The 54,704-nt window shown below is 66.9% G+C and carries 57 protein-coding genes and 1 riboswitch (1 of these 58 running past the window's edge); of the genes, 34 read left to right on the top strand and 23 right to left on the bottom strand.

The annotated features are described in order from the left end of the window. The 12 genes from frr to gloA all read left to right on the top strand — a co-directional run. A protein-coding gene (gene frr, locus ABNQ40_RS24270) for a ribosome recycling factor (RefSeq protein ID WP_211099175.1) crosses the window boundary here: on the top strand, positions 1-183 show its 3' portion. It extends 339 nt beyond the left edge of the window; 183 of the gene's 522 nt are visible here — the last part of the coding sequence; the start codon falls outside the window, past its left edge; it ends in the stop codon at positions 181-183. Between the two features lie 6 nt (positions 184-189). Beyond that, positions 190-930 carry an isoprenyl transferase gene (locus tag ABNQ40_RS24265; protein ID WP_109049997.1) on the top strand — a complete coding sequence of 247 codons (741 nt, stop codon included), beginning with the start codon at positions 190-192 and terminating at the stop codon, positions 928-930. Continuing rightward, entirely contained in the window at positions 872-1,762 is an 891-nt protein-coding gene (locus tag ABNQ40_RS24260) for a phosphatidate cytidylyltransferase (RefSeq protein WP_109049996.1), read from the top strand. The genes ABNQ40_RS24265 and ABNQ40_RS24260 overlap by 59 nt, the downstream gene beginning before the upstream one ends. Further along, positions 1,753-2,949 (top strand): 1-deoxy-D-xylulose-5-phosphate reductoisomerase, encoded by a 1,197-nt coding sequence (locus ABNQ40_RS24255; RefSeq protein ID WP_109049995.1) that lies wholly within the window; start codon positions 1,753-1,755, stop codon positions 2,947-2,949. Before ABNQ40_RS24260 ends, ABNQ40_RS24255 begins: the two co-directional genes overlap by 10 nt. Positions 2,950-2,985: 36 nt before the next feature. Beyond that, the gene (gene rseP / locus ABNQ40_RS24250; protein WP_109049994.1) at positions 2,986-4,119 is read left to right on the top strand and encodes an RIP metalloprotease RseP; all 1,134 of its coding nucleotides are present in this window, start codon (positions 2,986-2,988) and stop codon (positions 4,117-4,119) included. Between the two features lie 27 nt (positions 4,120-4,146). Further along, on the top strand, positions 4,147-6,486 hold the full coding sequence (gene bamA, locus ABNQ40_RS24245; RefSeq protein ID WP_199235330.1) for an outer membrane protein assembly factor BamA: 2,340 nt from the start codon (positions 4,147-4,149) through the stop codon (positions 6,484-6,486). Position 6,487: 1 nt separating this feature from the next. Beyond that, the gene (locus tag ABNQ40_RS24240; protein ID WP_109049993.1) at positions 6,488-7,132 is read left to right on the top strand and encodes an OmpH family outer membrane protein; all 645 of its coding nucleotides are present in this window, start codon (positions 6,488-6,490) and stop codon (positions 7,130-7,132) included. Positions 7,133-7,361: 229 nt separating this feature from the next. Further along, on the top strand, positions 7,362-7,844 hold the full coding sequence (fabZ, locus tag ABNQ40_RS24235; RefSeq protein ID WP_109049992.1) for a 3-hydroxyacyl-ACP dehydratase FabZ: 483 nt from the start codon (positions 7,362-7,364) through the stop codon (positions 7,842-7,844). Continuing rightward, on the top strand, positions 7,841-8,635 hold the full coding sequence (gene lpxA, locus ABNQ40_RS24230) for an acyl-ACP--UDP-N-acetylglucosamine O-acyltransferase (RefSeq protein WP_109049991.1): 795 nt from the start codon (positions 7,841-7,843) through the stop codon (positions 8,633-8,635). The genes fabZ and lpxA overlap by 4 nt, the downstream gene beginning before the upstream one ends. A 12-nt stretch (positions 8,636-8,647) precedes the next feature. After that, entirely contained in the window at positions 8,648-9,505 is an 858-nt protein-coding gene (locus ABNQ40_RS24225) for an LpxI family protein (RefSeq protein WP_109049990.1), read from the top strand. An 11-nt stretch (positions 9,506-9,516) separates the two neighbouring features. Continuing rightward, positions 9,517-10,749, top strand: a complete 1,233-nt coding sequence (gene lpxB, locus ABNQ40_RS24220; protein ID WP_109049989.1) for a lipid-A-disaccharide synthase — start codon at positions 9,517-9,519, stop codon at positions 10,747-10,749. Then, on the top strand, positions 10,746-11,141 hold the full coding sequence (gene gloA, locus ABNQ40_RS24215) for a lactoylglutathione lyase (protein ID WP_098739969.1): 396 nt from the start codon (positions 10,746-10,748) through the stop codon (positions 11,139-11,141). The genes lpxB and gloA overlap by 4 nt, the downstream gene beginning before the upstream one ends. Before the next feature lie 12 nt (positions 11,142-11,153). Here gloA and ABNQ40_RS24210 read toward each other — a convergent pair whose 3' ends face one another. Further along, on the bottom strand, positions 11,154-11,459 hold the full coding sequence (locus ABNQ40_RS24210; protein ID WP_348982905.1) for a helix-turn-helix domain-containing protein: 306 nt from the start codon (positions 11,457-11,459) through the stop codon (positions 11,154-11,156). Further along, positions 11,456-12,187, bottom strand: coding sequence for a DJ-1/PfpI family protein (locus ABNQ40_RS24205; protein WP_348982904.1), 732 nt, complete (start codon positions 12,185-12,187; stop codon positions 11,456-11,458). Before ABNQ40_RS24205 ends, ABNQ40_RS24210 begins: the two co-directional genes overlap by 4 nt. Before the next feature lie 100 nt (positions 12,188-12,287). Between ABNQ40_RS24205 and ABNQ40_RS24200 the strand changes: the two genes are divergently transcribed. Further along, the gene (locus ABNQ40_RS24200) at positions 12,288-12,686 is read left to right on the top strand and encodes a rhodanese-like domain-containing protein (protein WP_109049988.1); all 399 of its coding nucleotides are present in this window, start codon (positions 12,288-12,290) and stop codon (positions 12,684-12,686) included. A 9-nt stretch (positions 12,687-12,695) separates the two neighbouring features. Here ABNQ40_RS24200 and ABNQ40_RS24195 read toward each other — a convergent pair whose 3' ends face one another. The 3 genes from ABNQ40_RS24195 to gltX form a co-directional block, all read right to left on the bottom strand. Next, positions 12,696-12,869 (bottom strand): hypothetical protein, encoded by a 174-nt coding sequence (locus ABNQ40_RS24195; RefSeq protein WP_158285584.1) that lies wholly within the window; start codon positions 12,867-12,869, stop codon positions 12,696-12,698. 22 nt (positions 12,870-12,891) lie between these two features. Next, the gene (gltA, locus tag ABNQ40_RS24190; protein WP_376959136.1) at positions 12,892-14,205 is read right to left on the bottom strand and encodes a citrate synthase; all 1,314 of its coding nucleotides are present in this window, start codon (positions 14,203-14,205) and stop codon (positions 12,892-12,894) included. Positions 14,206-14,305: 100 nt separating this feature from the next. Beyond that, a complete protein-coding gene (gene gltX / locus ABNQ40_RS24185; protein ID WP_109051715.1) occupies positions 14,306-15,712 on the bottom strand; it encodes a glutamate--tRNA ligase in 1,407 nt (468 codons plus the stop codon). Positions 15,713-15,868: 156 nt separating this feature from the next. Here gltX and ABNQ40_RS24180 point away from each other — a divergent pair, with 156 nt between their 5' ends. After that, positions 15,869-18,022, top strand: a complete 2,154-nt coding sequence (locus tag ABNQ40_RS24180; RefSeq protein ID WP_109051716.1) for a ComEC/Rec2 family competence protein — start codon at positions 15,869-15,871, stop codon at positions 18,020-18,022. A gap of 73 nt (positions 18,023-18,095) precedes the next feature. Here the strand turns inward: ABNQ40_RS24180 and lexA are convergent, their stop codons facing one another. The 8 genes from lexA to ABNQ40_RS24140 all read right to left on the bottom strand — a co-directional run bounded on the left by lexA (position 18,096) and on the right by ABNQ40_RS24140 (position 24,313). After that, the gene (lexA, locus tag ABNQ40_RS24175) at positions 18,096-18,821 is read right to left on the bottom strand and encodes a transcriptional repressor LexA (RefSeq protein ID WP_109051717.1); all 726 of its coding nucleotides are present in this window, start codon (positions 18,819-18,821) and stop codon (positions 18,096-18,098) included. Positions 18,822-19,032: 211 nt separating this feature from the next. Next, the gene (glp, locus tag ABNQ40_RS24170; protein WP_109051718.1) at positions 19,033-20,262 is read right to left on the bottom strand and encodes a gephyrin-like molybdotransferase Glp; all 1,230 of its coding nucleotides are present in this window, start codon (positions 20,260-20,262) and stop codon (positions 19,033-19,035) included. Positions 20,263-20,266: 4 nt separating this feature from the next. Continuing rightward, a complete protein-coding gene (gene moaC / locus ABNQ40_RS24165) occupies positions 20,267-20,758 on the bottom strand; it encodes a cyclic pyranopterin monophosphate synthase MoaC (protein WP_109051719.1) in 492 nt (163 codons plus the stop codon). Continuing rightward, positions 20,755-21,264 (bottom strand): GNAT family N-acetyltransferase, encoded by a 510-nt coding sequence (locus tag ABNQ40_RS24160; RefSeq protein WP_109051720.1) that lies wholly within the window; start codon positions 21,262-21,264, stop codon positions 20,755-20,757. Before ABNQ40_RS24160 ends, moaC begins: the two co-directional genes overlap by 4 nt. Before the next feature lie 4 nt (positions 21,265-21,268). After that, complete coding sequence (gene trpC / locus ABNQ40_RS24155) at positions 21,269-22,072, bottom strand: indole-3-glycerol phosphate synthase TrpC (protein ID WP_109051721.1); 804 nt, start codon at positions 22,070-22,072, stop codon at positions 21,269-21,271. Continuing rightward, entirely contained in the window at positions 22,072-23,106 is a 1,035-nt protein-coding gene (gene trpD, locus ABNQ40_RS24150) for an anthranilate phosphoribosyltransferase (protein ID WP_109051722.1), read from the bottom strand. The genes trpC and trpD overlap by 1 nt, the downstream gene beginning before the upstream one ends. Continuing rightward, on the bottom strand, positions 23,103-23,711 hold the full coding sequence (locus ABNQ40_RS24145) for an aminodeoxychorismate/anthranilate synthase component II (RefSeq protein ID WP_109051723.1): 609 nt from the start codon (positions 23,709-23,711) through the stop codon (positions 23,103-23,105). The genes trpD and ABNQ40_RS24145 overlap by 4 nt, the downstream gene beginning before the upstream one ends. A gap of 146 nt (positions 23,712-23,857) precedes the next feature. Beyond that, complete coding sequence (locus ABNQ40_RS24140) at positions 23,858-24,313, bottom strand: STY0301 family protein (RefSeq protein WP_109051724.1); 456 nt, start codon at positions 24,311-24,313, stop codon at positions 23,858-23,860. A 124-nt stretch (positions 24,314-24,437) separates the two neighbouring features. On the opposite strand from ABNQ40_RS24140, the gene ABNQ40_RS24135 reads away from it, so the two are divergent. The 3 genes from ABNQ40_RS24135 to ABNQ40_RS24125 all read left to right on the top strand — a co-directional run bounded on the left by ABNQ40_RS24135 (position 24,438) and on the right by ABNQ40_RS24125 (position 26,151). Then, a complete protein-coding gene (locus tag ABNQ40_RS24135; protein WP_247880041.1) occupies positions 24,438-25,586 on the top strand; it encodes a divergent polysaccharide deacetylase family protein in 1,149 nt (382 codons plus the stop codon). 37 nt (positions 25,587-25,623) lie between these two features. Then, positions 25,624-25,830: a heavy-metal-associated domain-containing protein gene (locus ABNQ40_RS24130; protein WP_109051725.1), complete on the top strand. Its 207-nt coding sequence runs from the start codon at positions 25,624-25,626 to the stop codon at positions 25,828-25,830. A gap of 90 nt (positions 25,831-25,920) precedes the next feature. Next, on the top strand, positions 25,921-26,151 hold the full coding sequence (locus ABNQ40_RS24125) for a zinc ribbon domain-containing protein (RefSeq protein ID WP_109051726.1): 231 nt from the start codon (positions 25,921-25,923) through the stop codon (positions 26,149-26,151). 11 nt (positions 26,152-26,162) lie between these two features. On the opposite strand, the gene ABNQ40_RS24120 is transcribed toward ABNQ40_RS24125, so the two are convergent. Further along, the gene (locus ABNQ40_RS24120) at positions 26,163-27,002 is read right to left on the bottom strand and encodes an alpha/beta hydrolase (RefSeq protein ID WP_109051727.1); all 840 of its coding nucleotides are present in this window, start codon (positions 27,000-27,002) and stop codon (positions 26,163-26,165) included. A gap of 182 nt (positions 27,003-27,184) precedes the next feature. Here ABNQ40_RS24120 and ABNQ40_RS24115 point away from each other — a divergent pair, with 182 nt between their 5' ends. The 4 genes from ABNQ40_RS24115 to ABNQ40_RS24100 are packed head-to-tail and all read left to right on the top strand — an operon-like array spanning position 27,185 to position 30,273. Continuing rightward, positions 27,185-27,646 (top strand): cupin domain-containing protein, encoded by a 462-nt coding sequence (locus ABNQ40_RS24115; RefSeq protein WP_109051728.1) that lies wholly within the window; start codon positions 27,185-27,187, stop codon positions 27,644-27,646. A gap of 11 nt (positions 27,647-27,657) precedes the next feature. After that, positions 27,658-28,182 carry a bifunctional adenosylcobinamide kinase/adenosylcobinamide-phosphate guanylyltransferase gene (cobU, locus tag ABNQ40_RS24110; protein WP_109051729.1) on the top strand — a complete coding sequence of 175 codons (525 nt, stop codon included), beginning with the start codon at positions 27,658-27,660 and terminating at the stop codon, positions 28,180-28,182. Next, on the top strand, positions 28,179-28,805 hold the full coding sequence (cobO, locus tag ABNQ40_RS24105) for a cob(I)yrinic acid a,c-diamide adenosyltransferase (RefSeq protein WP_109051730.1): 627 nt from the start codon (positions 28,179-28,181) through the stop codon (positions 28,803-28,805). The genes cobU and cobO overlap by 4 nt, the downstream gene beginning before the upstream one ends. A 4-nt stretch (positions 28,806-28,809) precedes the next feature. Then, positions 28,810-30,273 (top strand): cobyric acid synthase, encoded by a 1,464-nt coding sequence (locus ABNQ40_RS24100; protein WP_109051731.1) that lies wholly within the window; start codon positions 28,810-28,812, stop codon positions 30,271-30,273. A gap of 19 nt (positions 30,274-30,292) precedes the next feature. Here ABNQ40_RS24100 and ispH read toward each other — a convergent pair whose 3' ends face one another. After that, positions 30,293-31,270 (bottom strand): 4-hydroxy-3-methylbut-2-enyl diphosphate reductase, encoded by a 978-nt coding sequence (ispH, locus tag ABNQ40_RS24095; RefSeq protein ID WP_109051732.1) that lies wholly within the window; start codon positions 31,268-31,270, stop codon positions 30,293-30,295. Between the two features lie 235 nt (positions 31,271-31,505). Here ispH and ABNQ40_RS24090 point away from each other — a divergent pair, with 235 nt between their 5' ends. From ABNQ40_RS24090 to gcvPB, 5 genes are all read left to right on the top strand, one after another. After that, the gene (locus ABNQ40_RS24090) at positions 31,506-32,027 is read left to right on the top strand and encodes a hypothetical protein (protein ID WP_247880043.1); all 522 of its coding nucleotides are present in this window, start codon (positions 31,506-31,508) and stop codon (positions 32,025-32,027) included. A gap of 151 nt (positions 32,028-32,178) precedes the next feature. After that, positions 32,179-32,294, top strand: a riboswitch (glycine riboswitch). Positions 32,295-32,463: 169 nt separating this feature from the next. Further along, positions 32,464-33,576 carry a glycine cleavage system aminomethyltransferase GcvT gene (gene gcvT, locus ABNQ40_RS24085; RefSeq protein ID WP_109051734.1) on the top strand — a complete coding sequence of 371 codons (1,113 nt, stop codon included), beginning with the start codon at positions 32,464-32,466 and terminating at the stop codon, positions 33,574-33,576. 52 nt (positions 33,577-33,628) lie between these two features. After that, positions 33,629-34,003: a glycine cleavage system protein GcvH gene (gene gcvH / locus ABNQ40_RS24080; RefSeq protein WP_109051735.1), complete on the top strand. Its 375-nt coding sequence runs from the start codon at positions 33,629-33,631 to the stop codon at positions 34,001-34,003. A 1-nt stretch (position 34,004) separates the two neighbouring features. Then, positions 34,005-35,348 (top strand): aminomethyl-transferring glycine dehydrogenase subunit GcvPA, encoded by a 1,344-nt coding sequence (gene gcvPA, locus ABNQ40_RS24075; protein WP_109051736.1) that lies wholly within the window; start codon positions 34,005-34,007, stop codon positions 35,346-35,348. Beyond that, the gene (gcvPB, locus tag ABNQ40_RS24070; protein WP_391347511.1) at positions 35,345-36,916 is read left to right on the top strand and encodes an aminomethyl-transferring glycine dehydrogenase subunit GcvPB; all 1,572 of its coding nucleotides are present in this window, start codon (positions 35,345-35,347) and stop codon (positions 36,914-36,916) included. Before gcvPA ends, gcvPB begins: the two co-directional genes overlap by 4 nt. A 51-nt stretch (positions 36,917-36,967) precedes the next feature. Here gcvPB and ABNQ40_RS24065 read toward each other — a convergent pair whose 3' ends face one another. Continuing rightward, a complete protein-coding gene (locus tag ABNQ40_RS24065) occupies positions 36,968-37,183 on the bottom strand; it encodes a hypothetical protein (protein WP_109051738.1) in 216 nt (71 codons plus the stop codon). Between the two features lie 188 nt (positions 37,184-37,371). Here ABNQ40_RS24065 and ABNQ40_RS24060 point away from each other — a divergent pair, with 188 nt between their 5' ends. The 3 genes from ABNQ40_RS24060 to ABNQ40_RS24050 all read left to right on the top strand — a co-directional run bounded on the left by ABNQ40_RS24060 (position 37,372) and on the right by ABNQ40_RS24050 (position 41,693). Further along, complete coding sequence (locus ABNQ40_RS24060; RefSeq protein ID WP_109051739.1) at positions 37,372-40,017, top strand: glycosyltransferase; 2,646 nt, start codon at positions 37,372-37,374, stop codon at positions 40,015-40,017. 201 nt (positions 40,018-40,218) lie between these two features. After that, entirely contained in the window at positions 40,219-41,307 is a 1,089-nt protein-coding gene (locus tag ABNQ40_RS24055) for a phosphotransferase family protein (RefSeq protein WP_109051740.1), read from the top strand. Then, positions 41,307-41,693 (top strand): DUF6285 domain-containing protein, encoded by a 387-nt coding sequence (locus ABNQ40_RS24050; protein WP_109051741.1) that lies wholly within the window; start codon positions 41,307-41,309, stop codon positions 41,691-41,693. Before ABNQ40_RS24055 ends, ABNQ40_RS24050 begins: the two co-directional genes overlap by 1 nt. Positions 41,694-41,717: 24 nt before the next feature. Here the strand turns inward: ABNQ40_RS24050 and ABNQ40_RS24045 are convergent, their stop codons facing one another. Next, positions 41,718-42,734: a sensor domain-containing diguanylate cyclase gene (locus tag ABNQ40_RS24045; protein ID WP_109051742.1), complete on the bottom strand. Its 1,017-nt coding sequence runs from the start codon at positions 42,732-42,734 to the stop codon at positions 41,718-41,720. Positions 42,735-43,118: 384 nt separating this feature from the next. Here ABNQ40_RS24045 and uvrB point away from each other — a divergent pair, with 384 nt between their 5' ends. The 3 genes from uvrB to ABNQ40_RS24030 all read left to right on the top strand — a co-directional run bounded on the left by uvrB (position 43,119) and on the right by ABNQ40_RS24030 (position 47,150). Next, positions 43,119-45,260, top strand: a complete 2,142-nt coding sequence (gene uvrB / locus ABNQ40_RS24040) for an excinuclease ABC subunit UvrB (protein ID WP_109051743.1) — start codon at positions 43,119-43,121, stop codon at positions 45,258-45,260. A gap of 95 nt (positions 45,261-45,355) precedes the next feature. Further along, entirely contained in the window at positions 45,356-46,255 is a 900-nt protein-coding gene (locus tag ABNQ40_RS24035) for a lytic transglycosylase domain-containing protein (protein WP_109051744.1), read from the top strand. A 37-nt stretch (positions 46,256-46,292) separates the two neighbouring features. Continuing rightward, on the top strand, positions 46,293-47,150 hold the full coding sequence (locus ABNQ40_RS24030) for an alpha/beta fold hydrolase (protein WP_247880216.1): 858 nt from the start codon (positions 46,293-46,295) through the stop codon (positions 47,148-47,150). Positions 47,151-47,170: 20 nt separating this feature from the next. Here ABNQ40_RS24030 and ABNQ40_RS24025 read toward each other — a convergent pair whose 3' ends face one another. Continuing rightward, positions 47,171-48,340 (bottom strand): alpha/beta hydrolase, encoded by a 1,170-nt coding sequence (locus ABNQ40_RS24025; RefSeq protein WP_109051746.1) that lies wholly within the window; start codon positions 48,338-48,340, stop codon positions 47,171-47,173. A gap of 190 nt (positions 48,341-48,530) precedes the next feature. Here ABNQ40_RS24025 and ABNQ40_RS24020 point away from each other — a divergent pair, with 190 nt between their 5' ends. Further along, the gene (locus tag ABNQ40_RS24020) at positions 48,531-49,034 is read left to right on the top strand and encodes a hypothetical protein (RefSeq protein WP_109051747.1); all 504 of its coding nucleotides are present in this window, start codon (positions 48,531-48,533) and stop codon (positions 49,032-49,034) included. A gap of 44 nt (positions 49,035-49,078) precedes the next feature. Here the strand turns inward: ABNQ40_RS24020 and ABNQ40_RS24015 are convergent, their stop codons facing one another. After that, positions 49,079-49,621 (bottom strand): GNAT family N-acetyltransferase, encoded by a 543-nt coding sequence (locus tag ABNQ40_RS24015; RefSeq protein WP_391347504.1) that lies wholly within the window; start codon positions 49,619-49,621, stop codon positions 49,079-49,081. A gap of 508 nt (positions 49,622-50,129) precedes the next feature. Between ABNQ40_RS24015 and ABNQ40_RS24010 the strand changes: the two genes are divergently transcribed. After that, positions 50,130-50,300: a hypothetical protein gene (locus ABNQ40_RS24010; protein WP_158285618.1), complete on the top strand. Its 171-nt coding sequence runs from the start codon at positions 50,130-50,132 to the stop codon at positions 50,298-50,300. 88 nt (positions 50,301-50,388) lie between these two features. Here the strand turns inward: ABNQ40_RS24010 and ABNQ40_RS24005 are convergent, their stop codons facing one another. From ABNQ40_RS24005 to ABNQ40_RS23990, 4 genes are all read right to left on the bottom strand, one after another. Beyond that, complete coding sequence (locus ABNQ40_RS24005; protein ID WP_109051749.1) at positions 50,389-51,735, bottom strand: globin-coupled sensor protein; 1,347 nt, start codon at positions 51,733-51,735, stop codon at positions 50,389-50,391. A gap of 354 nt (positions 51,736-52,089) precedes the next feature. Then, positions 52,090-52,980, bottom strand: coding sequence for an RNA polymerase sigma factor RpoH (rpoH, locus tag ABNQ40_RS24000; protein WP_109051750.1), 891 nt, complete (start codon positions 52,978-52,980; stop codon positions 52,090-52,092). A 715-nt stretch (positions 52,981-53,695) separates the two neighbouring features. After that, a complete protein-coding gene (locus ABNQ40_RS23995) occupies positions 53,696-54,106 on the bottom strand; it encodes a MucR family transcriptional regulator (protein WP_109051751.1) in 411 nt (136 codons plus the stop codon). Positions 54,107-54,140: 34 nt separating this feature from the next. Next, complete coding sequence (locus tag ABNQ40_RS23990; RefSeq protein WP_012974184.1) at positions 54,141-54,416, bottom strand: HU family DNA-binding protein; 276 nt, start codon at positions 54,414-54,416, stop codon at positions 54,141-54,143. Positions 54,417-54,704 lie beyond the last annotated feature (288 nt).

Below are 54,704 nucleotides of genomic sequence, written 5' to 3'. Positions count from 1 at the left end.
GTCGCCATCCGCAACATCCGTCGCGATGGCATGGACGGCCTGAAGAAGGCGGAGAAGGCGAGCGAGATCACGCAGGACGAGCACAAGGTCCAGTCGGACAAGGTGCAGGTTCTGACCGACCAGCACATCAAGCTGGTCGACGATTCGCTTGCGCAAAAAGAAAAGGAAATCATGCAGGTCTGATCCGGAATGCGCGACGCGGACGACAACCGGTCCAACACGGCTCCTGGGCACGTCGCCATCATCATGGATGGCAATGGGCGTTGGGCCAAGGCGCGCGGCCTGCCGCGCACCGCCGGGCACAAGAAGGGCGTGGACGCCGTCCGCCGCACCGTGGAAGCGGCGCGCGAACTTGGCATCGGCACTCTGACGATCTTCAGCTTCTCCTCGGAGAACTGGCGCCGGCCGGAAGAGGAGATCAGCGACCTGATGGGCCTGCTGCGCTTCTATCTGCGCAGCGAGGTGGCCGAACTGCACCGCGGAGGTGTCCGCCTGCGGGTGATCGGCGACCGCACCCGCCTGTCCGAGGACATCAACCGGCTGATCGACAATGCCGAGGCGTTGACCCGCGACAACCGGACCATGACCCTGGTCGTGGCTCTCAGCTATGGTTCGCGCCTGGAGATCGTCCATGCCGCCCGGCGGCTGGCGGATGAGGTGGCCGCCGGCCGCCTCTCGCCGGAGTCCATCGACGAGGACGCGCTGTCGGCGCGGCTCTACACGTCCGACATTCCCGACCCCGACCTGATCATCCGCACCAGCGGCGAGAAGCGGATCAGCAATTTCCTGCTGTGGCAGGCGGCCTATGCCGAGCTGGTCTTCGTCGATACGCTCTGGCCCGATTTCACCAAGCGCGATCTGGAGGCGGCGATTGAAGAGTTCCACCGACGGGAACGCCGCTTCGGCGCCACCACCGCCGGGTCCCGCTGACAGCGCGGCGCCCGCCGCGGCTCCGGCCAAGCCATCCAAGACGGGCGACCTAAAGGTCCGTGTCCTGTCGGCGCTGGTCATGGCGCCGGTCGTGCTGGGCGCCGTCTGGGCCGGAGGCTGGGTGTTCCATGCCCTGATCGCCTTCGGATCGGTGATTGCCGTTTCCGAATGGACCAGCATCGTTCCCAGTGCCCGCCGGCTTCCCGCACGCTTGATGGCGACCATCGGCATCCTGGTGGCGCTGATGGTGCAGATCGTCGCCGGCCCGGCTGCAGGGTTGGGAGCGGCGGCCGCCTTCGCGGTTCTGACCGCCATCGTCGGCGGCGGCTCCGACCGCGGCCTGCTTGGCTTCGGTGTGCTGTATGTCGCGGCCGGCATGGCCGGCCTGATGTGGCTGCGCGATCTGCCCGACAGCGGGCTCTCCCTGTTCCTCTTCGTCCTCTTTGCCATCTGGGCGACCGATATCGGCGCCTACGCCGCCGGGCGCAGCATCGGCGGTCCGAAGCTGGCGCCGCGCATCAGCCCCAAGAAGACCTGGGCCGGCCTGATCGGCGGCATGGCCGCGTCCGCCCTGTTCGGCTGGCTGGTGGCGCTCGCGTTCGGGGCGGCACGTCCGGACATCGCTCTGGCGGTCGGTGCCGCCACCGCCGTGGTCGGGCAGGCGGGCGACCTGTTCGAATCGGCGGTCAAACGGCGCTACAATGTGAAGGACAGCGGCCAGCTCATCCCCGGGCATGGCGGCATCCTCGACCGCATCGATGGGCTTCTGGCCGCTGCCCCGGTGCTGGCCTTGTTCCACGCGGCCGTTGGATCGGTTCTGTCATGGTGGTGAAAGCGGATGCGCCGCGCAGCGTGACGATTCTCGGGTCGACCGGCTCGGTCGGCACGCAGACCGTCGACCTCGTCTCCCGCGATCCGGAGCGCTTTCCGGTGGAGGCGCTGACCGCCAACCGCAACGTCACCCTTCTGGCGCAACAGGCGCGGCAGCTGAATGCCCGCATGGCCGTTGTCGCCGACCCCGCCGCCTATGCCGAGTTGAAGCAGCTTCTGTCCGGCACGGGAATCGAGGTGGCCGCCGGTTCCGAGGCAGTCGCCGCCGCCGCCGAACGGCCAGCCGATTGGGTGATGGCCGCCATCGTCGGCGCCGCCGGACTGGAGCCGACCCTTGCCGCCATCCGACGCGGCGCCATCGTCGCCTTCGCCAACAAGGAGGTGCTGGTCTGTGCCGGTGCCCTGATGATGGAGGAGGTGAAGGCGCACGGTGCCACGCTTCTGCCTGTCGACAGCGAGCACTCGGCGATTTACCAGGTCTTCGATTTCGAGCGCACCGATAGCGTTTCCCGCCTGATCCTGACCGCGTCCGGCGGTCCCTTCCGCGACAAGGACCGCACCTTCATGGCGGCGGCGACGCGCGAGCAGGCGGTGGCCCATCCCACCTGGGACATGGGCGCCAAGATCTCGGTCGACAGCGCCACGATGATGAACAAGGGGCTGGAGCTGATCGAGGCCCATTTCCTGTTCGGCGTTCCGGAAGAGCGCATCGATGTGCTGGTCCACCCGCAGTCGGTCATCCATTCGCTGGTGGAATATGTCGATGGATCGGTGCTGGCGCAGCTCGGCACACCCGACATGCGCACGCCCATCGCCTATGCTCTCGGCTGGCCCGCCCGCATCGCCACCCCGGCGGAGCGGCTGGATCTGGTCAAGGCGGCGACGCTGACCTTCGAGGCGCCGGATCCCGTGCGATTCCCGGCACTTCGGCTGGCCCGGGCCGCCTTGCAAAGCGGTGGGGGCGCTCCTACTATACTCAGTGCCGCCAACGAGGTGGCCGTCCAGGCGTTTCTCGACCGCCGGATCGGCTTCCTCGACATCGAACGGATCGTCGAGGAGACGTTGACGGCGTTGCCCCACCGCCCGCTGCGCGATCTCGCCGCCGTGCGGGAGGCCGACGCGGATGCGAGGCGGGATGCCGCCGGCCGTGTTGCGGCCATCGGTGCGACGGCGGTTGGCAGCCGATGATCCGCGTTCGAGGCGCTGGAAGGCGCAAGGGTTGAAATGGACGTTATCGGCGGTTTCTGGACCTCGGTGTTGGCCTTCCTTCTGGTCCTCACCGTGCTCGTCTTCGTGCACGAGCTTGGTCACTATCTGGTCGCGCGGCGCAATGGCGTGCGGATCGAGACCTTCTCCATCGGCTTCGGGCCGGAGATCTTCGGCTTTACCGACCGTGCCGGCACGCGCTGGAAGTTCAGCGCGCTGCCGCTCGGCGGTTACGTCAAGATGTTCGGCGACGCCGATCCGGCCAGCACGCCGGGGGCGCACCTGACCGCGATGTCGGCGGAGGAGCGTGCGGTCTCCTTCCACCACAAGCGGGTGGGGCAGCGTGCGGCCATCGTCGCCGCCGGCCCGATTGCCAATTTCGTCTTTTCCATCGTCGTGCTGGCCCTGCTGTTCATGACCGCCGGCCAGTCCTTCACCCCGCCGGACGTCGGCGGCATCCAGCCCGGAAGTGCCGCGGAGCGCGCCGGCATCCAACCGGGCGACCTGATCCTGTCGGTCGACGGAACCGGCGTTCAGCGATTCGAGGAAATCCGCCAGATCGTCTCGATCCGTCCGGGCCAGCCGCTGGCGGTCGAGCTGAAGCGCGACGGCCGGGTGATGACCCTGACCGCGACGCCGGATTCGCAGACCGTCACCGACCGACTCGGCAACGCCCATCAGATCGGGTTGCTCGGGATCAGCCGCGGCAGCGTCGGAATGATGCGCCACGATCCCCTGACCGCCGTCTGGCAGGCGGGACGAGAAGTCGCAGGCATGATCACCGGCACCTTCACCGCGCTGGGCCAGATGGTCCAGGGATCGCGCGGGACGGAGGAGCTGGGCGGACCGTTGCGCATCGCCCAGATGTCGGGCGAGGTGGCCCAGTCCGGCTGGTATCCGCTGGTTTGGTTCATGACCTTCCTGTCGGTCAATCTGGGGCTGATCAACCTGTTTCCGGTCCCGATGCTCGATGGCGGACACCTGCTTTTTTACGGGATCGAAAAGCTGCTCGGCCGGCCATTGGGAGCGCGAGCGCAAGAATACGGTTTCCGAATTGGATTGGCCTTGGTATTAACGCTCATGGTCTTCGCCACGTGGAACGACCTGGTTCAGTTGCGCGTGGTCGATTTCTTCCGGGGACTGGTTTCCTAAAGCCAGCCCCTTGCCAGGGAGCGTGATTTGCCGGTGTCGAGCAAAGTTCTGGTGGCGGGCCTGCTGGCCGGCTGCGCCATGACGACGGTGTCTGTCGCCCACGCCCAAACCGCATCCTCGCCCGGACGGGCGACGGGTGCCACGGGGTCCATGGTCGCCCAGGTGTTCAGTGGCGGTACGGTGCGCGACATCCGGGTCGAAGGCACCCAGCGAATCGAGCCCTCCACGGTCCGCTCCTATCTGACGATCCAGCCGGGCGACCCGTTCGATCCCGACCGGATCGATCAGTCGTTGAAGTCGCTGTTCAACACCGGCCTGTTCGCCGACGTCGTGCTGAAGCGCGAGGGCGATGCTCTGGTCGTGACGGTGGCCGAAAACCCGATCATCAACCGCATCGCGTTCGAAGGGAACCGGCGCATCGACAAGGAGACGCTGGATAAGGAAATCCAGCTGCGTCCCCGCGTCGTCTACACGCGCACCCGTGTCCAGTCCGACGTCCAGCGCATCCAGGACATCTATCGCCGCCAGGGCCGCTTCGGCGCGACGGTCGAGCCGAAGATCATCCAGCTCGACCAGAACCGCGTCGACCTTGTGTTCGAGATCAATGAGGGCGTGCGCACCGGTGTGCGTGGCATCACCTTCATCGGCAACGAACATTTTTCGGACGGCACCCTGCGCGAGAATGTCCAGACCAAGGAATCGGCCTGGTGGCGCTTCCTGACGTCGGATGACAATTACGACCCCGACCGGCTGAGCTACGACCGCGACCTGCTGCGCCGCTTCTACCTGAAGGAAGGCTATGCCGATTTCCGCGTGGTGTCCGCGGTTGCCGAGCTGACGCCGGACAAGTCGGACTTTTTCATCACCTTCACCATCGAGGAAGGTGAGCGTTACAAATTCGGCAAGGTCGACATCAACACCTCGCTGAAGCAGCTCGATCCGGCCGTTCTGCAGAACAGCGTGCTCACCACCGAAGGCGATTGGTACAACGCCCAGAAGGTGGAAGACACCATCACGAAGCTGACGAACGCCGTCGGCGATCTGCAATACGCCTTCGTCGATGTCCGGCCGCGGATCACGCGCAACCGCGAAACCCACACGATCGACATCACCTACGAGATCAACGAAGGGCCGCGCACCTTCGTCGACCGCATCGACATCTCGGGCAACGTCCGGACGCTCGACAAGGTGATCCGCCGCGAGATGCTGCTGTCCGAAGGCGATCCCTTCAACTCCTCGAAGTTGAAGCGCTCGGAACAGCGCATCAAGGATCTTGGCTTCTTCGAGCGCGTGAACATCACGACCGCCGAGAGCAGCGCGCCCGACCGCACCGTGGTCAATGTCGACGTGGCCGAGCAGTCCACCGGTGAAATCTCCATCGGTGCCGGCTTCTCGACCTCCGACGGTCCGCTGGGTGACTTCTCGATCCGCGAGCGCAACCTCCTCGGCCGCGGTCAGGATCTGCGTCTGGGTGCGACCCTGTCGGGCCGGCGCCAGCTGTACGATATCTCCTTCACGGAGCCGTACTTCATGGACCGCGACCTGTCGGCCGGCGTCGACGTGTTCCGGACCCGCTACAATTACCAGGACGAAAGCTCGTTCAACGAGAAGAACACCGGCTTCGCCCTGCGCCTCGGCTATCCGCTGACCGAGCGTCTTCGCCAGCGCGTCTATTACCAGCTGCAGGACACGCTGATCGAGGAAGTGCCGACGACCGCGTCGAAGTACATCCAGGAGCAGCGCGGCGAACGGCTGACCTCGCTGATCGGCCAGGAACTGACCTACGACGTACGCAACAGCAAGCTGACGCCGACGGAAGGCTATTTCATCCGTCTGACCAACGACATTGCCGGCCTCGGAGGCTCGGTGCGCTTCCTGCGGAACAAGCTGGCCGGTGGATACTATCTGCCGCTCGGCGATGACCAATGGGTGCTCAGCACGACCGGTGAGATCGGGTATATCCACGGTCTCGGCAAGAAGGTGGATCTGGGCGATCGCTTCTTCATCGGCGGCGATACCCTGCGTGGCTTCAACACCGCCGGTATCGGTCCCCGCGACGTTTCGACCGGCGACGCGCTGGGCGGCACGCGCTATGCCCGTGCTTCGGTGGAGATGAGCTTCCCGTTCGGCCTGCCGGAGGAATTCGGCCTGCTCGGGCATGCCTTCACCGATGTCGGCACCCTTGGCAAGGTCGACATCAAAGATCCGAACGTGAAGGATGACGAGAGCATCCGCGTTTCCATCGGCACGGGTGTGTCGTGGAAGTCGCCGTTCGGCCCCATCCGGCTCGACGTCGCGCTGCCGATCCGCAAGGAAGGCTACGACAAGAAAGAGCTCGTCCGCTTCAGCTTCGGAACCAGGTTCTAAGATGCAATCCACGCTGTTCAAGACGCGGCTTCGCGTCGCCCTTCTGTCGGCCGTCACGGCTGCCGGTCTCGTTCTTACCGCAGGTGCTGTTCAGGCCCAGTCGGCGCCCAAGGCCGATGCCCCCAAGGCGGAAGCGCCCAAGACCGACGTGCCGGCGCCGGGTGCGGAGCTGAAGGCTCCGGTCATCGCCGTGATCGACGTGCAGAAGATCATGCAGGAGTCGAGCGCGTCGAAGGGCATCACCAAGTCCTTCGAATCGCTGCGCGACTCCTACCAGAAGGAAATCTCCACGCTGGAGGACAAGCTCCGCAAGAACGAGGACGAACTGCGCAAGCAGCAGACCGTTCTGTCGCCGGAAGCGCTCGCCACCAAGCGCCGCGACTTCGAAAAGCAGGTCGCCGACGTCCAGAAGACGGTGCAGACCCGCAAACGCGCCCTGGAGACCAGCCTGAACGAGGCGATGGCTGTCGTGCACAAGACGATGGTCGAAGTGGTCGCGGACATTTCCCGTGAGCGGGGTGCCAACCTCGTTCTGGCCCGCCAGCAGTTCGTTCTGGTTGACACCCAGCTCGATGTCACCGATGTGGTGATGGAGCGGGTGAACAAGAAGCTGCCGCAGGTTGCGCTGAACGTTCCGAAGCAGTGATGAAAATCTGACCGGGGCCGCTGCCATCCCAGTCGGGACGGCGGCGGCCCCGTTCTGTTTCCGGTTTCGGTCCTCTTCCGGGTTCGGCGTTGCGGTCGCCGCGGAAATGGGGCAAGAAGGCGGTGCAAACAGGAAGGCGCCGGTGCTCCCCATCGGGGCGGCGGTGCCCGTTCCCTGAAACGGGGAATACTGAACCCTATCGGTTGGTGGAAAGGCGGGCGGCCGGGCAATGGACGTGACGGCGGACAACAGCGCACAAAGCAACAAGATCGACGACATCGACGTCATGCGGATCATGAAGATGATTCCGCATCGCTACCCGATCCTGATGATCGACCGGGTGATCGATGTGACGCTGGGCGAAGGCGCCACCGGCGTCAAGAACGTCACGATCAACGAGCCCTTCTTCCAGGGGCACTTCCCGTCTCGCCCCGTGATGCCCGGTGTCCTGATCATCGAGGCGATGGCCCAGACATCGGCCGTTCTGGTGGTGGCCACGCTGGGTCCGGATGCCGAAGGCAAGCTGGTCTATTTCATGACCGTCGACGAGGCGCGTTTCCGCCGTCCCGTCACCCCTGGCGACACCATCCACATCCACGTCACCAAGCAGCGCCAGCGTGCCAACGTGTGGAAGTTCAAAGGCGAGGCCAAGGTCAACGGCGTCCTCGTCGCTGAAGCCGTCTATTCCGCCATGATTCTGGACGAAAAATGACCGTCACCATCCATCCGTCCGCCATCGTCGATCCCGCGGCCAAGCTGGGGGAAGGGGTCGACATCGGCCCCTTCTGCGTCGTCGGTCCCGACGTCACGCTGGGCGATGGCGTTCGGCTGGTGTCGCATGTGGCGGTCGATGGGCGCACCAGCATCGGCGCAGACACCGTCATCTACCCCTTTGCGTCCATCGGCCATCGCCCGCAGGATCTGAAATTCCATGGCGAGCCGTCGGAGCTTGTCATCGGTGCCCGCAATCAGATTCGCGAGCATGTGACGATGAACCCCGGCACCGAGGGCGGCGGCATGCTCACCCGCGTCGGCGATGACGGGCTGTTCATGATGGGTTCGCATGTGGCCCATGACTGCGTCGTCGGCGACCATGTCATTATGGCCAACAACGCCACCCTGGGCGGCCACGTCACGCTGGGCGACTATGTCATCATCGGCGGGTTGTCGGCGGTGCGCCAATTCGTGCGCATCGGCTCCCATGCCATGATCGGCGGCATGTCGGGCGTCGAGAATGACGTGATTCCCTTCGGTCTCGTGATGGGCGACCGGGCACGGCTGGCCGGCCTGAACCTGGTGGGGCTGGAGCGTCGTGGCTTCAAGAAGGACGACATCCACGCATTGCGCGCCGCCTATCGCATGCTGTTCGGTCCGGAAGGCACCTTCGCCGAACGGGTCGACGGGGTCGGCCGTGACTTCGGCGAGCGGGCGCTGATTTCGGACGTTCTGTCCTTCATCCGGGCCAAGGAAGCCCGGTCTCTCTGCCAGCCGCGCGAGAGCTGAGGCAACCGGCCGATGGCCGATACTACGCAAAGTAAAGGATCGCCGGCGGCAGGACCCAAGCTGGCGATCCTGGCCGGTGGCGGTACGCTGCCCGCCCGCATCGCCGAGGCGGTGCGTGGGCAGGGTCGCGATGTCTTCATTGTCGCCTTCGACGGTCATACCGATCCGCAAACGGTTGCGGGACTTCCGCATCTGTGGAGTCGTTTCGGCGCTGCCGGCACGATCCTGCGCCGCCTTCACGAGGAAGGCGTCGGGGAGGTCGTGCTCGCCGGACCCGTCAGGCGGCCGTCCTTCACCGAGTTGATGCCGGATTGGCGCACCGCGCGCTTTCTCGCCCGCGTCGGGACACGCGCTTTGGGCGATGACGGCCTGCTGCGGGCCGTCGTGCGCGAGGTCGAGGAGGACGGGTTCCGTGTGGTCGGTTTGCACGAACTGCTGAAGGATCTGCTGACCGTCGCAGGGCCAGTGGGCCGGCTGATGCCCGATGCCGACGCGGAGCGGGACATTGCCCGCGGGGTCGAGGTTGCCCGGGCCCTTGGCGCGCTTGATGTCGGGCAGGGTGCCGTCGTTCAGCAAGGCTTCGTCCTGGCGGTCGAGGCGATCGAAGGGACCGACGCTATGCTTGGCCGCTGCGCTGGATTGATCCGGCCGGGCCTTGGCGGCGTGTTGGTCAAGGTGAAGAAACCCAAGCAGGACCGCCGCATTGACCTGCCCACCATGGGGGTCACCACCGTGGAGCGGGCTGCGGCCTCGGGGCTGCGTGGCATTGCGGTCGAAGCCGGCGGCAGCCTGCTGGTCGACCGTGCCGCGGTGGCCGAGGCGGCAGACCGTCTCGGCCTGTTCGTCGTCGGCATCGAGATCCCGCAATGACTGCCGGTCATATGGTTGTCGCCGATGTGACTGACGATGCACCGACGCTGTTCCTGATCGCTGGCGAACCGTCCGGCGATGCGCTTGGCGCGCGGCTGATGGCGGCGGCGAAGCGGCTGACCGGCGGCAAGGTTCGCTTCGTCGGTATCGGCGGTGAGCGGATGACGGCGGAGGGGCTGGTCAGCCTCTTCCCGATGGCGGAACTGACGCTGTTCGGTATTTTCGAGCTGCTGCCGCATCTGCCGAACCTGATTCGCCGCATCGACCAGACGGTGGCTGAAATCCTGCGCATGCGTCCCGACGCGGTGGTCGGCATCGATTCGCCCGGATTCACGGTGCGCGTTGCGAAAAAGCTGCGTGCGGCCGATCCGGCAATTCCGTTGATCCATTATGTGGCTCCGACGGTCTGGGCATGGAAGCCCAAGCGTGCGGCGAAGTATGCGGCCATCTACGATCACCTTCTTGCGGTGCTTCCGTTCGAGCCACCCTATTTTGAGAAGGAGGGGCTGGCTTGCACCTTTGTCGGCCATTCGGTTGTCGAGGGTCGGGCGGGCAGGGGAGATGGGCCGGGATTCCGCCAACGCCATGGGATTGCCGCGACCGACCGTGTCGTGGCCGTGCTTCCAGGCAGCCGAAAGGGCGAAGTGTCGCGTCTGCTGCCGGATTTCCGCGCGACGCTGGACCTGCTACGTCCGTCCCATCCCGATCTGGTGGCGGTGGTGCCGACTGTGGCGACGGTGCGTGACCGTGTCGCTGTTGCCATTGCCGACTGGCCGGTCCGAACCCTTCTGGTCGAAGGGGACACCGAGAAATACGACGCCTTCGCCGCAGCGGAGGTGGCACTCGCCGCCTCGGGTACCGTGGCGTTGGAGTTGGCGCTTGCCCGGCTGCCGACAGTCATCGCCTATAGGCTCAACCCGGTGACGGTCGCGCTCTATCGGCGGCTGATCCGGGTCAAGTATGTGAACCTCGTCAACCTGATGCTCGACCGCATGCTGGTTCCGGAACTGCTGCAACAGGACTGCCGACCCGATAAACTGGCGGCCGAACTGGGGCGCCTGCTCGACGATCCGGAGGCGCGTCAGGTGCAGATCGATGGCGTCGCCGAGGTTGCCCGCTGGCTGGGGCAGGGAGATATCCCGCCGAGCGAACGGGCCGCGCGCGCCATTCTGGACGTTGTCGCAGAGCACCGCTCGATCAGGCCCCAAGAGGGCAAACCCCGAACGGGAGAACAGAGACCATGAGCGAATTCCGTCTGTTGCACACGATGCTGCGCGTGTTGGATCTGGAGAAGTCGCTGGACTTCTACACCCGCCTGCTCGGCATGAAGCTGTTGCGCCGAAATGATTTTGAAGGCGGTCGTTTCACCCTCGCCTTCGTCGGCTATGGCGAAGAGTCCGACACTGCCGTTCTGGAATTGACTCACAACTGGGATCAGAAGGAGCCGTACGAGATCGGTACCGCCTATGGCCACATCGCGCTGGGCGTACCGGACATCTACGGCACCTGCGAGAAGCTGGCGGCCGAAGGCGTGAAGATCCCGCGCCCGCCCGGCCCGATGAAGCACGGCACCACGGTGATTGCCTTCATCGAGGATCCGGACGGCTATAAGGTCGAGCTGATCGAGCGGAAGTGACCGTTCAGTACATTACCGTTTTCTGGAAAGGGCGTGGTCGGCGACGGCCGCGCCCTTTTTCGACGCGGCGGGATCATCGACAGGAAGCCGGCGGAAGCGCGTCCGGTAACTCGCCGGACTGAGCCCCAGCCTTTGCCGGAAATGGTGGCGCAGGGTGGCGGCGGAACCGAAGCCGGTCAAGGTCGCCACCTCCTCCACCGGCAGGCTGCTGCATTCCAGCACCTCGCGGGCCCGGGCCAGACGTTCGGTCAGTAGCCAGTCGCCGGGGGTGGTGCCGGTCATCGCCTGAAAACGGCGCAGGAAGGTCCGCAGGCTCATGCCCGCCCGTGACGCCATGCTCGAGAGGCTGTGGGTCTCCGCCAGCGTCTCCCGCAGATGGTCGAGCAGGGGGCCAGACGCGCCCCCTCGCGGGCTATCGGCACCGGCGTTTCGATGAACTGAGCCTGACCGCCTTCGCGGTGGGGCTGCACCACCAGACGGCGGGCGACGCTGTTCGCCGCCTCCGGGCCGAAATCGCGACGGACCAGATGCAGGCAGAGGTCGATGCCGGCCGCGCTGCCGGCGGAGGTCAGGATGTTGCCTTCATCCACATACAGCACATCGGGCACCACCCGGATGTCGGGATAGAGGTCCGCAAGCGTTGCGGCATATCGCCAGTGAGTGGTCGCCCGGCGGCCGTTCAGCAGACCGGAGGCGGCAAGAACGAAGGCTCCGGAGCAGATCGACAGGATGCGGGCGCCCCTGGAGTTCGCCTGTCGAAGGGCGGCAGTCAATGCAGTGGGAACCGGCTCCATTGCGCCGCGCCATCCGGGAATGACGATGATGTCGGCTTGGTCGAGAAGGCCGAGACCACCATCCGCCTCGACGCGGATGCCTCCCATTGCCCGCAACGGGCCGTCGTCGAGTGCCGCAACGGCGAAGCGATACCAGTCCGGTCCCAACTCCGGACGGGGCAGGCCGAACACCTCGACGGCGACACCGAACTCGAAGGTGCAGAGACCATCATAGGCGAGTGCGACCGCCAGCGGGGAAAGGGCATTTGGCATGACCTGTACGATAGCTGGCAATCGCGCCACTTTCCAGCCGAAGCCGCCACAGGGATGATTGGGTCCTCATCATTCATCGGGCGATTGCGAAGAGGACAACATGGCCAGTCTCGTCACCGAAATTCCCGCTGCTCCTTCCGAACAGGCGGAGGCGCACTTTGCCAGGCGCCTGTCCCTGGAGACCGATTGCTGGGATGTTCACGACTCATCGAAGTCCGGTGTGCCGGATTTCGTCCTGCTCGATGTCCGCGGGCCGGCAGCTTATGCGCGTGGCCATGTGCCGGGCGCCTTGAACCTGCCGCATGGCAAGATCACGGAGTGTCGGATGGCCGAGTGGCCGGAGGGAACGCTGTTCGTGGTCTATTGCGCCGGTCCCCATTGCAACGGGGCGGATCGCGCGGCTCTGCGTCTGGCGCGGATCGGGCGGCCGGTCAAACTGATGATCGGTGGCGTGACCGGCTGGATCGACGAAGGCTTCGCGCTGGAAAGCGACGGCTGACGGACTGCCTCAGACGAAGACGATCCCGGCGATCAGCGCCAGGATCAGCAGATAGACGACCAACCGGCGGACGCGCCAGCCAAGCGGCGCCCGGTTGTCGTTGGCCGGCGGGCGCAGACGCACCCGCCGGGCCGGAACGATGTACGCAGTCGGGTCCTGGGCGGCTCCGTTGGAGCCGCCCATTCCGATATGGGCTGTGGGCCGGTTAGCCACGCTCGGCCAGCGGCACGAACGGCCGCTTGACATCGCCGGTGTAGAGCTGACGCGGACGGCCGATCTTCTGCACTGGGTCCTCGATCATCTCCTTCCACTGGCTGATCCAGCCGACGGTGCGGGCCAGCGCGAACAGCACGGTGAACATGCTGGTCGGGAAGCCCATCGCCTTCAGGATGATGCCCGAATAGAAATCGACGTTCGGATAGAGCTTCTTCTCGATGAAGTACTCGTCCGACAGGGCGATCTTCTCCAGCTCCATCGCGATGTCCAGCAGCGGCTCGTCCTTGATGCCGAGCTCGCCGAGAACCTCGTGGCAGGTCTGGCGCATGACCTGGGCGCGCGGGTCGTAGTTCTTGTAGACCCGGTGGCCGAAGCCCATCAGGCGGAAGTTGTCGTTCTTGTCCTTGGCGCGGCGGACGAACTCGGGGATGCGATCCACCGAGCCGATTTCCTCCAGCATCTTCAGAACGGCTTCGTTCGCACCGCCGTGGGCCGGACCCCACAGCGAGGCGATGCCGGCGGCGATGCAGGCGAACGGGTTGGCGCCCGACGAACCGGCCAGACGGACGGTGGAGGTCGAGGCGTTCTGCTCGTGGTCGGCATGCAGGATGAAGATCTTGTCCATCGCCTTGGACAGGATCGGGTTGACCTTGAACGGCTCGCAGGGCGTGCCGAAGGTCATGTAGAGGAAGTTCTCCGCGTAGGACAGGTCGTTGCGCGGATACATGAAGGGCTGGCCGGTCGAGTACTTGTAGGCCATCGCCGCGATCGTCGGCATCTTGGCGATCAGGCGATGCGCGGCGATCTTGCGCGCGGTCGGATCGTTGATGTCCAGCGAGTCGTGGTAGAAGGCCGACAGGGCGCCGACGACGCCGCACATGATCGCCATCGGGTGGGCGTCACGGCGGAAGCCGCTGTAGAACTTGGTCAGCTGCTCGTGCACCATCGAGTGGCGGCGCAGGATGTTCTCGAACTCCGTGCGCTCGGCCGCGGTCGGCAGGTGGTTGTTGAGCAGGAGGAAGCAGACTTCCGGGAAGGTCGAATGCTCGGCCAGCTCATCGATGGCGTAGCCGCGGTGCAGCAGCACACCCTCGTCGCCGTCGATGTAGGTGATGCCCGATTCGCAGCTGCCCGTGGAGGTGAAGCCCGGATCGTAGGTGAAATAGCCGGTCTCGGCGTAGAGCTTGCGGATGTCGATCACGCTCGGCCCGACGCTGCCGTGCATGATCGGCATCGTGACCTGCTTGCCCGTCTTATTGTCGATGAGGGTAACGGTGTCCTTGCCGTCCTCAGTCTGGGTCATCTCGGCACGTCCTTATCGTTGAGGGTCGGGCTTGGTGCCCTTTTTTCGTCGGCGCAGCATAGTTCCATGGCTGCCCGATGGCAACGCACGGAAATGACCATTATGCTGCACCCGCTGCATCGCGGATGCGAGAAAGCGTCGCTTCCCGACCCAGCAGTTCGGCCACCTCGAAGATCGGCGGCGACACCGTCGACCCGGTCAGCGCGGCGCGCAGCGGCTGCGCCACCTTGCCCAGCTTTTCGCCCCGTGCCTCGGCGAAGGCGCGGACCTGGGCTTCGAGCGCGGCGGCGGTGAACTCCGGCTCGGCGGCGAAGGCGGCCGCCAGCTCCTTCAACAGGTTGCGGCCCTTTTCATCCAGCAGAGCGGTTGCTTTTTCGTCATAGCTGAGCGGCTGCGGCGCAACGTAGAAGCGTGCGCTCTGAGCCAGATCGACGACGGTGCGGGCGCGCTGCTTCAGCCCGTTCATCGCCCGCGTCAGAAGGTCGCGTTCCGCCTCGGACAGGCTGCGGCCGAGATCGGTTTCCAACCGCGGAGCGATCAGGCCGATCAGGCGGGAATCGTCGGCCAGGCGCATGTAATGGGCGTTCAGATTCTCCAGCTTGGCGAAGTCGAAACGCGACGCCGACCGGCCGATGCTCTCCAGGTTGAACCACTCGATCGACTGCTCGGTCGAGATGATCTCGTCGTCGCCATGCGACCAGCCGAGCCGCAGCAGATAGTTGCGGACCGCCTCCGGCAGATAGCCCATGTCGCGGTAGGCATCGACGCCAAGCGCGCCATGGCGCTTGGACAGCTTGGCGCCGTCCGGCCCGTGGATGAGCGGGATATGGCCGAAACGCGGCAGGTCCCAGCCCATGGAGTTGAAGATCTGGATCTGGCGGAAGGTGTTGGTCAGATGGTCGTCGCCGCGGATGACGTGGGTGACGCCCATGTCGTGGTCGTCCACCACCACCGCCAGCAGATAGGTCGGCGTGCCGTCGGCGCGCAGCAGGATCAGGTCGTCGAGCTGGGCGTTCTGCACCGTCACCTCGCCCTGAACGAGGTCGTTCAGGACGGTCTGGCCTTCCTGCGGCGCCTTCAGCCGGATCACCGGTGCCACGCCCGGAGGGGCATCGGACTCGGGACGGTCACGCCAGCGGCCATCGTAGCGCATCGGCTGGCCGGCGGCCTTCTGGGCGGCGCGCATCTCTTCCAGCTCTTCCGGGCTGCAATAGCAGCGATAGGCCTTGCCGGCGGCCAGCATCTGGTACGCGACCTCGGCATGGCGGTCCTTGCGCTCGAACTGGCTGACGACGTCGCCGTCCCAATCCAGACCCAGCCACTTCAGCCCGTCGATGATGGCGTCCACCGCCGCGTCGGTGGACCGTTGCCGGTCGGTGTCTTCGATCCGCAGCAGGAACTTGCCACCGGTGTTGCGGGCGTACAGCCAGTTGAACAGGGCGGTGCGGCCACCGCCGATGTGCAGAAAGCCGGTCGGCGACGGAGCGAAGCGGGTGACGACGGTCATCGGTCTCTCAATTTCCGGTTCGGCGCTGGTATGATGCGCCGGTGGTTCGACACCGTGGTTTAACACAGCCACCTGGCTTGGAGGCAATGCGATGCGCGCATGGACGGTCGTTGAGGGGCTCGCAGATGGCATCGCTGCGCCTGGAATCCGTTACCGGTGACGGCCGCCGGCTGGCCGGAGGAGGAAACCGACGGTCCCGCGACACTCGGCGGACGTTGGCGGCGACTGCTGGCGCGCATCGGCGGGCGACTCGTGGCGCTCGCGGAGGCGGAGGGTGAGCGCTGGGTGCTGTGGCTGCCCGTCGCTTTTGGGGCCGGTGTGTCGTTCTATTTCGGGCTGCGGCAGGAGCCCGACTGGTGGATCGGCGCGGCGGCGGTCGGCGGCTGCACGGTGCTGGTGCTGGCGCTGCGGCGATGGTTCGCCATGGCCGGCGTGGCGATGGCGCTCTTGATGCTGGCGGCGGGGTTCCTGGTGGCGCAGGCGCACACCATCCGCATGGCGGCACCGGTGCTGAGCCGCAGCATCGCCGGTGCGACCGTCACCGGCCGGGTGATGGCGGTGGAGCGGCGGCCGGGCGCGACACGGATCACCCTGCGGGACGTGAGCATCGGCAAGCTGGCGCCGGAACGGACGCCGGCCGCCGTGCGCGTCCGCCTGTCGGACCGCTTCCCGGCACCGGCGCCCGGATCGGTGGTGCGGCTGCGGGCGACGCTGCTGCCGCCGCAGGCGCCGGCCGAACCCGGTGCCTTCGACTTCCAGCGGCGGGCCTGGTTCATGGGGCTGGGCGGTACGGGCTTTGCCACCGGTGCGCCGGAACTGGTCGAGGCGCCGCCGGTGACGGGGTGGAGCACGGTCGCCGTCGCCTTCGAGAAGGCGCGCGGCGCGATTGCCGAGCGGGTGGTGGTTGCCATCGGCGATCCGGTGGAGGCGAGCGTCACCACGGCGCTGCTGAACGGCGAGGAGTTCGGCATCCCGGAAGCGACGATGGACGACTTCCGCAACAGCGGGCTGGCGCATCTGCTGTCGATCTCCGGCCTTCATGTCGGCATCGCCGCCGGCATCCTGTTCTATGTCGTGCGGGCGTTGCTGGCGGCGGTGCCCTATATCGCGCTGCGCTGGCCGATCAAGAAGATCGCGGCCCTGTTCGGCATCCTGTCGGCGCTCGCCTACACGCTGCTGGTCGGGGCGCCGCTGCCGACGGTGCGGTCGGTGCTGATGACCGGCATGGTGATGGGGGCGATCATGCTGGACCGCCACCCGCTGAGCATGCGGCTGGTCGCCTTCGCCGGGCTGGTCACCATGGCGATGGACCCGGAGGGCATGCTGGGGCCGAGCTTCCAGATGTCCTTCGCCGCTGTGGTGGCGCTGATCGCCGCTTTCGAGAAGGGCAGCGTCAGGCTGGCGGAATGGCGGCGCGATGCGGGATGGATCGTGCGCGGGTTGTTCTATGTCGGCGGGATTCTGCTGACCAGCGTGGTGGCGACGCTGGCGACCTTGCCCTTTTCGCTCTTCCATTTCCAGCAGATCGCCTTCTATGGCGTGCTGTCGAACCTGATCGCCATTCCCATCACGTCCTTCTGGGTCATGCCGTGGAGCCTGATCGCCTACGCGCTGCTGCCCTTCGGACTGGAGGCGCCGGCGCTGATCGCCATGAACTGGGGCGACCGGGCGGTGATCTGGACGGCGGAGTTCTTCGGCCGTCTCCCCTGGGCCTCGCTGACCGTGCGGGCGATGCCGGCGGACGGGTTCGCCCTGCTGGTGATGGGAGGGATCTGGCTGTGCCTGTGGACGCGGTGGTGGCGTTGGCTGGGAATGCTGCCGGTCCTGGCGGGGCTGGCCTCGCCGATGCTGGCGGTGCGGCCGGATGTGCTGGTGGCCGGCGACGGGACGGTGATGGCGGTCAGGCTGCCGGATGGGCGGCTCAGCGCGTCGGTCAAGGGCGGCGGGCGGATGACCGAAACCTGGCGGGAGCGCGATGGCGAGCGGTCGGTGGCCGATGCCTGGCCGGCCGACGGGGGATGGAGCGGGGGAGGGCGCTCGCTGGATTGCGACGCGCTTGGCTGCCTGTACCGGGTACGGGGAAAGACGGTGGCTTTGCCGCGGCTGCCGGATGCGCTGGACGAAGACTGCGGGGCGGTCGATGCGGTGGTGACGGCCGAGGTGGCGCGGCGCTGCCGGGCGGACCTGGTGGTGGACCGCTGGACCCTGCGCCATGAAGGCGCGCATGCGCTGACGGTGACCGCCGAGGGGGTGACGGTGGAGACGGTGCGCGGGCTGCGGGGAGATCGGCCCTGGACCGGAGGAAAGTGAGAGGAGCTTGGACCTCACCGATCCCATCCGCCGCGGGGACGGAGGAGAGGATCGGCGGTCGGGCAGGAAAAGCTCAGTACTTGCGCACGAGACCGACCAGCTTGCCCTGTACGCGGACGCGGTCGGCACCGAAGATGCGGGTCTCATAGGCGGCGTTGGCGGGTTCCAGGGCGATGGTGTTGCCCTTGCGGCGCAGGCGCTTCAGTGTCACTTCGCCCTCGTCCACCAAAGCGACGACAATCGTGCCGTTCTCCGCCGCATCGCAGCGCTGGATGACGATGGTGTCGTGATCGAGGATGCCGGCCTCGATCATCGAGTCGCCGGAAACCTCCAGGGCGTAATGGTCGCCACCGGTCAGCATGGAAGCGGGGACGTCGACGAAGGCGCTGTTGTCGCGCAGAGCCTCGATGGGCGTTCCGGCGGCGATCCGGCCATAGAGCGGGAGCTGGACCGTCTCGTTCGCGGCGGCCGGGGTCGGGGCGGGTGGAGCGGTATCGCGGCCGGCGAAGGCGAAATCGCCCTTGATGACGTTGGGCTGGAACTTCGGCTTGGCAGCCGCGGTCCGGTTGCGGGAGGCGTCGAGACCCTCGGGAAGGCGCAGAACCTCCAGCGCACGGGCCCGGTGGGGCAGGCGGCGGATGAACCCGCGCTCCTCGAGCCCGGTGATCAGGCGATGGATACCCGACTTGGACTTCAGGCCCAGGGCGTCCTTCATCTCGTCGAACGACGGCGAGACACCGCCCTGGCCAAGCCGTTCGTGGATGAACAGCAGCAATTCGTGCTGCTTGCGCGTGAGCATGGATGCCTCCCGGCCTCGGCCAGACTGAAGATGGAACAAAAACTAAACGTTGCTCCATGTTCTAGTTTGGTTCCTGCTGCGCGTCAAGCCCCCCATCGGCTTCTTTTAGAACTTGTGTGGAACATTTGGAACGCTGTGAAACAGTTTTCCGGGTGATGTTCACCTGTTCCAGTCTTCGTCCAAGCGCCATGTCCTGGCGCTCTGTTCAAGTCTAAATGCTGAGCACCCCATCCGTCAAAGGAAGCACGGTCACCATGGCGCCGGCCGGCTCCGGGTCGGCATTGGGCGGGCGGGGGATCAGGCAATCGGCCTGGGCGTACAGGGTGGTGATGGCGCTGTCCTGCCGGGCGAAGGGCGTGACGGTCAGGACACCGTCCGGGCCGGCGGCGAGGGTGGCGCGCAGATATTCCTCGCGCCGGTCGTTGGCCCTCAGCGCGCCGGTCAGGCGGGCGCGCAGCGGCACGCGGTCGTCCTCCGGCGGCAGGCCCTGCAGCACGCGCAGGATCGGGCGGAGGAACAGGAGCGCCGTGACGCCGGTGGACACCGGGTTGCCGGGCAGGCCAAGCAGCGGCACCGACCCGGCACGGCCGAACATCAGTGCCTTGCCCGGACGCATCGCCACCGTCTGCACCTCCAGCGCCACGCCGCGTTCGGCCAGCACATCGCGCACGAGGTCGTAATCGCCATGCGCCGCCCCGCCGGTGGTGACCAGCAGGTCGCAGCCGGCGGCTCCCTTCGCCAGGGCCGCCACACTTTCCGGCGTGTCCTTGGCGACGCCAAGATTATGGGCGAGCCCGCCCTGGGCGGTCACCAGGGCGCAGAGGCCGAGCGCATTGGTGCTGACGATCTGGCTCGGACCCAGCGGGTCGCCGGGCAGGGCGATCTCATCGCCGGTGGCGAGGACGGCGATGCGCGGCCGGCGGTGGACCGACAGCCACGGCACGTTGCCGCCGGCGGCCAGCGCGATGTCGCGCGCGGTCAGGCGCCGTCCCTTCGGCAGAAGCTCCTGACCGGCCGTGAAGTCGAAGCCAGCCTCGCGGACGAAGCGGCCGGCGGCCACGGCGCGGCCGATCCGCACGGTGGCCTCGTCGACGCTGCAATCCTCCTGCATCACCACGGCGTCGGCACCATCGGGCAGGGGAGCGCCGGTGAAGATGCGCACCGCCTCACCCGCGCCGACGCTGCCGGTGAAGGCGTGGCCGGCGGCGGATTCGCCGATGCGGCGCAGCGGGACGGGGGCCTCGGCGGTCGCGGCGGCGATGTCGGCGGCACGCAGGGCCCAGCCATCCATGGCGGCGGCGTTGAAGGGCGGCTGGGTCAGCCGGGCGACCACCGGTTCGGCCAGCACACGGCCGAGAGCGTCGGGCAGGGCGACGGTCTCCGCCGGGAGGGCGGTGAAGGCCGACAGGATGCGGGCACGCGCCTCGGCGACGGAGATCATGGCGTCAGGCTCCGGTGGAGGAGGACGCGCCCCACTTGCCGCTCTTGCCGCCGGCCTTGTGCAACAGACGCACGTCGGTGACGGTCATGCCGCGGTCCACCGCCTTGCACATGTCGTAGACGGTCAATGCTGCGACGGTGACGGCGGTCAGCGCCTCCATCTCCACGCCGGTCTGGCCCTTCAGCTTGCAGGTCGCCGTCACGTCCACCGCGTTGCGGGCGGGATCGCAGGACAGGTCGACCTTGACCGAGGTCAGCATCAGCGGGTGGCACAGCGGGATCAGGTCGGGCGTGCGCTTGGCCCCCATGATGCCGGCCAGCCGGGCGACCGACAGCACGTCGCCCTTCTTCACCCCGCCCTGCATGATGAGCGCCAGGGTTTCCGGCTGCATCAGCACGGTCGCCGCGGCTGTCGCGGTGCGTTCGGTGTCCGCCTTGTCGGAGACGTCGACCATCACCGCCTTGCCCTCGGCGTCGAAATGGGTGAAGCCGGTCATCGCACGGTCTCCGTCAAAAGCTTTTCCATGAAGACGCTGACGCCATTGTCTTGGTAGCAGGCATAGGGGCCGCGGTCGGTGAATCCGGCCTTGCGGTAGAGCGCCAGCGCCTCGGGCTGATGGATGCCCGATTCGAGCAGCAGGGCGTTCAAGCCCTCCGCCTGTGCCAGTTCCTCCAGCCGGGCGAGCAGACGGTCGCCGATGCGCTGTCCACGGGCAGCGGGATCGACATACATCCGCTTGATCTCGCCGTAACCGGTCGGATCGACGCGGAGCGCCGCGCAGCCGACCGCAACGCCGTCCTTGCGGGCGACGAGGAAGCGCAGGTCCGGCGCCTCCAGTTCGCCGATGTCGAGCAGGTGGCAGGTATCCGCCGGGTAGAGATCCAGCAGATAGCGGTCGAGCGCCGCCACCAGCGCGATCACGGCATCCTGGCGCGGGCTCTCCGCAGCGATCAGCACATCGGCTCTCGCTTCTGCTCCCGTATCGGCCACCACATCGGTCATCGCATCACACCGGAGCCAGCAGGGCGCGGGTGGCGGCGGTGACGTCGGCCTGCCGCATCAGCGATTCGCCAACCAGGAAGCAGCGCGCCCCGACCTTCGCCATCCGGGCCAGATCGGCGGGGCTGTAGAGCCCGCTTTCCGCCACCAGCATGCGGTCGGCCGGCACGTTGGCGGCCAGCTCTTCCGTCGTCGCAATATCGACCGCCAAGGTCTTGAGATTGCGGTTGTTGACACCGAGCAGAGGAGTCCTCAGCAGCAGCGCGCGGTCCAGTTCGGCGCGGTCGTGCACCTCGACCAGCACGTCCAGGCCCTGGGCGATGGCGGCGTCCTCGATCTCCGCCGCCTGGGCATCGGACAGCGACGCCATGATGATCAGAATACAGTCGGCACCCAGCGCGCGGGCTTCAACGATCTGATAAGGATCGACCATGAAGTCCTTGCGCAGGACCGGCAAATCCACCGCAGCGCGGGCGGCGACCAGATACTCGTCCTTGCCCTGGAAATAAGGCTCGTCGGTCAGCACCGACAGGCAGGTCGCACCGCCCTCGCGGTAGGCACGGGCCAGCGCCGGCGGGTCGAAATCGGGACGGATCAGGCCCTTGGACGGGCTCGCCTTCTTGATCTCGGCGATCAGGCCGTAGCGGCCGGCCTCGACCGCGGCGCTCAGCGCCCGGATGAAGCCGCGCGGCGGGTTGCTCTCGTTGGCGGCCCTGGCGGCGGCCTCCACCTCCGACAAGGGACGGGCGGCCTTGCGGGAGGCCACCAGGGCGCGCTTGTCGTCGTTGATGCGGGTCAGAACGTCGCTCATCAGGCCGTTGCCTCGTTGGTGATGGCGACCAGCCGGCGCAGGCGGTCGCGGGCGCCGCCGCTGTCGATGGCGTCGGCGGCCATGGCGACACCATCCTTCAGGGTCGCGGCCTTGCCGGACACCAGCAGGGCCGCGGCGGCGTTCAGAAGCACGATGTCGCGGTAGGGGCTGCGCACCCCGTCGAACAGGGCATGGATCGCCTCGGCGTTGACCTGGGCGTCGCCGCCCTTCAACTCCTCGATCCGGGCGCGCGGCAGACCGGCATCCTCCGGCGTCACCTCGAACACCGTCACCTCGCCGTCCTTCAACTGGGCGACAGTGGTGGGGCCGGTGGTGGTGATCTCGTCCAGCCCGTCGGAGCCGTGGACGACCCAGGCGGCCTCGGAGCCCAGCCGCTTCAGCACCTGGGCCAGCGGCTCCACCCACTGCTTGGAGAAGACGCCGAGCACCTGCCGTTTGGCGGTCGCCGGGTTGGCGAGCGGGCCCAGCAGGTTGAAGACGGTGCGGGTCCCAAGCTCGACGCGGGTCGGGCCGACGTTGCGCATGGCGAGGTGGTGGCGCGGCGCCATCAGGAAGGCGATGCCGGCATCCCACAGCGCCTTGCGGACCAGCGCGAAGTCGCAGTCAAGGTTGACGCCCAGCGAGCCGAGCACGTCGGCGGCACCGGACTTCGACGAGATGGCGCGGTTGCCGTGCTTGGCGACCGGCACGCCGCAGGACGACACCACCAGCGCCGCGGCGGTGGAGATGTTGTAGGTGCCGGCGCCGTCGCCGCCGGTGCCGCAGGTGTCGATGGTGCCGGGAGGCGCTTCGACGGGGATCGCCTTGGCACGCATGACGCGGGCGGCGCCGGTGATCTCGTCCACCGTCTCACCCCGGACGCGCAACGCCATCAGGAAGCCGCCCATCTGCGACGGGGTGGCGTTGCCGGACATGATGATGTCGAAGGCGAAGCCGGCCTCGGCCTCGGTCAGGGCGGCGCCGGTGGCGACCTTGCCCAGGATGGCCTTCATGTCGGACAGATCGCCGCTCATGCCGCGGTCTCCAGCGGCGCGCTTTGCGGGCGGGGGCGGGTCAGATCCAGGAAGTTCTGCAGGATCCTGTGGCCGTGCTCGCTCTCGATGCTCTCGGGGTGGAACTGCACGCCGTGGATCGGCAACTCGCGGTGGGCCAGCGCCATGATCAGGCCGTCGGCGGTCTCGCCGGTCACCTCCAGGCAGGCGGGCAGCGTGTCGCGCTCGACGATCAGCGAGTGGTAGCGGGTGGCGCGGAACGGGCTGGGCAGGCCGGCGAGCACGCCGCGGCCCTCGTGCCGGATGTTGTCGACCTTGCCGTGCATGGGGACCGGCGCGCGGATCACCCGGCCGCCGAAGGCCTGCCCGATGGACTGGTGGCCGAGGCAGACGCCCATCAGCGGCAGGCGGGCCTTGGCGGCGGCGTCGATCAGGGGCAGGCAGATGCCGGCGCGGTCGGGATCGCAGGGGCCGGGGGACAGGACGATGCCGTCGGGACGCAGCACCATCGCTTCGTCCACCGTCAGGGCGTCGTTGCGGCGGACCTGCACGTCGGCGCCAAGCTCGCCCAGATAATGGACGAGGTTGTAGGTAAAGCTGTCGTAGTTATCGATGAGCAGCAGCATGCGCCTTCCGCCTTCCACCTTTGCCCGGTCACCTTCGCCCGGGTCGTCCGGGCCGTTCCGGCCCTGTTCCAACGATGGACACCCTAGCGGCTGAAAGGGCGGATTTCCAGCCTCCGCGCAGAACTTCGCCCTGGGGCCTCGCGTCCTCACCGGCAGTCGAGCTGCGGCGGTGTCTTCGGCTCGTCCAGGACGTCGCCGCGGATGTCGGTTTCCAGCGTCAGCGTGCAGCGGCGGGTCTGGCGCGGCAGGTCGGCGGCGAGCGTCGCCTCGGTGCCGCGATACCGGCAGAGCACGAAGAGCTTGCCGCGCTGCGCGGCGTCGAACTCCCAGAGCTGGACCAGACGGCGCGCGTGCCTGGTCTCGCTGTCGGGCGCCAGGGTGGTGCGCGAGCTGCTGGCCATCTGCTGGCTGCGGTCGCCTTCGATCAGGGTGATGCCGATGAAGCTGTGGCTGTCGCGGCCCGGATAGGGTGCCCAGCCGCCCGGCGCTTCCGGCTGGGCGGTCACGCTGACGGTCGGCGGGCATTGCGGGCCGCCGGCGGCCAGCGCAGAGGAGGTGGAGGCAGCCAGCAGCAGCGGGACGGTGACAAGGTACGGGCGCATCGGGCAATCTCCGGGGACCGGTCGGGCCGTTGGAATGACGGCGCCGCTGCGGTGGTCGTCTGTGTCGTTTGAGCAATTGCGGTCGCTGCGGCAGGGTGCCACTGTGCGCCGCCCCGGTCGCAGGATGGACATCGTCACCATGGCCCGCAAGGTGCCTTCGAAAGCCCGCAAGGTTCCGCTTCCCCCCTTTCTGTCGAATCCCTTCGTCCTGGCTCTGGCGGCGGTTGCTGCGGTGTTCGCGGTGGCGATGGGCGTGGCGACGCTGACCGGCAGCCGGTCCGGCGGCGAGCGTGCCCAGCAGGCCCCTGTTCAGCAGAGTCCGGCCCAGCAGGTCCCGCCCCAGCAGGCAGCCGTGCCGCCGTCGCCCCCCTCGCTGCCGGCGGCGAAGGCGGAGGCTCCGGCGCCTGTCCAGCATGCGGCGGACGGCCCGGAGCATGCGGTGCCGGAAAAGCCGGCCCAGGCGGAAACGCGCCCGCCCGCCACCACCGTGGCGATGCTGCCGCCGCCGGTTCCCCCGGCCCAGCCCCCGGTGCAGGCGCCCTCGGGCAATGCGGCATTGTGGCGCAGGAATGCGCTGCCGGCCGAGGTTCCGCAGGGCAGGCCGATCATCGCCATCGTCATCGACGACATGGGGCTCGACCGCAAGCGCTCGTCCCGGATGGCCGGGCTGCACGGTCCGCTGACGCTGTCCTGGTTGCCCTATGCCCGCGACCTGTCGGTCCAGTCGAAGGCGGCCCGCGCCAACGGGCATGAACTGATGCTGCACATGCCGATGGAGCCCAGCGTGAAGGCCGATCCCGGTCCGAACGCGCTGCTGGTTTCGCTGGACAAGGGCGAGATCGTGAAGCGGTTCCGCGCGGCGCTGGACAGCTTCGATGGCTATGTCGGGGTGAACAACCATATGGGCAGCCGATTCACCGCCGACCGGACGGCACTGGCGCCGGTGCTGACGGAACTGCACCGGCGCGGACTGCTGTGGCTGGACAGCCGGACGACGCCCAACAGCGCCGGAATCGGGCTGGCGCAGGAGCTGAAGATGCCCTGGGTCGGGCGCGACGTGTTCCTCGACAATGTGGAAACCGTGGCGGCGGTGAAGGCCCAACTGAGCAAGACCGAACAGGTGGCGAAGCGCCAGGGCTACGCCGTCGCCATCGGCCACCCGCACGATGCGACAATCGAGGCTCTGGCGTCCTGGTTGCCGGATGTGCAAAAGCGTGGCTTCGTTCTTGTCCCGGTCAGCGCGGTGGTGCGGACGCACCATGCCGGCGGCTGACCCGATCCAAAGGAAGCCCGTGGCGATGCCAGTAACGATGACTGATGCGTACAAGGTGGATGGGATGACCTGCAGCGGCTGCGCCCGCTCCGTTTCCAACGCGATCACCAAGGCGGCTCCCAATGCCGCGGTGACCGTCGATCTCGCAACCGGCACCGTCGTGGTCGCCGGCGGCATCCCGGCCGAACTGGTGCAGCAGGCGGTCGAGGCGGCCGGATTCGATTTCGGCGGAGCGGCGGCCTGACGAGTCGCTGTTGCGGCGCAACAAAACCGTTTTCTTGTTGTGGGTATTGCGGCATGCTCGGACCGATGCGATCCGTTCCGCGAGGGTGCGATGCCGCTCTATTCCTACCGTTGCCAGTCCTGCGGCCAGGGGTTCGAAACCCTGGTCCGCTCCGGTGAGACGCCTGCCTGCCCGTCCTGCGGCGGTGCCGACCTGACCCGCCAGCTGTCGAATGTGGCGCCAGAGGGCAAGTCCGGCGCCATCCTCCAGTCCGCCCGCCGGCAGGCCTCCAGGGAGGGGCATTTCAGCAACTATTCGCGGTCGGAACGGCCGAAGGTCTAGGGGCGGGCAGGTCAGGCGGCGGAGCCGGACGGGGCGGTTGCGGCCGTCACCGTCGTGGCGACCCAAGTCTCGACACGCTCGGCAGCCGCCTGCCAGTCCTGTTCCAGCATCATCGCATGGCCCATGCCCGGCATGAACACCGGCTGGGTGCCCAGCGCCATCGCGGTGGCGACGATTTCCGCGCGCGGGAACAGCACATCCTCCTCGGCCCCCATCACCAGCACCGGCATGTCGCGCGGCGGCAGGACGGGGAAGGGGATCCAGCCACCGATGTCGAGCAGGACGCGGCGCGATTCCTCCTGCAGGAAGCTCTCGTACTTGGCCGCTTCGGCGTGCGGCATCTTGTCGGAGAACATGGCGCGGCGGATGGCGTCGGGGTCGATCGCGGTCTCGCCGAAGGTCATCAGCATCGACATCTGCTGGAACACGTAGGGCGAGCGCCAGGCCAGCCCCATGGTGGAAGTCAGCAGGCCATAGGGCGGCGCCGACGCCATCAGCACGCCGGCCGGAAAGCGGCGCTTCGCCAGCGCGCGCTGCACCACCATGCCGCCCATCGAATGACCGATCAGTACCGGAGGAGCGGACAGGCGGCCCGCCGCCTCCAGCACGTCGTCGACATAGTCGGCGATGCCGAAATCATGCAGCCGGTTGCGCCCTTCGCTGTTGCCGTGGCCGCGGAGCGAGACGGCGTGCGCCTCCCATCCCCGTTCGGCGAACCAGGGCAGGAACTTGGCGTCCCAGATCCAGGCGCCGCTGAAGGCGCCATGGACGAACAGGAGCGGCGGCATCCTGGCGGCGCCGGCGGGAGGTGTTTTGGCGGGATGGCGGCTGATGATTTCCAGGCGGGACATCGGATCGCAGGTTGTTGTTTTGCGCTGCAATAAGCATGGTGGGCGAAGTGGCGCCTGTCCAGCCACGGTCCCGGCAACCCAGCTTTGTAAGGGCCTGCTCCGTAAGGGGACCTGGCAGCGTTTGACGCCACCGGTGCGGTTTGCGACAGTCCGGACCCGCACCACAGAACCGGAGAGCGCCCGTGCCGAATCCACCGGTCCTCGATCCCGCGACGCTGACCGCCGAAACCGGCGCCACCGACTATCCGCAGTCCTTCCGGCCGCAGGTCGCCGGCCGGCACCGGGTGGTGCTGGGCGACCGGCTGGGCTTGAGCAATTTCGGCGTCAACCTGACCCGGCTGGCTCCCGGCGCCTCATCCGCCCTGCGCCACTGGCACAGCCGGCAGGACGAGTTCGTCTATGTTGTGGAGGGCGAACTGACGCTGGTGACCGACGCGGGCGAGACGAGGCTGACCCCCGGCATGTGCGCCGGCTTTCCGCAGGGCGTCGCCGATGGCCACCGGCTGATCAACCGCAGCGACCGTCCGGCCAGCTTTCTGGAGGTCGGCGACCGCAGCGGCGGCGATGAGATCGACTATTCCGACGAAGACATGGTCTGGCGCGACGGCACCTATCGTCACCGCGACGGAAGCGCCTGGGAATGATGGCCGGGAGAATGACTGCCGACGTCACTTTGGTGCTGGGCGGCGCCCGCTCGGGCAAGAGCCGCTATGCCGAGGGGCTGGTGACGGCGTCGGGCGGGCCGCGGGTCTACATCGCCACCTCGCAGGTGTGGGACGCCGAGATGGCCGAGCGGGTGGCGAAGCACCGCGACGACCGCGGTCCGGACTGGACGACCATCGAGGAGCCGCGCGACCTGACCGCAACCTTGCGCCGGCAGGCTGCCGAGGGCACCGGCGTCCTGGTCGATTGCCTGACGCTGTGGCTGACCAACCTGATGATGGCCGAGACCGACATCGCGGCGGAAACCGCGGCGCTGGTGGAGCTACTGCCGACGCTGCCCGGCCGCGTGGTGCTCGTTTCCAATGAGGTCGGGCTCGGCATCGTGCCCGACAATGCGCTGGCGCGCCGCTTCCGCGACCATGCCGGCCGCTTGCACCAATCCATCGCGGCGGTGGCGCCGCGCGTCGTGCTGACCGTCGCCGGTCTGCCGATGTTTGTGAAGGGAACTCCCGAATGACCGACGACAACACGGCCGATACAGACGAGCTGAACCGCCGCCACGCCGAGAAGATGAAACGGCGCAAGGCGTTGCAGGAGCGTGCGCTCGCCTCCAAGACGGTGGAGAAGGGCCTGCTGATGGTCCACACCGGCAAGGGCAAGGGCAAGTCCACCGCCGCTTTCGGCCTAATGATGCGCGCCGTCGGCCACGGCATGCGCGTCGGCATGGTGCAGTTCGTCAAGGGCGCCTGGTCCACCGGCGAGACGGTGGCGCTGGAGCGCTTCGAGGATCTGGTCGATTTCCACACGATGGGCGAGGGCTTCACCTGGGACACCCAGGACCGCGCCCGCGACATCGCCGCCGCCGAGGCCGCCTGGGCCAAGGCCAAGGAACTGATGGCCGATCCGCGCTATCGCCTGATCGTGCTGGACGAGCTGAACATCGTGCTGCGCATGGATTATCTGCCGCTGGACGAGGTGCTGGCGACGCTGGCCGCCCGCCGGCCGGACCTGCATGTCTGCATCACCGGCCGCAACGCCAAGCCGGAACTGATCGCCGCCGCCGACCTCGTCACCGAGATGACGCTGGTCAAGCACCCGTTCGAGGCCGGGGTGAAGGCCCAGGCCGGCATCGAGTTCTGAAGCCATGCGCTCACGGGCGATCATGTTGCAGGGCACCGGCTCGGATGTCGGCAAGTCGCTGCTGGTGGCCGGGCTGTGCCGGGCGCTGGTGCGGCGCGGGCTGAGCGTCCGGCCGTTCAAGCCGCAGAACATGTCCAACAACGCCGCGGTCACGGCGGACGGCGGCGAGATCGGCCGTGCCCAGGCATTGCAGGCGCGGGCCTGCGGCGTGGCGCCCAGCGTCCATATGAACCCGGTGCTGCTGAAACCGCAGTCGGATGTCGGCAGCCAGGTGGTGGTGCGCGGCGTGGTGGTCGGCACCGCGCGCGCCGCCGACTATCAGGCGCGCAAGCGCGACCTGCTGGGCACCGTTCTGGACAGTTTCGAGCGGCTGCGGGGCGAGGCCGACATCGTGGTGGTCGAGGGGGCCGGCAGCCCGGCGGAGGTCAATCTGCGGGCCGGCGACATCGCCAACATGGGCTTCGCCACCGCGGCCGACGTGCCGGTTCTGCTGGTCGGCGACATCGACCGCGGCGGCGTGATCGCCAGTCTGGTCGGCACCCACGCACTTCTACCGAAATCTGAGCAGGAGCGGATTAAGGGCTTTCTCATCAACAAGTTCCGCGGCGATGTTCGCCTGTTCGATGAAGGGCTGCGGATCATCGAGAGCCACACCGGCTGGCGCGGATTCGGCGTGGTGCCCTGGCTGCGCGAGGCGGCGATTCTGCCGGCCGAGGATGCGGTGGCGCTCGACCGGCCGCGGGAGGCCGGCGACGGGGCGCTGCGCATCGCCGTGCCGATGCTGTCGCGGATCGCCAACTTCGACGATTTCGATCCGCTGGCGCAGGAGCCGGGCGTCGCCCTGACCATGGTGCGTCCGGGTCAGCCGCTGCCGGGCGACTGCGATCTGGTGATCCTGCCCGGCACCAAGGCGACCATCGCCGACCTCTCCTTCCTGCGGGCACAGGGCTGGGACATCGACCTGATGGCCCATTGGCGGCGCGGCGGCCGGGTGCTGGGCATCTGCGGCGGCTACCAGATGCTGGGCCGGCGCATTGCCGATCCCGACGGCATCGAAGGCCCGCCCGGCGAGGCGGCCGGGCTGGGGCTGCTGGATGTCGAAACAGTGCTGAAGGGGCCCAAGGTGCTGGAGGAGGCCCGCGGCACGGAGCGGCGCACCGGCGCTGCGGTGGCGGGCTACGAGATGCATATGGGCCGCACCGAGGGGGCCGACAGGGCGCGGCCGATGCTGGAGCTTGCCGGCGGTGGAACCGATGGGGCGGAGTCGGCGGATGGACGGGTGGCGGGATGCTACCTGCACGGCCTGTTCACCACCGACGGCTTCCGCTCGGCCTATCTGCGCCGGCTGGGAGGTACCGGGTCGGATCTCGGCTATGGTGTGGCGGTCGAGCGGGCGCTCGATGCGGTCGCGGACCGGCTGGAGAGCGTCGTGGATGTGGAAGGGTTGTTGGCGGTGGCGCAGGGGTGAGGGAGGGGGCGGTGCCCCCTCAAACCGCCTCCTGCTCCATCGATAACGCGCGCGGCAGCTTGAAGACGATGTTCTCGGTCGCGGTGCGCAGCTCCTCCACCGTCACGTCGAAGCGGCTGCGGGCGGCCTCGATGACCTCCTCCACCAGCACTTCCGGGGCGGACGCGCCGGCGGTGATGCCGAGGCGGGCGACGCCAGCCAGGGCGCTCCAGTCGATGTCGGCGGCGCGCTGGACCAGCTGGGCAGCCGGGCAGCCATGGGTCTTCGCCACCTCCACCAGACGCTTGGAGTTGGAGGAGTTCGGCGCCCCCAGCACCAGCAGCGCCTCCACCTTCGGCGCGATGGCCTTCACCGCCGCCTGACGGTTGGTGGTGGCGTAGCAGATGTCCTCCTTCTTCGGCCCGGCGATGGCGGGGAAACGGGCCTGGAGGGCGGCCAGGATCTCCGTCGTCTCGTCGACCGACAGGGTGGTCTGGGTGGCGTAGGCGAGGTTTTCCGGGTCGCTCACCTCCAGCGTCGCGACATCGGCCACCGTCTCCACCAGCACCACGGCGCCTGCGGGCAGCTGGCCCATGGTGCCGATGACCTCGGGATGGCCGGCATGGCCGATCAGGACGATCTGCCTGCCGTCCTCGTGATGGCGTTCGGCCTCGCGGTGGACCTTGCTGACCAGCGGACAGGTGGCGTCGAGATAGAACAGCCCGCGCGCCTCGGCCGCCTGCGGCACCGATTTCGGCACGCCATGGGCGGAGAAGACCACCGGGCGGCCGTCCGGCACCTCGGTCAGTTCATCGACGAAGATGGCGCCCTTGGCTTCCAGGCTTTCGACCACGAAGCGGTTGTGGACGATCTCGTGCCGCACATAGACCGGCGCCCCGAAGCGCTCCAGCGCCGTCTCGACGATCTGGATCGCCCGGTCCACCCCGGCGCAGAAACCGCGCGGTGCCGCCAGCAGGATGGTCAGGGGCTGGCGGGTTGGGGAATTGGTCGTGGTCATATGCGCTGTACCGCCCTTGCGTGGAGAAGGTCGCCCTTAGGTAATCCTGTGCTGAACGGTCACAAGGGATAGAACCGCCGCGCGGTCTTGTGCCGGTCAAGCTGGGACACTAAAGTCGCGATCCAACAGCCCGTTAACCGATCAGGCCGAACCGATGGACCGCCGCGACCGTAATATAGGAACCCCCGCCCGGAAAAGCCCGCTGGCGTCCCTCTTTGGGATGGGCCGCCCTGCGTTGCTCGCGGCCGGGGCCGTTCTGGTGCTTTCCGGCTGCTCCGGCATGGGGCTGGGGCCGACCAGCCCGTCGGAAGCGGCGCTGGCCTGCCCGAAGGTCAACATCGTCCGCGACCTGCAGGAAGTGACGGTGTTCCGTCCCGGCGGCAAGGATCTGACCGATCTGGAGTCGCGCGCCGCCCTGACCGATTTCACCGGCAGCTGCGACTATACCAGCAGCGGCGTTACGGTGAATGTGAACGTCTATCTGGTGGCGGAACGCGGTCCGGCGCTTCAGGGCAGCACGGCCAAGTACCAGTATTTCGTCGCGCTGGCCCAGCCGGACGACACGCTGGTGTCGAAGGCCTATTTCGACACCGACGTGACCTTCGTCCCCGGCCAGCCGCGCGCCGGCACCCGCGAGGAACTGACGCCGAAGATCCCGCTGCCCAAGGACGCCAACGCCAAGGACTGGAAGATCTATCTCGGCTTCCAGCTGACTCCGGAGCAGCTGAACTTCAACCGGACGCAAGTTAAGAAGTAAGCGCTTCTGTCCATCGGTGCCGCCGCCTTCTCTTTTCGACCGTCGCCCCCGCCTTCGCGGGGATGACGGCCGATGAGTGGATGGGCTTGGCGCCCAATCCCTCCAATTGACAAACCTGTCCATTCGCGACAGTGTGCCGCCATCACGCCGATGATCCCTCGCGGGAGAGATCGCTTGTGAGCCTGTCGTAAATCGACAGGTCCGCAGGCGGCGCCGAAGGAGCAACCGCCCCCGGAAACTCTCAGGCAAAAGGACCGCAAGGGGATAAGGCAACTCTGGAAAGCAGCCTCGGCGCCCAGTCGCCGCGACTCACCGAAGGAGTAAACCGGGTGCCCGGCTCGACCGGACGGCGGTGAATCTCTCAGGTCCAAGACAGAGGGGGCAGCGTCCTGCACCGATCCCGGTGCGGGTGCCGTAACCCTGTCGGAGGACCAGCGTGACCGAGGCCGCAACCGCTCTCAAGACCACCCCGCTGCACGCGCTCCATGTCGAGCTTGGCGCCCGCATGGTCCCCTTCGCCGGCTATGACATGCCGGTGCAGTATCCCCTGGGGATCCTCAAGGAACACCAGCACACCCGCGAGAAGGCCGGGCTGTTCGACGTGTCCCACATGGGGCAGGTCCGCCTGACCGGCGCCGATCCGGCCGCGGCATTGGAAACGCTGGTTCCCGGCGACATCAAGGGCTTGGCGCAGGGCCGCATGCGCTACACGCTGTTCCTGAACGAGCAGGGCGGCATCCTCGACGACCTGATGGTGACCAATGCCGGCGACCATCTGTTCCTGGTGGTGAATGCCGCCTGCAAGGAGCAGGACGTCGCCCACCTGCGCGAGAAGCTGGCCGGCAAGGCCGAGGTGGAGCTGCTGGGCGATCTGGCGCTGATGGCGCTCCAGGGCCCGATGGCGGCCGCGGTGATGGCACGCTTCGTGCCCGAAGCCGCCACCATGAAGTTCATGAGCTACCTGTCCGCCACCTTCAAGGGCGTGCCGGTGATCCTGACCCGCTCCGGCTACACCGGCGAGGACGGCTACGAGATCTCCTGCGACAAGGCCGATGCGGAGATGATCGCCCGCGCCCTGCTGGGCGAATCGGAGGTCGAGGCCATCGGTCTGGGCGCCCGCGACTCGCTGCGTCTGGAGGCCGGGCTCTGCCTGTACGGCCACGACATCGACACCACCACGACGCCGGTGGACGGTGCGCTGGAATGGACCCTGCCGAAGCGCCGCCGCGCCGAGGGCGGTTTCCCCGGCTATGACATCATCCACCGGCAGCTGACCGAGGGCGCCGCGCGCCGCCGCGTCGGCATCCAGCCGGAAGGCCGCCAGCCGGCCCGCGAGCACACTGAAATCCAGGACGCCAACGGCACCGTCATCGGCGAGATCACCAGCGGCGGCTTCGGCCCGACCGCAGGCGCGCCGGTCGCCATGGGCTATGTCGACATCGCGAACTCGGCGGTCGGCACGCCGCTGACGCTGGTGGTGCGTGGCAAGCCGCTGCCCGCCCGTGTCGCTGCCACGCCCTTCGTGCCGCAACGCTATTACCGGGGCTGATGCCCCGGCTTCCCCAATCACAAGCAACCGTTTCGAACAGGGAAATCTTCAGATGACCAAGAAATTCACCAAGGACCACGAGTGGGTTCAGGTCGATGGCGATGTCGCCACCGTCGGTGTCACCGACTTCGCCCAGAGCCAGTTGGGCGACGTGGTGTTCGTCGAGCTGCCCGACGCCGGCCGCGTGCTGGAGAAGGGCAAGGAAGCCGCCGTCGTCGAATCGGTGAAGGCCGCCAGCGACGTCTACGCCCCGGTCTCCGGCACCGTGGTGGAGGCCAACCAGGCCCTGGTGGACGACCCGTCGATGGTCAACAGCGCCGCCGAGACCGATGGCTGGTTCTTCAAGCTTCAGCTCAAGGACGCCTCCGAACTGGATGGCCTGATGGACGAAGCGGCCTACAAGGCCTTCGTGGAGGAATCCCACTAACATGCGCTATCTGCCCCTGACCGAGGCCGACCGGCAGTCGATGCTGGAGGCCATCCGCGCAACATCGGTCGAAGACCTGTTCCGCGACGTTCCAAAGGCGGCCCGTCTGGCCGGCCCGATCGGGGGCTTGCCCAACCATATGGGCGAGCTTGAGGTCGAACGGCTGCTCGGCTCCATGGCCGCCAAGAATGTGCCGGCGGGGTCGGTGCCGAGCTTCCTCGGCGCCGGCGCCTACCGTCACCATGTGCCGGCCACCGTCGACCATCTGGTTCAGCGCGGCGAGTTCCTGACCGCCTACACGCCGTACCAGCCGGAGGTGAGCCAGGGCACGCTTCAGGTCCTGTTCGAATTCCAGACCCAGGTCGCGCTGCTGACCGGCATGGATGTGGCCAACGCCTCGATGTATGATGGCGCCACTTCCTGCGCCGAGGCCGTCATGATGGCCAACCGTGTCACCCGTCGGAAGAAGGCGATCCTGTCCGGCGGCCTGCACCCGCATTACCGCGACGTGACCACCACCGACGCCCGCTTCATCGGTTTCGAGGCGGTGGCCCTGCCGGCCGCCCCGACCGGCGGCGAGGATCTGCTGGCGCTGGTCGACGACAAGACTGCTTGCGTCGTCGTGCAGAACCCGGACGTGTTCGGCCATGTCCGCAATTACACCGATCTGGCCGCCGCCTGCCAGGCCAAGGGCGCGCTGCTGATCGTCGTGGTGACGGAGGCTCTATCGCTGGGGCTGCTGACGCCGCCGGGCGATATGGGTGCCGACATCGTCGCTGCCGAGGGTCAGTCCTTCGGCAACGCCCTGAACTTCGGCGGCCCCTATGTCGGGCTGTTCGCGGTGAAGGATAAGTATGTCCGCCAGATGCCGGGCCGCCTGTGCGGCGAGACAGTGGATGCCGACGGACGCCGCGGCTTCGTGCTGACGCTCTCCACCCGCGAGCAGCACATCCGCCGCGAGAAGGCGACCTCGAACATCTGCACCAACTCCGGCCTGTGCGCGCTGGCCTTCTCGATCCATGTCAGCCTGCTGGGCGAGGCGGGGATCACGCAGCTCGCCCAACTGAACCATGCCAAGGCGGTCCAGATGGCCGACAAGCTGGCAACGGTTCCGGGTGTCGAGGTGCTGAACGACGGCTTCTTCAACGAATTCACCGTCAAGCTGCCGAAGCCGGCCGCCGCGGTGGTCGAGGAGCTTGCCAAGCGCCGCATCCTGGGCGGCGTGCCGGTGTCGCGCCTCTATCCGGGCGAGATGGAAGACCTGCTGCTGGTCGCCGTCACCGAGACCAACACCGACGCCGACATGGACGCCTTCGCTGCCGCTCTGAGTGAGGTTCTGGCATGAGCATGAACAACCAGGGCCGTCCGTCGGCCATTCCGGCCGGTGCCGCCTCGTTCGACGGCGTGACCGGCACCGTCACCGGCAACCGTGGTCTCCAGATCGAAGAGCCGCTGATCTTCGAACAGGACAGCGCCGGCCGCACCGGCGTCGATCTGCCCGAATTGCCGAAGGTGGCTTCGCGCCTCGGTGCGGTGAAGCCGCGCGCCAAGGTCGGGCTGCCCGGCCTCGCCGAGCCGCAGGTGGTCCGCCACTACACCCGCCTGTCGCAGAAGAACTATGCCATCGACAGCGGGTTTTATCCGCTGGGCTCCTGCACGATGAAGCACAACCCGCGCCTGAACGAGAAGATGGCGCGGCTGCCGGGCTTCTCCGACGTGCATCCGATGCAGCCGGTCAGCACGGTGCAGGGTGCCTTGGAGCTGATGGACCAGCTGGCCTATTGGCTGAAGACTCTGACCGGCATGGCCGCCGTGACGCTGGCGCCCGCCGCCGGTGCCCATGGCGAGATGTGCGGCATCATGGCGATCCGCTCCGCGCATGAGGCGAAGGGCGACAGCGGCCGCACCAAGATCCTGGTGCCGGAAAGCGCCCACGGCACCAACCCGGCGACCGCCGCGGCCTGTGGCTACAGCGTCGACGCCATACCGGCGACCGCCGACGGCCGCGTCGATCTGGATGCGCTGAAGGCCAAGCTCGGTCCCGATGTGGCCGGGTTGATGCTGACCAACCCCAACACCTGCGGCCTGTTCGAACGCGACATCATCGCCATCGCCGAGGCGGTGCATGCGGCCGGCGCCTATTTCTACTGCGACGGCGCCAACTTCAACGCCATCGTCGGGCGGGTGCGCCCGGCCGACCTCGGCATCGACGTCATGCACATCAACCTGCACAAGACCTTCTCCACCCCGCATGGCGGCGGCGGTCCGGGGTCGGGGCCGGTGGTGTTCGCGGAGTCGCTGGCGCCCTACATCCCGGTGCCCTACGTCACCCACGGCAAGGACGGCTTCGCGCTGGTCGAGAACGCCGGCGAAGGTCCGGCCTTCGGCCGCATGAAGGCCTTCCACGGCCAGATGGGCATGTTCGTCCGCGCCCTGTCCTACATGCTGAGCCACGGCGCGGACGGGCTGTGGCAGGCGTCGGGCGATGCGGTGCTGAACGCCAACTACGTCATGGCGCGGCTGGAAGACGTGATGACGGCCTCCTTCGAGGGGCCGTGCATGCACGAGTGTCTGTTCGACGACCGCTTCCTGAAGGGGACGGGGGTCACCACGCTCGACATGGCGAAGGCGCTGATCGACGAGGGCTTCCACCCGATGACCATGTATTTCCCGCTGGTCGTCCACGGTGCCCTGCTGATCGAGCCGACCGAGACGGAGAGCAAGGCCAGCCTCGACCAGTTCGTCGATGCGCTGCGTGCGCTGGCCGAGCGGGCGAAGTCGGGTGACGTTGCCTATTTCCAGGCCGCACCGCGCCTGACGCCGCGCCGTCGCCTGGACGAGACGGCCGCCGCCCGCAAGCCGGTGCTGCGCTGGACCCCGCCGGTACCGGCGGAGGCCCTGGCGGCGGAGTAAGGACGGACATGACGCTCCCCCTCCCTGCACGGGAGGGGGAGCTTCTGTCTGTTACTTGTCGGACTTGTCGACGTACCTGTCGGCCTTCTTCTGATCCTCGGCGGCCTCGCGGGCCATTTCCTCGCCGATCTTCGGATCGATGCTCTTGGCTTCCTCGATCAGGTCACGCGCCTTGCGGGGATCGCCGCCGGCGGCCTTGTCCAGAGCCTGCTCGGCCAGATCGTGGGCCTTCTTGTGTTCGGGGCTGTCTTCGTGACGGGTGGCCATGGGGCGTTCTCCTTTGGCTTGAGCATTGAGGAACCGGTCGTTGTCCAACAGGAGCCGCCAGTGAGGGTTCCGCTCCCCGCACTGCACAAAAAATTTTTGGAAGCGGCGGAATAGGGAAGTGGGTTTGCCCGTTTGTGCGGATGTCCGGTGGCGAACGGCCACCCAGCAACAGGGCACGCGAACTCCCCATGAGCAACCCGAAGAACTCGATCCGGCGCGCAGCCATCGCCGCCGCACTGCTGGCCGTGACCGCCGGCCACGCGTCCTTCTGGTCCTGGCGCAATACGCCGACGCCTGTGGAGGCGGAGCCGGGCCGTATCGAATCCGTGTCCTACTCGCCGTCGGGCCGCAGCTACGACCCCAACCACCAGCCGGTGGTGCCGCGCAAGGACATCGAGAAGGACATGACCGCCATCGCCGGCTTCGCCGATGGCGTCCGGACCTACTCGACGCTCGGCTCGCAGGGCGAGGTGCCGGAGATCGCGGTGTCCAAGGGGCTGGACGTCACGCTCGGCATCTGGCTGAGCAAGGACAAGTCCCGCAACGAGCGGGAGGTGCTGCACGGCATCGCGCTCGCCAAGGAATTCCGCGGCATCAAGCGCATCGTCGTCGGCAACGAGACGCTGCTGCGCGCCGAACTGACCGATGCCGAGCTGGCCTCCTACATCAAGCGCGTGCGCGCCGCCGTCCCCGCCAACATCAAGGTCGGCACCGCCGACGTGTGGTCGGAGATGGTCAAGGCCGACGCCACGGTGAAGGCGTCCGACTTCATGGGCGTCCACGTCCTGCCCTACTGGGAAGGCGTGCCGGTGTCCGATGCGCTGACCTGGATCCGCGACCGGCTCGACACCGTGCGCAAGGCCCATCCGGGCAAGGCGCTGTTCGTCGGCGAGGTCGGCTGGCCGTCGGGCGGTGAGAACTTCCACGACGCCTACCCGACGCCGGAGGCCCAGGCCGCCGTCGTCCGTGGGTTCGCGGCGGAAGCCAACGCGCTTGGCCTGCATTACAACGTCGTCGAGGCCTTCGACGGTATCTGGAAGTCGACCATCGAAGGCTCGCCCGGCCCGACCTGGGGTGTGCTGGATGCCGACCGCCAGCCGAAATGGTCGATGACCGGCGCCGTCGCCGCCCCCTATGGCGAGCGTGTCGGCGCGGGCGTGGCGCTCGCCGTCGGCCTCGCCCTGTCGGCCTTCGCCGTGTTCCGGCGCCGGACCAATGCCGGCTTCGCGCTCGCCGCCTCGCTGGGCGCCAACATCATCGGCTTCGCCATCGGCTCGGCCGTCGCCGGCGCCTTCTCCGAGTATCTGACCTTCGGTGCGGTCACCACCTGGGGCTCGGCCTTCGCTCTCGGCACCCTGATGATGAGCGTCGCCTTCGCCGATCTAGTGGACGTCGCCCGCCGGCTGCTGACCGGCCGCGCCCCGGCCCTGCTGCCGCATGGCGTGCCCAGCACCGAGCACAAGCCGATGGTCTCGATCCACGTCGCCGCCTGCCGCGAGCAGCCGGATGTGCTGAACGCCACGTTGGCCTCGCTGTCGCGGCTCGACTACCCGAACTACGAGGTCGTCGTCCTGATCAACAACACCGAGGAGGAGCATCTGGTCCGCCCGGTGGAGGAGATGTGCCAGGCGCTGGGGCCGAAGTTCAAGTTCCACTGGTACAAGAAGATCTCCGGCTTCAAGGCCGGCGCCCTGAACGCCGCGCTGCGCCACACCGATCCGGCCGCCGAGATCGTCGCCGTGCTGGACGCCGACTATACCGTGTCGCCCGACTGGCTGTCGAAGCTGGCCCCGACCTTCGCCGATCCCTCGGTCGGCATCGTCCAGGCTCCGCAGGAACACCGCGACGGCCACGAGACGGCGCTGAAGTCGGCGATGACCGCCGAGTACCGTCCCTTCTTCGACGTCGGCATGCAGGAGGGTGTGTCGTCCCAGGCCTTCATCTGCCACGGCACGATGATCATGCTGCGCCGCTCGGCGATGGATCGGGTCGGCGGCTGGTCGGAAGCCGGCATCTGCGAGGACACCGAACTGGGCCTGCGCATCCTGTCGGCCGGGTACCGCGCCGCCTACACCGACGAGCGCCTCGGCGCCGGTCTGGCCCCGGACAACTTCATGCAGTTCCGCAAGCAGCGCGACCGCTGGGTGTTCGGCTCGACGCAGATCGTCCGCGCCCACTGGAAGAAGTTCCTGCCGGGTGCGGCCGCGCTGAGCGCGCGGCAGAAGCTGGGCTACGTCACCAACTGGATCCGCTGGTGGTCCGACGCCGTCGGCCTGTTCGCAGCATCCGCCGCCGTGGTCTGGACCTTCGCCTCGCTGGTTTTACCGCTCCACCTGCCGCCGGTGGCCGCCACCGCCGCCGTGCTGGGTGCCCTGGTCCTGCGTGCCGGTTCCAGCCTGCTGGCCTCGCGCTATGCCTCGGGCAACAGCTGGAAGGAAAGCCTGGGTGCCTGCGCCGTCGGCATGGCGCTGTCCACCACCGTCGCCCTGGCCGTCGTCCGCGGTCTGGTCCGCAAGCACGATGCCTTCCGGGTGACCGCCAAGGGTGGCAAGCGCACCGCCGGCCGCTTCTGCGCCAAGCCGGAAGCCTGGCTGTCGGCCGCCCTGGTCGCCTCGTCCGCCACCGCCGCGCTGGTCAACCCGCTGGGCACCCTGTCGCTGGAACTGTGGTCGGTGCTGCTCGCCGCGATGGCGGTGCCGAACCTGATGGCCGTCGCCTTCGGTATCGGTGACATGCTTCCGGTCCGCGAAGCCAAGCCGGCCCCGGTTCCGGCCGCCCAGCAGGGCAACACGGCCGGCCAGGAGCAGGGCACGAGCCACCCGGTCGCCGCATAAGGCTTTCCTCTTTCCCTCATGCAAAAACGGCCCCTCCCCCGCCTGACCGGCGGGGGAGGGGCCGACTTTTTTGGGGGTGTAGTCGTTTTTCCTACCAAGGTGAAACTTGTCTGCAACAGCGCTTCGTGCCTACCATCGGCGGCTCAAACCGATAAAGACGCGCGAACCAACGCGCCCAGCAACCTTCGGAGGGAGATCGTCATGCACGTCGTGAAAGCGTCCGACCAGTCCCCGCCTTCCCTGTCCGGTGACAACCGGGTTCGACTGGAATACTGGCTGGCCGCACGGGCCGGCGCATCCCGCGTCACGGTGACGGAGGATGGACGGCTTGGCGGCGGGGCGATCTCCCTGAATCTGGCGGTGACGCTGGATATCGTCGGCGGGCCGCTGGCCGGGCGCCATGCCTGCGTGCTGCGGGCCGAGGGCGGCGGGCGTATTTCAGCCAGCATAGGCAAGCTGCGGGAGTTCGTGGTGCTGCGCGCCGCTTTCGCGGCCGGGGTGATGGCGCCGGAACCGCTGTTCGGCTGCGACGATCCGGCGGTGCTGGGCCACGACTTCTACATCATGCGGCGGGCCGAAGGGCTCGGAGCCGGCCATGCGGTGACGCGATCCGAAGCGGCGCAGCCGGACCTGGCGCGCGAGCTTGGGCGGCAGCTTGGCCTGCTGCACCGGATCACGCCGGATACCGAGGGGCTGGAGCGGCTGTCCGAGGCGCCCGACTGCCCGGCACAGGAGACGCTGGCGCAGTACCGACACTGGTTCGGCGATCTAGGGCGGCGCGATCCGGTGATCGCCTGGGGGCTGCGCTGGCTGGAGGTCAACGCGCCGCAGCCGGGTGCGGTGGTGCTGTGCCATCGCGACTTCCGCACCGGCAATTATCTGGTCAAGGACGGTGCGCTGACCGCGATCCTGGATTGGGAGTTCGCCGGATTCAGCGACCCGATGGAGGATCTCGGCTGGTTCTGCTCCCGCTCCTGGCGGTTCCGCCGGCCCGACCGCGAGGCGGGCGGCATCGCCGACCGGGCGGAGTTCTATGCCGGCTATGAGGAAACCTCCGGCCGCCGCGTCGATCAGGCGCGCGTCGCCTATTGGGAGACGGCGGCCTATCTGCGCTGGGCGGCGATCGCGGTGGAGCAGGGGCTGCGCCACAGCTCCGGCGCGGAGCGCTCGCTGGAACTGGCCCTGACCGGACGGATGCTGCCGGAAATTGAGATGGACATGCTGCGCCATCTGCGCGCCATCAGCACCCTCGGTGGCATGGCGGCGGATGCCGTGGAGAGGGTGGCCTGATGCGCGCCAATCCCGACGCCCGCGGCCTGCTGGAGATCGCCGCCTCCACCTTCCGTGCCGACGTGCTTCCCCATGTGGCGCCGGAAGCGCGTTTCGCCGCGCTGATGGTCGCCAATGCGCTGGAGATTGCCGAGCGCGAGTTGAAGGGGTTGGACGCCGCCGGCCATTCGATGCTGGGGGCGCTCGCCCTGCTTTATGGCGAGGATGCCGACGATGCGCTGTCCGGCGACGACCTGCGCAAGCGGGTGGAAGCCTTGCAGCACCGCCTGTGCATCGAAATCGCCGCCGGCGATTTCGACCAGGAGGGGCAGGGCGTGCTGATGGATTCGCTGGAGGCCATCGTCGAAGCGCGGCTGGGGATCTCCAATCCGAAGGCACTGGGATAGGGGGCAACCGCCCCCGTCTTGCTGTCAGGCTCGAAGCGCCTTCCGTTTGCGCTTCACCTCGTACATCGCGGCGTCCGCGTTCCTCAGCGCGGTCTCCACCGTGACGGTTCGCGGATCGGACGCGATGGGCCCGAAGCTTGCGCCCGAATAGTGCAGCGTCGTGCCGCGCAACGCGTAGTCGCCGACCAGCAGCGGTGCAAGGCGGCTGCACAGAACCTCCGCTGCCGCCTGACCTTTGGCATCGCCGGAAGGCCCCAGGCCGGTGACGATGAATTCGTCGCCCCCGAAGCGGGCGAGGATGTCTCCGGCCCGCAGCCCGGCTGACAGGCGTTTGCCCACCTCGATCAGAAACTCGTCGCCGATTTCATGGCCATGACGGTCGTTGATCGCCTTGAAGCCATCCAGATCGATGAAGGCGATCAGGACCGTCTGTCCGGTCCGTTCGGCATCTGCAAACAGCCTCTCCATCTCCTTCAGAAGGAAGCGGCGGTTCGGCAGTCCGGTCAGCACATCGGTGAAGGAATGCGCCTCCAGCGCGGTGTTGACGGTTTGAAGGTTTTCGAGGAGCTGCTCCCGCTCCACATGCAGGCCGATCAGCGAGGAGAAGAGGCGGAGAACCTGTTCGCCCTTCGGGGTCAGCGGCTTGCGTTCCGACCCGGCGGCGCACAGGGTTCCGAAAATCCTGCCGTCGTTCAGTCGAACGGGAGTGCTGACGTAGGTCTGGATGCCGAGAGACTTGGCAGCGTCACAATCTCCCCACAGCGTCGGCACATCGTCGGTATGAAACCGTCCTTCGTCGAGTGCACGCTTGCACAGGGTTCCTTCCCAGGGCACGACAAGCCCTTCGGGGATCTGCATCGTCTTGCTGTTGTAGGCGAACATGACGCGCTGGACGCCGAGTTCCTGGTCGATGCAGGTCAGATAGGTGGCCTCCAGCTCCGTTACCGCCTCAAGGAGGCTCAGCAGCGGGCGGGTCAAATCCTCGACCGATCTGGCGGAAGACAGAGTGTCGGAAATCTCAGAAAAGAACTTGTCTGACATGGATGGTCCGTCGACTGCACGACAACAGTTGGTCTACGAAACGTTGTGGCCGTACTTAAGGAAGGACCACCTGCTGTTGCCCCGTCCCGGATACGCTTGGTAAGCCGCCTCAACTTCATACTCTAAACAGGATAATGCCATAACCTAATGCGGCGTCAAGTTGGGGAACCTGTTGTTCCCGTACCATCTACTTCCAAGCCACTTGTGTGGGGCATTGAACACCCGGTGAATGCACCGAGGGTAAGCGCTTGCGCAAATCGGATGCGGGGCAGGGTGTGAACCGTATCGCAATTCCCGCCAAGCCCGCGCTCGACAGACGGGGGGATTGCGGCCATATAATCGGTTCCTGTTCCGTACCCGTCCTCAGATCCGGATCGCCGCCCCATGGCAAGTCCCGTCCTGTCCGCCATTCCCGCCAAGCCGCTCGCGAAGCTGGAAGCCGGAAAGCAGTTCGTCATCGTGTCGGACTACACGCCTGCGGGCGACCAGCCGAACGCCATCGAGGAACTGACCGGCGGACTGCGGCAGGGCGAGAAGGATCAGGTGCTGCTGGGCGTCACCGGGTCGGGCAAGACCTTCACCATGGCGCACGTCATCCAGACGGTGCAGCGCCCGACGCTGATCCTGGCGCCCAACAAGACGCTGGCGGCACAGCTGTATGGCGAGATGAAGTCGTTCTTCCCGAACAACGCGGTGGAATACTTCGTCTCCTACTACGACTATTACCAGCCGGAGGCCTACGTCCCGCGCACCGACACCTATATCGAGAAAGAATCGTCGATCAACGAGCAGATCGACCGCATGCGCCACTCGGCGACGCGGGCCCTGCTGGAGCGCGACGACGTCATCATCGTGGCGTCGGTGTCCTGCATCTACGGTATCGGTTCGGTCGAGACCTACTCCGAGATGACGGTGGATTTGCGCAAGGGCGAGGTGATCGCCCAGCCGGAGTTGCTGCGCAAGCTGACCGAGCTTCAGTACAAGCGCAACGACGCCGCCTTCGGCCGCGGCCTGTTCCGTGTGCGCGGCGATACGGTGGAGCTGTTCCCGGCCCACATGGAAGACCGGGCGTGGCGCATCTCGCTGTTCGGCGACGAGATCGAGGCCATCCACGAGATCGACCCGCTGACCGGCGAGAAGCTGGCGGCGCTGGAGGCGGTGCGCGTCTATCCGAACAGCCACTATGTGACACCGAAGCCGACGCTCAATCAGGCGATCAACCAGATCAAGCGGGACCTGAAGGACCGGCTGGAGGAATTCGCCGCCGAAGGCAAGCTGCTGGAGGCGCAGCGGCTGGAGCAGCGCACCACCTTCGACATCGAGATGATGGCGGCGACCGGGTCCTGCGCCGGCATCGAGAACTATTCCCGTTATCTGACCGGCCGCGCCGCTGGCGATCCGCCGCCGACCCTGTTCGAATATCTGCCGGGCGATGCGCTGCTGATCGTCGATGAGAGCCACGTCATGGTGCCGCAGATCGGCGGCATGTACCGCGGCGACTTGGTTCGCAAATCGACGCTGTCCGATTACGGCTTCCGCCTGCCCAGCGCCAAGGACAACCGCCCGCTGAAGTTCGAGGAATGGGAGGGGATGCGGCCGCAGACGGTCTTCGTCTCCGCCACGCCCGGTCCCTGGGAAATGGAGCGCACCGGCGGCGTCTTCACCGAGCAGCTGGTCCGCCCGACCGGCCTGATCGATCCGCCGGTGATCATCCGCCCGACCGAGACCCAGGTCGACGACCTGATCGGCGAATGCAAGGAGGTGGTCGCCAAGGGCTATCGCGTGCTGGTCACCACCCTGACCAAGAAGATGGCGGAGGCGCTGACCGAATACATGCACGAGGCGGGATTGCGCGTGCGCTACATCCACTCCGATGTGGAGACGCTGGAGCGCATCGAGATCATCCGCGACCTGCGGCTGGGTGCCTATGACGTGCTGGTCGGCATCAACCTGCTGCGCGAGGGGTTGGACATTCCGGAATGCGCGCTGGTGGCGATCCTGGACGCCGACAAGGAAGGCTATCTGCGGTCGAAGACCTCGCTGATCCAGACCATCGGCCGTGCCGCCCGCAACATCGACGGACGGGCGATCCTCTACGCCGACAAGATCACCGACAGCATGAAGTACGCCATCGACGAAACGGCACGCCGCCGCGAGAAGCAGATGGCCTACAATCTGGAACACGGCATCACGCCGGAATCGGTGAAGAAGGCCATCGGCGACATTCTGGAAAGCGTCTTCGAGCGCGGGGACCATGTGACGGTCAAGACCGGCCTGAACTCCAACGAGCTGGTCGGGCACAACCTGAAGAGCGTCATCGCCGATCTGGAAAAGCGCATGCGGGCCGCTGCCGCCGACCTGGAGTTCGAGGAGGCCGCCCGTCTGCGCGACGAGCTACGCCGGCTGGAGGCGATGGATCTGGGGCTGGAAACCCCCGGCAGCATTGGCATCAGCAGTGCGCGCCAGGGTCGCGGCATTCCGGAAGGGGCACCGAAGAAGCAAGGCAGGCGTCGCCGCGGGCCGTGATCCACCTCTTGTTGACCCACCCTTGTCCTGAACAGGTTGCAACACCATACTTCCGCTTCCCGTAGGGTGGCGCGGGATCGCAGGAGGGTCGTGGCTTGTTCGTTCGTCGTGTCGTGATGGTGCCGCTGATTGCGCTGGCGCTGGGTGGCGTCGGCATCTGGCCGGTGTCCATCGCCGCGGCGGCGGATGCAAAATCCGCAGCGAAGCCGAACGCGGTGGCCGAACTGCCGACGCCGTCTCTCAAGACCAGATCAGGCGATTGCGAGCTGGCGGAGCAGGGTAACGCCGATGCCGCGTTTCGGCTGGCCCGCCGCTATCTGTTCGGCAAGGGAGTGCGCAAGGACCGGCGGCTCGGCACCGCCTGGCTGCGCGCCGCCGCCTCGCGCGGGCATCCGGAGGCGCGGCGGCTGGTCAACTATGTGCCCGGCCGCATGGGGCGCATCCGTCCCTGGTGCCGCCCCGGCGCCGGTCCGGTGCGGGAGATGGGGCCGCCCCCGGCTGAGGTGGTGGCGCTGGTCAACAGCATCGCGCCGAAATACGGCATCGACCCGGCGCTGGTGCTGGCGGTGATCCAGGCGGAAAGCGCCTTCCGCACCGATGCGGTGTCGCCCAAGGACGCTGCCGGGCTGATGCAGCTGATCCCTGACACGGCCGGCCGCTTCGGCGTCGGCGACGTCTTCGACCCCAAGCAGAACATCACTGGCGGGGTGAAATACCTGCGCTGGCTGCTGGCCTATTTCCAGGGCGACGTGACATTGGCGCTGGCCGGCTACAATGCCGGGGAAGGGGCGGTCGACCGGTACAAGGGCGTTCCGCCCTATGACGAGACGCGCAACTACGTCCGCATCATCCACCGCATCTACGACAACACCCGCCATCCCTTCGACGGGTCGGTGGCGGAGCCGTCTTCGGCCATGCCGGCCATCCGTGCCGCGGCGGAACGCGCGGTCGAGGCGGAGTTGCCACGCGGCGCCAAATCGCCGAAAAAGGGATAGTCCCGTCAATCCTGAACAGGAGTGCCCGCCCGTGCCGATGTCCGAACGCAACGTCCTCGGCCTCAGCGCCGCCGGGTTCCACCGGATGGCTTACACCCAGTGGGGGCGGGACGATGCCGCGCGCACGGCGGTCTGCGTCCATGGGCTGACGCGCAACGGCCGCGATTTCGACCGGCTGGCGCTGGCTCTGGCGGATGGCTGGCGGGTTGCCTGTCCCGACGTGGTCGGGCGCGGCCGCAGCGACTGGCTGCCGGTGCCGGCGCTCTACGGCTATCCGCAATACTGCTCCGACATGGTGGCGCTGATCGCCCGCATGGGGGTGGAAACGGTCGATTGGATCGGCACCTCGATGGGCGGGTTGATCGGCATGACTCTGGCGGCGCAGGCCAACAGCCCGATCCGCCGCATGGTGATCAACGATGTCGGCCCCTTCATCGCCCAGGCCGGGTTGCAGCGGATCGCCGATTATGTCGGCAAGGATCCGGTGTTCGAGGATCTGCCGGCGCTGGAATCCTACCTGCGTTTCGTGCTGATGGGCTTCGGCACGATCGGCGACGAGTGCTGGCGCCACATGGCGCAGCACAGTGCCCGGCCGCTGCCCGACGGGCGTTTCCGCTTGGCCTACGATCCGGCCATCGGCGATGCGTTCAAAACGGCGCCCATCGGCGATGTCGATCTGTGGGCATTGTGGGATCGCGTGCGCTGCCCGGTGCTGGTCCTGCGCGGCGCCGAGTCCGACCTGTTGAGCGCCGAAACGGCGGAGCGGATGGCGGAGCGCGGGCCGGGGGCCGCCGGTCTGGTGCGGGTGGTGGAGATTGACAACACTGGCCACGCCCCCTCCCTGATGACGGACGAGCAGATCGCCATCGTCCGCAGCTTCCTGGCGGAGGGCTGAGCACCCTCCGGAGCAGCCAATCAGTTCACCCGGCGCAGCACCGTGTCGAGCCGGCCATGGCCGTCCTTGTCGAGCCAGCTGGCGGCGACACGGCCATCCGGACGCAGGCGGTAGCGCAGGATGTTGCGCCCCTTTTCGTCGAAGACCAGCTCGCCATTCTCGATCCGGCCCTTGCGGCGCACCCGTTCGGCGGGCTGGTCCGATTCCATGCCGGCGCCCAGCACATAGTCGGCATAGACGGCGTCGCCCTCGGCCTTTTCCACCGACAGGGCGACCTCGCGACCGTTGATGTAGCTGCCGTACCACATGCCCATGTAGGGGCGCAGCGTGGTCGTCGCGTCGTTGCCCCTGGCCGAGCCCGATGCGTTCGCGGGCAGGGCGGCCTGCAGCATCTCGGCACTCGGGCTGCGGCCCCAGGTCTCATCGCAGGGCGGGTCGTTGGGCGTCGGCGGCTCCTCCGCGAAGCGGACGATGCAGGCGCCGAAGCGGCGAACGAACAGCCCGGTGTTGGCGGCGCCATGGCCGGTCAGGAGCGACGGCTGGTCGACGATCAGGCTGCTCAGCCCGCGCTGGGTCAGGATGCTGCGGGCCGGCTCGGCGCGCCCGCCCGGATCGAAATCGTCGCCATGGAAGAAGAACATCATCACCCGCGCCCGCCTGACCTCGCGCAGGATCGGCCAGAGCTGGGCGGCGTTCTCGCGATAGCTGTCGAACGCCTCGGTGAAGTTGCCGAAGGCGGCTGGGGCGGTGGCGATGACAGCGTCGATGGCGTTGGTCTGGCCGGCGGCGATCAGCGAGATGAAGGCGCCGAAGGATTGGCCGGTCAGGGCGACCCGGCGATAGCCCTTGGCCTTCAGCGTCTCCGAGTAGCCGGCGAGCGCACGGGAGCTGTTGGGCAGGGTGTCGCTGACCCGCATGCGGTCCAGCCGGTAGACGTCCCAGCCGGCGTCGCGCATCGCCTTCATGTAGAGCGGGGTAGGGGCTTCCGAATCTTCGGAGTCCACCGAGCGGCCGTGGCTCCAGACCACCGCCCCGCGGGCCTTTGCCGGACCGGCCAGCGAGGCCTCGCCGTAGGCGGATTTCAGAACGATCTGGGCCGTTGCCGGGCGGGCGACCGTCAGGCCTCCGGCGACAGCCAGTCCGATCGTCGCGACCAGTGCGAGAATACCTCCCCGAATCGTCCGCCTCATGCTCAGCGATCCCCCTGTACTGCTTGGTCGCTTCAGGATTGCCGCCGTTCGTTAACGCGTCCTTTCCGTGGTTTTCACTGTCACGGGCGGCTGTTTTTTTGTCACAGGCAGCTTCTGCAAATAAGAATGACTCGCAATTAGAGAAGGGAAGCGGTAGGGTGTTCCTGCAACCGGATGAAGGAGCATCGGCATGTGCGGGACGGTGGAAGAGGGGCGGTATTCGCCTTGGACGGTGGCGGACCTGACGACCGCCGAACGGGCGCTGCTGACCGGTGTGCGCCAGTGGTTCCGCGCCGGAACCGCCGGGGCGATGGCGTCGATGCGCATCGGGTTGAATGTGGCCGGCGTGCCGAACACCGCACTGCTGCCGCTGTTCGCCCTGCTCGGCACCTTTGCGGTGTCCGGCGCCCGCCGGCCGGAGATCCGCTGCCCGGCCTGCAGCCGGATCGGCATCGACGAAGCCGCCCTGCTGGATTCCCTGGCCGCGGTACAGAGCGGCGACGCGGAAATGGCGGCGCAGTTGTTCGACCGCTGGCTGCCGCCGGTCGCACTGCTCATGGCGACCGACGCGATGGTCGAACTGGGCGGCATCCTGGATGGTGCGCGTATCTTCCTGCCGCGCCGGCGGGTGGCGCGTCTGGTGACGCCGGCAACCGGCCCCACCATGGGCGATATGGCGATGGCGGCCGAATAAACGGCGACCGAACGAATGGAGGCGGATAGAAGGCGGCGCCGGGGTCAGTCGCCGGCCATCTTCAGGCTCCGGCTGTGGTCTGAAGGGATGCTGGCCGTGCCACTGGCTTCAGGCAGCCGTTTGTGCAGAAGCCACTGGTCGATGGCGACGCGGACCAGCCGGCCTTCCGGCGTGTGGTAGAGGAACTGCCCGCGCTCCCGCCCGCAATGTTCATAGCCCAGCCGTTCGTAGAAGGGCAGCACGCCAACATTGTCGCGGTCGACGCCCAGTTCGGCGAAGGGCACGCCGCGCTGGATCACCACCCGCTCGGCTGCCCGCACCAGACGGACACCGATCCCGATCCCACGAAAGGGTTGAAATACCCGCAGTGCCCATAGGGTCGCTCGGCCGCTCGGCCGCTTGCGCAGGAAATCGATGCAGATCTGGCCGACCGGAAAACTATTGACGTCGGCCAGCAGCATGGCGCCGTCACCGCGTTCCTGAAGACGGAAAGCGTCGGCGATGATTTCGCGATGGGGGGTGTGCAGGCCGTACCATTCGAGCGACGGCAAATCCTCCTGCCTTGCCGGACGAATGGTCAGAGGCAACTCGAGATTTTCGTTGTTCCCGCCTTTCCTGCTGTCCTCCTCTGCCGTATCCAGTCCGAAATGAGCGGTGGTGGCTGTGCCGCAGATGCCGACGCGGCGCTGTGCTGTTGCCATGATGCCGATGCCTCGCAGGTATTTCCCCGCACTGTGCCGCCGATGGATCGAGTGGCGGATTCGCTGACAACCCTATACGCCATGCGGACGTTCCCACGCTGCGCGGTTGGGATAAGGCTTTCGGTGGGACACCCCCTTTCCCGTGGCTCCGTATAAAACAAATAAAATTTGATGATAATTAATAATAGGCTGTTGCTGGTTGTGTTCTGAGGAGTGTTGGTGCTTACGGATGAAAGATGACCTATGAAAACGGCAGTGGGTTGAAGACTGGAAGTTTTATTGACGTTAGAGGAGGCTGTTTGATAAATCTGTGGGTAGAGACAAGTTCTCTCTATCATATGAAGAATAAAACAATTTTACCTAAAATTCGCGTCATCGAGCGGGGGATTGAATCATGACGAGAATCGTCAATCTGGGACGTACCGGTTTATTCGTGGCGATGCGCGGTGGAGTTATGACCAGCCTGGGCGGTCACAGCCATTGGCGCAGCGCCGACGAGGTTCGCCGCGCCGCGCTGGCGGAGAATATTCCGGTCAGCGATCTTGTTGTCCGCACGCTGGCTTGAGCGGTCGCATCGCGGTCAAGCCTGGACAATGAAAAAGGGCACGTTCCTGGGAACGCGCCCTTTCTTCTAACCTGCACCGTGAAACGGATCAGCCGGCGCGGACGCGGGTCAGGAAGCGCTCGACCTCGGACCTCAGGGTTCCCGACTGGCGCGACAGTTCGTTGGTCGCCTCCAGAACCTGGCGGGCCTCTTCACCGGCATTGTTGGCCGAAGCATTCACCGCGACGATGGTTTCGCTGACCTCGCGGGTGCCGATAGAAGCCTGCTGCACGTTGCGGGCGATCTCCGTCGTGGCGGCGCCTTGCTCTTCCATGGCCGTGGCGATGGAGGTGGAGATCTCGTTGATGCGGGCGATGGTGCCGGAGATGGAGCGGATGGCCCCGACGGCCTCCTGGGTCGCCCCCTGAACCGCGCCGATCTGCGAATTGATCTCCTCCGTCGCCTTGGCGGTCTGGTTGGCGAGGCTCTTCACCTCGCTCGCCACGACGGCGAAGCCCTTGCCGGCCTCACCGGCACGCGCCGCCTCGATTGTGGCGTTCAAGGCGAGCAGGTTGGTCTGGCTGGCGATGTCATGGATCAGCTTCACCACCTGCCCGATGCGGCTGGCGGCATCGGCCAAGCCCTGCACGGTGGCGTTGGTCCGCTCGGCCTCGGTCATCGCGGCGTTGGCGATGGCGGCCGACTGGGTCACCTGATGGCTGATTTCGCCGATCGAGGCGGTCAGCTCCTCGGCTGCCGCGGCGACGGTCTGGATGTTGACCGAGGCCTCCTCGGCGGCGGCGGCGACCTGGGTCGACTGCTCGCTGGTGATTTCCGCCGTGCGGCTCATCGCCTGGGCAGTGCCCTGAAGCTGTTGGGCGGCACTCGCCACCGCCTGGACAACACCCTTCACCTCACGTTCGAAGCTGTCGGCGGTGCTGCCCAATTCCCGCGCGATGATCGCCGCGGTGTTCAGGTCGATATAGACGGAGGTGGCAAGGTCCATGTCCAGGAACACCGCCTTGTTGATCGCCTGGAGAAGCTGCGACAGCTTTTCCGGCTTCTTGCGGTGGATCTGGGTCGCCAGCTCGATCAGCTTGTTCAGGGTGAAGCAATAGGCGCCGGTGTACCAGCGCGGTTCGAGCCCGATGCGCTGGTGGGTCTGGCCGATCTTCAGGACCTGATTGACGTAGGCCTCGTCGAAGGTGCCGGTGAAGACGTTGCGCAGCCAATGCTGCTTCTGCAGGTCGCGGGCGCGGCCGGTCACCGCCGGATTGACCAGCATCGGCGCCACCTGCGGCACGGCGTGCAGGTAGCCGTAAAACTCTTCCAGAATTTGATCGATGCGCTGCGCCAGATAGGGCTGGAACTCCCGCAGGGTTGCCTTCGTCGCCTCGTCGATGCGCAGGAAGGTGATGCGGTCGATAATCGATTGAGTCTGGGCAGCGTTCGACATGGAGCCCTCTCCCATTTGTGATATGACTAGCGTACTAAGAATTGGCGAAAATGCAATCTTTCCCGCGGGCCGCACATCATGCGCAAGCATTCGCAACTTTGAACCTGTCACTTTGTCGCATGACATCTTTAAGCGGCAGCAAACGCAATGGTTTGCGGCCGGCTGGGATCGAAGCCGAAACGGTCCACAAAAGAAAAGGCCGGCGGGGCCATGGGCACCGCCGGCGTAAAGGTTACAGGTCTGGAGGCAACAGGCGGGCCGACAGCCCGCTGGAACGATGCGGAGCGCGGCATAGCCGGTCCCGCATATGTCCCGTCCAGCAGCGCGGCAGCCGGACGGGAGAACGATGTCCGGTCAGGCCACCATCGGGGTGACCGGGCGGCGCAGGGCCTGCGCGGCGCTGAGCACCGCCTTCTGGAGCTTTTCGAAAGCCCGCACTTCGATCTGGCGCACCCGTTCGCGCGAAACCGAGAACTGCTGGCTCAGCGCTTCCAGGGTCGAGGGGTCGTCCTTCAGGCGGCGTTCGAAGAGGATGCGGCGTTCGCGGGCGTCCAACCGGTCCAGCGCCTGTCCGACCAGCCGGCGGCGCAGCGCCAGTTCGTCGGCCTCGGCCAGCATGGCGTCCTGGGTGGGCCGGTCATCGGCTAGCAGTTCCAGCCAGTTGGTTTCGCCATCGGACGAGAGGGTGGCGTCGAGCGAGCTGTCGTTGGCGGCGAGACGGCGGTTCATCTCCACCACCTCGGTCTCCGGCACGTCCAGTTCGGCGGCGATGGTGGCGACGGTCTCCGGCGACAGGTCGCCCTGCTCCAACTCGGCCATCTGGCTCTTCAGGCGGCGCAGGTTGAAGAACAGCTTCTTCTGCGCGGCGGTGGTGCCCATCTTCACCAGCGACCAGCTGTGCAGGATGTATTCCTGGATCGCTGCGCGGATCCACCAGGTGGCGTAGGTGGCGAAGCGGAACCCGCGTTGCGGATCGAATTTCTGGGCCGCCTGCATCAGGCCGACATTGCCCTCCGCGACCAGATCGACCAGCGGCAGGCCATAACCGCCGAAGCCGCGGGCGATCTTGATGACGAGGCGGAGATGGCTGCCCACGAGCTGTTCCAGGGCCTGCGGATTCCCGCGTTCGCGCCAGGCGATGGCGAGGTCGCGCTCGACATCCGGGGCAAGGATCGGGAAGCGCTTCGACTCCTCGATGTAGCGGGTCAGGCTGGCGTTTTCACCGGTCAGCAGTTTCTTCAGCACGCGATTGCCTCCTCTCCAACGCTTCCCGGAACGGCCTCTTTTCCAAGACCGGCCCGGTCGGGGCCCATGGCGGGGATCGCCTAAGAGGCGATGATCCATTGGCGGACGCAGGAATATCGTCCGTCTTTATCGGCTCTGGCCGGCTTTGGTTTGTAGTGGGGTCTGTATTTTGCCTGTCGTCTTAAGGAACTGCGTCCTTATGACACTGTTAATGTGGCCGCAGAAATGCGACCGATCAACCCTGTAAAGGGCGTGTTCCGGGTGTTTTTCGGCGTATACCCAGGCTCTTCTTCCACCCGCACCGGCAGTCTGGAGGAGGGGCGTTTCTATGACCCCTGACCTTCGGCCGGGTGACTTACGGGCGAGCGGTTCATCCCCGGTCGGCCGGTCGAACTTAGGACCGGACATCATCGCCATACCGCATCTGCGAAAGGGAACGGAGGCAGGCAGTCCCCCGGTCGACCGGATTGGCGGGAGGCGGCTATGCCTCTGCGATGAGGATGGTGATAGAACCGCCCGTGGTCCCTCAACCATACCGGAACCCTAGATGGGAAGGCCGAGCCGCTTCGCCACTCGAACATTGGTCATATGACGACAATGGGCAACGAGGTAGCCCGGGCGGAGTGAGGCAGCGTCGGGCGGAGCCGGGTGTGGGCAAAGAAAAAGGCGCGTCCCGAAGGACGCGCCCGATCGAGCAGCGATGGGCGGAGGGCCGTTATTCGGCCGCCGCACGCTTGCGGCCAAGCCCGAGCTTGGTCGCCATTTCCGAACGCGCCTTGGCGTAGTTCGGGGCAACCATCGGGTACTCCGGCGGCAGGCCCCACTTGGCGCGGTATTCGTCCGGCGTCATGTCGTAGACGGTCTTCAGATGCCGCTTCAGCATCTTCAGCTTCTTTCCGTCTTCCAGACAGATGATGAATTCCGGCGTGACCGACTTCTTGATCGCGACGGCCGGGACCAGTTCGGCCTTGGCCGGGGCCGGCTTGTCGTCGCCCAGATTGCGGAAGGCGATCTGGACGCTGTTGATCAGCGTGGGCAATTCCTGAACCGGCACCGAGTTGTTGCCGACATAGGCGGCAACGACCTTGGCGGTCAGCGATTGCAGTTCGGTTTGATCGATGGTCATGGCTGCGATCCCTTGTGACGCGGATGCGGGCGGATCAGCCGTTCACCAGATCGCGCAGCTGCTTGGCCGGCTTGAACTTCGGAGCCTTGGAGGCGGCGATCGCCACGACTTCGCCGGTGCGCGGGTTGCGGCCTTCACGGGCGGCGCGCTCGGCCACCTCGAAGATGCCGAAACCGGCCAGGCGCACATCTTCGCCGCGGCCCAGCGCGCCGGAGATGCCCTCGAACACAGCCTGAACGACCTTGGCCGCGTCGGCCTTCTTGATGCCGGCGTTGGTGGCGACGGTTTCGATCAGCTCGGCCTGGTTCATGCAAAACTCCATTTGTTCGGTTTGGTTTCGGTTTTTCGGAGTTATTGGCAGAACGGCACCATCCGCACAAGAGCGAACACAGATCGGGCAACCGTTGGTGTTTTTCTTGCGCGTCATTCGTTCGCCATCTGTGGCGTCGCTGCATCAAGTACCGGGTCCGGATGGCGTTTCGTTCGCCACCGCCGCAGATTTCCAGGGCTTCGGCATCCCAGGCACGCTGTCGGGGCTGCGACTCGCAAAGGTCAGCGAAAGACGCTGAGCGATGCTTTTGCTTGGTGGGTGGGTTCG

It is taken from the genome of Azospirillum sp. A23, assembly GCF_042938965.1.
GTDB classification, from domain to species: domain Bacteria; phylum Pseudomonadota; class Alphaproteobacteria; order Azospirillales; family Azospirillaceae; genus Azospirillum; species Azospirillum melinis.
This window is presented reverse-complemented; position numbering and strand designations above follow the sequence as displayed.

Excerpts from the sequence above, each read along its gene's own strand:
- ABNQ40_RS24265 (WP_109049997.1), top strand. The coding sequence starts at position 190 with ATGCGCGACGCGGACGACAACCGGTCCAACACGGCTCCTGGGCACGTC.
- ABNQ40_RS24255 (WP_109049995.1), top strand. The coding sequence starts at position 1,753 with ATGGTGGTGAAAGCGGATGCGCCGCGCAGCGTGACGATTCTCGGGTCG.
- rseP (WP_109049994.1), top strand. The coding sequence starts at position 2,986 with ATGGACGTTATCGGCGGTTTCTGGACCTCGGTGTTGGCCTTCCTTCTG.
- ABNQ40_RS24240 (WP_109049993.1), top strand. The coding sequence starts at position 6,488 with ATGCAATCCACGCTGTTCAAGACGCGGCTTCGCGTCGCCCTTCTGTCG.
- fabZ (WP_109049992.1), top strand. The coding sequence starts at position 7,362 with ATGGACGTGACGGCGGACAACAGCGCACAAAGCAACAAGATCGACGAC.
- lpxA (WP_109049991.1), top strand. The coding sequence starts at position 7,841 with ATGACCGTCACCATCCATCCGTCCGCCATCGTCGATCCCGCGGCCAAG.
- ABNQ40_RS24225 (WP_109049990.1), top strand. The coding sequence starts at position 8,648 with ATGGCCGATACTACGCAAAGTAAAGGATCGCCGGCGGCAGGACCCAAG.
- lpxB (WP_109049989.1), top strand. The coding sequence starts at position 9,517 with ATGGTTGTCGCCGATGTGACTGACGATGCACCGACGCTGTTCCTGATC.
- gloA (WP_098739969.1), top strand. The coding sequence starts at position 10,746 with ATGAGCGAATTCCGTCTGTTGCACACGATGCTGCGCGTGTTGGATCTG.
- ABNQ40_RS24210 (WP_348982905.1), bottom strand. The coding sequence starts at position 11,459 with ATGAGCCTGCGGACCTTCCTGCGCCGTTTTCAGGCGATGACCGGCACC.
- ABNQ40_RS24205 (WP_348982904.1), bottom strand. The coding sequence starts at position 12,187 with ATGCCAAATGCCCTTTCCCCGCTGGCGGTCGCACTCGCCTATGATGGT.
- ABNQ40_RS24200 (WP_109049988.1), top strand. The coding sequence starts at position 12,288 with ATGGCCAGTCTCGTCACCGAAATTCCCGCTGCTCCTTCCGAACAGGCG.
- ABNQ40_RS24195 (WP_158285584.1), bottom strand. The coding sequence starts at position 12,869 with ATGGGCGGCTCCAACGGAGCCGCCCAGGACCCGACTGCGTACATCGTT.
- gltA (WP_376959136.1), bottom strand. The coding sequence starts at position 14,205 with ATGACCCAGACTGAGGACGGCAAGGACACCGTTACCCTCATCGACAAT.
- gltX (WP_109051715.1), bottom strand. The coding sequence starts at position 15,712 with ATGACCGTCGTCACCCGCTTCGCTCCGTCGCCGACCGGCTTTCTGCAC.
- lexA (WP_109051717.1), bottom strand. The coding sequence starts at position 18,821 with ATGCTCACGCGCAAGCAGCACGAATTGCTGCTGTTCATCCACGAACGG.
- glp (WP_109051718.1), bottom strand. The coding sequence starts at position 20,262 with ATGATCTCCGTCGCCGAGGCGCGTGCCCGCATCCTGTCGGCCTTCACC.
- moaC (WP_109051719.1), bottom strand. The coding sequence starts at position 20,758 with ATGACCGGCTTCACCCATTTCGACGCCGAGGGCAAGGCGGTGATGGTC.
- ABNQ40_RS24160 (WP_109051720.1), bottom strand. The coding sequence starts at position 21,264 with ATGACCGATGTGGTGGCCGATACGGGAGCAGAAGCGAGAGCCGATGTG.
- trpC (WP_109051721.1), bottom strand. The coding sequence starts at position 22,072 with ATGAGCGACGTTCTGACCCGCATCAACGACGACAAGCGCGCCCTGGTG.
- trpD (WP_109051722.1), bottom strand. The coding sequence starts at position 23,106 with ATGAGCGGCGATCTGTCCGACATGAAGGCCATCCTGGGCAAGGTCGCC.
- ABNQ40_RS24145 (WP_109051723.1), bottom strand. The coding sequence starts at position 23,711 with ATGCTGCTGCTCATCGATAACTACGACAGCTTTACCTACAACCTCGTC.
- ABNQ40_RS24140 (WP_109051724.1), bottom strand. The coding sequence starts at position 24,313 with ATGCGCCCGTACCTTGTCACCGTCCCGCTGCTGCTGGCTGCCTCCACC.
- ABNQ40_RS24135 (WP_247880041.1), top strand. The coding sequence starts at position 24,438 with ATGGACATCGTCACCATGGCCCGCAAGGTGCCTTCGAAAGCCCGCAAG.
- ABNQ40_RS24130 (WP_109051725.1), top strand. The coding sequence starts at position 25,624 with ATGACTGATGCGTACAAGGTGGATGGGATGACCTGCAGCGGCTGCGCC.
- ABNQ40_RS24125 (WP_109051726.1), top strand. The coding sequence starts at position 25,921 with ATGCCGCTCTATTCCTACCGTTGCCAGTCCTGCGGCCAGGGGTTCGAA.
- ABNQ40_RS24120 (WP_109051727.1), bottom strand. The coding sequence starts at position 27,002 with ATGTCCCGCCTGGAAATCATCAGCCGCCATCCCGCCAAAACACCTCCC.
- cobU (WP_109051729.1), top strand. The coding sequence starts at position 27,658 with ATGACTGCCGACGTCACTTTGGTGCTGGGCGGCGCCCGCTCGGGCAAG.
- cobO (WP_109051730.1), top strand. The coding sequence starts at position 28,179 with ATGACCGACGACAACACGGCCGATACAGACGAGCTGAACCGCCGCCAC.
- ABNQ40_RS24100 (WP_109051731.1), top strand. The coding sequence starts at position 28,810 with ATGCGCTCACGGGCGATCATGTTGCAGGGCACCGGCTCGGATGTCGGC.
- ispH (WP_109051732.1), bottom strand. The coding sequence starts at position 31,270 with ATGACCACGACCAATTCCCCAACCCGCCAGCCCCTGACCATCCTGCTG.
- gcvH (WP_109051735.1), top strand. The coding sequence starts at position 33,629 with ATGACCAAGAAATTCACCAAGGACCACGAGTGGGTTCAGGTCGATGGC.
- gcvPA (WP_109051736.1), top strand. The coding sequence starts at position 34,005 with ATGCGCTATCTGCCCCTGACCGAGGCCGACCGGCAGTCGATGCTGGAG.
- gcvPB (WP_391347511.1), top strand. The coding sequence starts at position 35,345 with ATGAGCATGAACAACCAGGGCCGTCCGTCGGCCATTCCGGCCGGTGCC.
- ABNQ40_RS24065 (WP_109051738.1), bottom strand. The coding sequence starts at position 37,183 with ATGGCCACCCGTCACGAAGACAGCCCCGAACACAAGAAGGCCCACGAT.
- ABNQ40_RS24060 (WP_109051739.1), top strand. The coding sequence starts at position 37,372 with ATGAGCAACCCGAAGAACTCGATCCGGCGCGCAGCCATCGCCGCCGCA.
- ABNQ40_RS24055 (WP_109051740.1), top strand. The coding sequence starts at position 40,219 with ATGCACGTCGTGAAAGCGTCCGACCAGTCCCCGCCTTCCCTGTCCGGT.
- ABNQ40_RS24050 (WP_109051741.1), top strand. The coding sequence starts at position 41,307 with ATGCGCGCCAATCCCGACGCCCGCGGCCTGCTGGAGATCGCCGCCTCC.
- ABNQ40_RS24045 (WP_109051742.1), bottom strand. The coding sequence starts at position 42,734 with ATGTCAGACAAGTTCTTTTCTGAGATTTCCGACACTCTGTCTTCCGCC.
- uvrB (WP_109051743.1), top strand. The coding sequence starts at position 43,119 with ATGGCAAGTCCCGTCCTGTCCGCCATTCCCGCCAAGCCGCTCGCGAAG.
- ABNQ40_RS24030 (WP_247880216.1), top strand. The coding sequence starts at position 46,293 with ATGTCCGAACGCAACGTCCTCGGCCTCAGCGCCGCCGGGTTCCACCGG.
- ABNQ40_RS24025 (WP_109051746.1), bottom strand. The coding sequence starts at position 48,340 with ATGAGGCGGACGATTCGGGGAGGTATTCTCGCACTGGTCGCGACGATC.
- ABNQ40_RS24020 (WP_109051747.1), top strand. The coding sequence starts at position 48,531 with ATGTGCGGGACGGTGGAAGAGGGGCGGTATTCGCCTTGGACGGTGGCG.
- ABNQ40_RS24010 (WP_158285618.1), top strand. The coding sequence starts at position 50,130 with ATGACGAGAATCGTCAATCTGGGACGTACCGGTTTATTCGTGGCGATG.
- ABNQ40_RS24005 (WP_109051749.1), bottom strand. The coding sequence starts at position 51,735 with ATGTCGAACGCTGCCCAGACTCAATCGATTATCGACCGCATCACCTTC.
- ABNQ40_RS23995 (WP_109051751.1), bottom strand. The coding sequence starts at position 54,106 with ATGACCATCGATCAAACCGAACTGCAATCGCTGACCGCCAAGGTCGTT.
- ABNQ40_RS23990 (WP_012974184.1), bottom strand. The coding sequence starts at position 54,416 with ATGAACCAGGCCGAGCTGATCGAAACCGTCGCCACCAACGCCGGCATC.